Source organism: Bacillus sp. X1(2014), from assembly GCF_007678255.1.
This window is the reverse complement of sequence record NZ_VEED01000025.1, coordinates 1-51568: the sequence shown is the minus strand read 5'-3', so window position 1 is coordinate 51568 and position 51568 is coordinate 1. Positions and strand designations below refer to the sequence as shown.

The 51568-nt window shown below is 39.7% G+C and carries 57 protein-coding genes; 2 read left to right on the top strand and 55 right to left on the bottom strand.

Annotation, left to right across the window (positions count from 1 at the left end; all coding sequences use genetic code 11):
- Positions 1-385: 385 nt before the first annotated feature.
- The 23 genes from lysS to FS608_RS26925 all read right to left on the bottom strand — a co-directional run bounded on the left by lysS (position 386) and on the right by FS608_RS26925 (position 22986).
- Entirely contained in the window at positions 386-1870 is a 1485-nt protein-coding gene (gene lysS, locus FS608_RS27035; protein ID WP_144555638.1) for a lysine--tRNA ligase, read from the bottom strand.
- A gap of 192 nt (positions 1871-2062) precedes the next feature.
- Positions 2063-3064, bottom strand: a complete 1002-nt coding sequence (gene dusB, locus FS608_RS27030) for a tRNA dihydrouridine synthase DusB (protein ID WP_144555637.1) — start codon at positions 3062-3064, stop codon at positions 2063-2065.
- A gap of 72 nt (positions 3065-3136) precedes the next feature.
- Positions 3137-3346, bottom strand: a complete 210-nt coding sequence (locus FS608_RS27025; RefSeq protein ID WP_144555636.1) for a helix-turn-helix domain-containing protein — start codon at positions 3344-3346, stop codon at positions 3137-3139.
- Positions 3298-3825 carry a 2-amino-4-hydroxy-6-hydroxymethyldihydropteridine diphosphokinase gene (gene folK, locus FS608_RS27020; protein ID WP_144555635.1) on the bottom strand — a complete coding sequence of 176 codons (528 nt, stop codon included), beginning with the start codon at positions 3823-3825 and terminating at the stop codon, positions 3298-3300. The genes FS608_RS27025 and folK overlap by 49 nt, the downstream gene beginning before the upstream one ends.
- A 2-nt stretch (positions 3826-3827) precedes the next feature.
- The gene (gene folB, locus FS608_RS27015) at positions 3828-4187 is read right to left on the bottom strand and encodes a dihydroneopterin aldolase (RefSeq protein ID WP_144555634.1); all 360 of its coding nucleotides are present in this window, start codon (positions 4185-4187) and stop codon (positions 3828-3830) included.
- Positions 4180-5022 carry a dihydropteroate synthase gene (folP, locus tag FS608_RS27010; RefSeq protein ID WP_144555633.1) on the bottom strand — a complete coding sequence of 281 codons (843 nt, stop codon included), beginning with the start codon at positions 5020-5022 and terminating at the stop codon, positions 4180-4182. Before folP ends, folB begins: the two co-directional genes overlap by 8 nt.
- A gap of 107 nt (positions 5023-5129) precedes the next feature.
- Positions 5130-6059, bottom strand: a complete 930-nt coding sequence (gene cysK, locus FS608_RS27005) for a cysteine synthase A (protein WP_144555632.1) — start codon at positions 6057-6059, stop codon at positions 5130-5132.
- A 158-nt stretch (positions 6060-6217) separates the two neighbouring features.
- A complete protein-coding gene (locus tag FS608_RS27000; RefSeq protein ID WP_144555631.1) occupies positions 6218-7111 on the bottom strand; it encodes a peptidyl-prolyl cis-trans isomerase in 894 nt (297 codons plus the stop codon).
- A 33-nt stretch (positions 7112-7144) separates the two neighbouring features.
- Positions 7145-8023, bottom strand: a complete 879-nt coding sequence (hslO, locus tag FS608_RS26995) for an Hsp33 family molecular chaperone HslO (RefSeq protein ID WP_144555630.1) — start codon at positions 8021-8023, stop codon at positions 7145-7147.
- Positions 8024-8044: 21 nt separating this feature from the next.
- Positions 8045-8824: a type III pantothenate kinase gene (locus FS608_RS26990; protein WP_144555629.1), complete on the bottom strand. Its 780-nt coding sequence runs from the start codon at positions 8822-8824 to the stop codon at positions 8045-8047.
- A 109-nt stretch (positions 8825-8933) separates the two neighbouring features.
- Entirely contained in the window at positions 8934-10871 is a 1938-nt protein-coding gene (ftsH, locus tag FS608_RS26985; protein WP_144555628.1) for an ATP-dependent zinc metalloprotease FtsH, read from the bottom strand.
- 117 nt (positions 10872-10988) lie between these two features.
- Complete coding sequence (gene hpt, locus FS608_RS26980; protein WP_144555627.1) at positions 10989-11534, bottom strand: hypoxanthine phosphoribosyltransferase; 546 nt, start codon at positions 11532-11534, stop codon at positions 10989-10991.
- Between the two features lie 24 nt (positions 11535-11558).
- Positions 11559-12944, bottom strand: a complete 1386-nt coding sequence (tilS, locus tag FS608_RS26975; protein WP_144555626.1) for a tRNA lysidine(34) synthetase TilS — start codon at positions 12942-12944, stop codon at positions 11559-11561.
- 190 nt (positions 12945-13134) lie between these two features.
- Positions 13135-14151, bottom strand: coding sequence for a serine/threonine protein kinase (locus FS608_RS26970; protein WP_144555625.1), 1017 nt, complete (start codon positions 14149-14151; stop codon positions 13135-13137).
- Entirely contained in the window at positions 14120-14857 is a 738-nt protein-coding gene (locus FS608_RS26965; RefSeq protein WP_144555624.1) for a vWA domain-containing protein, read from the bottom strand. Before FS608_RS26965 ends, FS608_RS26970 begins: the two co-directional genes overlap by 32 nt.
- A gap of 95 nt (positions 14858-14952) precedes the next feature.
- Positions 14953-17430, bottom strand: coding sequence for a stage II sporulation protein E (gene spoIIE, locus FS608_RS26960; protein WP_144555623.1), 2478 nt, complete (start codon positions 17428-17430; stop codon positions 14953-14955).
- A gap of 243 nt (positions 17431-17673) precedes the next feature.
- A complete protein-coding gene (locus FS608_RS26955; RefSeq protein WP_144555622.1) occupies positions 17674-18111 on the bottom strand; it encodes a S1 domain-containing RNA-binding protein in 438 nt (145 codons plus the stop codon).
- Positions 18112-18206: 95 nt separating this feature from the next.
- The gene (locus FS608_RS26950) at positions 18207-18590 is read right to left on the bottom strand and encodes an FtsB family cell division protein (RefSeq protein WP_144555621.1); all 384 of its coding nucleotides are present in this window, start codon (positions 18588-18590) and stop codon (positions 18207-18209) included.
- A 13-nt stretch (positions 18591-18603) separates the two neighbouring features.
- Positions 18604-19236 (bottom strand): spore cortex biosynthesis protein YabQ, encoded by a 633-nt coding sequence (yabQ, locus tag FS608_RS26945; protein ID WP_144555620.1) that lies wholly within the window; start codon positions 19234-19236, stop codon positions 18604-18606.
- Positions 19233-19535, bottom strand: coding sequence for a sporulation protein YabP (gene yabP, locus FS608_RS26940; protein ID WP_144555619.1), 303 nt, complete (start codon positions 19533-19535; stop codon positions 19233-19235). Before yabP ends, yabQ begins: the two co-directional genes overlap by 4 nt.
- A gap of 78 nt (positions 19536-19613) precedes the next feature.
- Positions 19614-19889 (bottom strand): RNA-binding S4 domain-containing protein, encoded by a 276-nt coding sequence (locus FS608_RS26935; protein ID WP_026565458.1) that lies wholly within the window; start codon positions 19887-19889, stop codon positions 19614-19616.
- A 17-nt stretch (positions 19890-19906) separates the two neighbouring features.
- Positions 19907-21376 (bottom strand): bifunctional methyltransferase/pyrophosphohydrolase YabN, encoded by a 1470-nt coding sequence (gene yabN, locus FS608_RS26930; RefSeq protein ID WP_144555618.1) that lies wholly within the window; start codon positions 21374-21376, stop codon positions 19907-19909.
- Complete coding sequence (locus FS608_RS26925) at positions 21370-22986, bottom strand: putative polysaccharide biosynthesis protein (protein WP_144555617.1); 1617 nt, start codon at positions 22984-22986, stop codon at positions 21370-21372. The genes yabN and FS608_RS26925 overlap by 7 nt, the downstream gene beginning before the upstream one ends.
- 110 nt (positions 22987-23096) lie before the next feature.
- Between FS608_RS26925 and FS608_RS30985 the strand changes: the two genes are divergently transcribed.
- A complete protein-coding gene (locus tag FS608_RS30985) occupies positions 23097-23282 on the top strand; it encodes a hypothetical protein (RefSeq protein ID WP_222127414.1) in 186 nt (61 codons plus the stop codon).
- On the opposite strand, the gene spoVT is transcribed toward FS608_RS30985, so the two are convergent.
- The 20 genes from spoVT to metG all read right to left on the bottom strand — a co-directional run bounded on the left by spoVT (position 23277) and on the right by metG (position 43012).
- Complete coding sequence (gene spoVT / locus FS608_RS26920; protein ID WP_144555616.1) at positions 23277-23813, bottom strand: stage V sporulation protein T; 537 nt, start codon at positions 23811-23813, stop codon at positions 23277-23279. The genes FS608_RS30985 and spoVT overlap by 6 nt on opposite strands.
- A 239-nt stretch (positions 23814-24052) precedes the next feature.
- Positions 24053-27598, bottom strand: a complete 3546-nt coding sequence (mfd, locus tag FS608_RS26915; RefSeq protein WP_144555615.1) for a transcription-repair coupling factor — start codon at positions 27596-27598, stop codon at positions 24053-24055.
- A 100-nt stretch (positions 27599-27698) separates the two neighbouring features.
- Positions 27699-27929, bottom strand: a complete 231-nt coding sequence (gene fin / locus FS608_RS26910) for an anti-sigma-F factor Fin (protein WP_144555614.1) — start codon at positions 27927-27929, stop codon at positions 27699-27701.
- Positions 27930-28070: 141 nt separating this feature from the next.
- On the bottom strand, positions 28071-28634 hold the full coding sequence (gene pth, locus FS608_RS26905) for an aminoacyl-tRNA hydrolase (RefSeq protein ID WP_144555613.1): 564 nt from the start codon (positions 28632-28634) through the stop codon (positions 28071-28073).
- A 176-nt stretch (positions 28635-28810) separates the two neighbouring features.
- Positions 28811-29443: a 50S ribosomal protein L25/general stress protein Ctc gene (locus tag FS608_RS26900; protein ID WP_144555612.1), complete on the bottom strand. Its 633-nt coding sequence runs from the start codon at positions 29441-29443 to the stop codon at positions 28811-28813.
- Positions 29444-29593: 150 nt separating this feature from the next.
- Positions 29594-30550 (bottom strand): ribose-phosphate diphosphokinase, encoded by a 957-nt coding sequence (locus FS608_RS26895; protein ID WP_144555611.1) that lies wholly within the window; start codon positions 30548-30550, stop codon positions 29594-29596.
- 23 nt (positions 30551-30573) lie between these two features.
- Positions 30574-31947: a bifunctional UDP-N-acetylglucosamine diphosphorylase/glucosamine-1-phosphate N-acetyltransferase GlmU gene (glmU, locus tag FS608_RS26890; RefSeq protein ID WP_144555610.1), complete on the bottom strand. Its 1374-nt coding sequence runs from the start codon at positions 31945-31947 to the stop codon at positions 30574-30576.
- A 207-nt stretch (positions 31948-32154) separates the two neighbouring features.
- Positions 32155-32445, bottom strand: a complete 291-nt coding sequence (gene spoVG, locus FS608_RS26885; RefSeq protein ID WP_026565468.1) for a septation regulator SpoVG — start codon at positions 32443-32445, stop codon at positions 32155-32157.
- A gap of 139 nt (positions 32446-32584) precedes the next feature.
- Positions 32585-32959: a RidA family protein gene (locus FS608_RS26880; protein ID WP_144555609.1), complete on the bottom strand. Its 375-nt coding sequence runs from the start codon at positions 32957-32959 to the stop codon at positions 32585-32587.
- Positions 32960-32974: 15 nt separating this feature from the next.
- On the bottom strand, positions 32975-33793 hold the full coding sequence (purR, locus tag FS608_RS26875; protein ID WP_144555608.1) for a pur operon repressor: 819 nt from the start codon (positions 33791-33793) through the stop codon (positions 32975-32977).
- Positions 33794-33849: 56 nt separating this feature from the next.
- Positions 33850-34719: a 4-(cytidine 5'-diphospho)-2-C-methyl-D-erythritol kinase gene (gene ispE, locus FS608_RS26870; protein WP_144555607.1), complete on the bottom strand. Its 870-nt coding sequence runs from the start codon at positions 34717-34719 to the stop codon at positions 33850-33852.
- 245 nt (positions 34720-34964) lie between these two features.
- Positions 34965-35150 (bottom strand): small, acid-soluble spore protein, alpha/beta type, encoded by a 186-nt coding sequence (locus tag FS608_RS26865; RefSeq protein WP_144555606.1) that lies wholly within the window; start codon positions 35148-35150, stop codon positions 34965-34967.
- Positions 35151-35313: 163 nt separating this feature from the next.
- A complete protein-coding gene (veg, locus tag FS608_RS26860; protein WP_066249244.1) occupies positions 35314-35577 on the bottom strand; it encodes a biofilm formation stimulator Veg in 264 nt (87 codons plus the stop codon).
- Positions 35578-35784: 207 nt separating this feature from the next.
- Entirely contained in the window at positions 35785-36672 is an 888-nt protein-coding gene (gene yabG / locus FS608_RS26855; protein WP_144555605.1) for a sporulation peptidase YabG, read from the bottom strand.
- A gap of 119 nt (positions 36673-36791) precedes the next feature.
- A complete protein-coding gene (locus tag FS608_RS31505) occupies positions 36792-36920 on the bottom strand; it encodes a hypothetical protein (protein ID WP_260871837.1) in 129 nt (42 codons plus the stop codon).
- Positions 36921-36951: 31 nt separating this feature from the next.
- Entirely contained in the window at positions 36952-37833 is an 882-nt protein-coding gene (rsmA, locus tag FS608_RS26850; RefSeq protein WP_144555604.1) for a 16S rRNA (adenine(1518)-N(6)/adenine(1519)-N(6))-dimethyltransferase RsmA, read from the bottom strand.
- Positions 37826-38386, bottom strand: coding sequence for a ribonuclease M5 (gene rnmV / locus FS608_RS26845; RefSeq protein ID WP_144555603.1), 561 nt, complete (start codon positions 38384-38386; stop codon positions 37826-37828). The genes rsmA and rnmV overlap by 8 nt, the downstream gene beginning before the upstream one ends.
- 227 nt (positions 38387-38613) lie before the next feature.
- Entirely contained in the window at positions 38614-39798 is a 1185-nt protein-coding gene (locus FS608_RS26840; RefSeq protein WP_144555602.1) for a G5 and 3D domain-containing protein, read from the bottom strand.
- A gap of 235 nt (positions 39799-40033) precedes the next feature.
- Positions 40034-40801 carry a TatD family hydrolase gene (locus tag FS608_RS26835; protein ID WP_144555601.1) on the bottom strand — a complete coding sequence of 256 codons (768 nt, stop codon included), beginning with the start codon at positions 40799-40801 and terminating at the stop codon, positions 40034-40036.
- Positions 40802-41026: 225 nt separating this feature from the next.
- Positions 41027-43012: a methionine--tRNA ligase gene (gene metG / locus FS608_RS26830; RefSeq protein WP_144555600.1), complete on the bottom strand. Its 1986-nt coding sequence runs from the start codon at positions 43010-43012 to the stop codon at positions 41027-41029.
- Positions 43013-43495: 483 nt separating this feature from the next.
- On the opposite strand from metG, the gene FS608_RS26825 reads away from it, so the two are divergent.
- Positions 43496-43780, top strand: coding sequence for a transition state genes transcriptional regulator AbrB (locus FS608_RS26825; RefSeq protein ID WP_026565480.1), 285 nt, complete (start codon positions 43496-43498; stop codon positions 43778-43780).
- A gap of 53 nt (positions 43781-43833) precedes the next feature.
- Here the strand turns inward: FS608_RS26825 and rsmI are convergent, their stop codons facing one another.
- From rsmI to FS608_RS30975, 12 genes are all read right to left on the bottom strand, one after another.
- Positions 43834-44706 (bottom strand): 16S rRNA (cytidine(1402)-2'-O)-methyltransferase, encoded by an 873-nt coding sequence (gene rsmI / locus FS608_RS26820; protein WP_144555599.1) that lies wholly within the window; start codon positions 44704-44706, stop codon positions 43834-43836.
- The gene (locus FS608_RS26815) at positions 44684-44971 is read right to left on the bottom strand and encodes a GIY-YIG nuclease family protein (protein ID WP_144555598.1); all 288 of its coding nucleotides are present in this window, start codon (positions 44969-44971) and stop codon (positions 44684-44686) included. Before FS608_RS26815 ends, rsmI begins: the two co-directional genes overlap by 23 nt.
- Entirely contained in the window at positions 44958-45710 is a 753-nt protein-coding gene (locus tag FS608_RS26810) for a tRNA1(Val) (adenine(37)-N6)-methyltransferase (RefSeq protein WP_186328912.1), read from the bottom strand. Before FS608_RS26810 ends, FS608_RS26815 begins: the two co-directional genes overlap by 14 nt.
- A gap of 52 nt (positions 45711-45762) precedes the next feature.
- Positions 45763-46134 (bottom strand): DNA replication initiation control protein YabA, encoded by a 372-nt coding sequence (yabA, locus tag FS608_RS26805; protein ID WP_026565484.1) that lies wholly within the window; start codon positions 46132-46134, stop codon positions 45763-45765.
- A 13-nt stretch (positions 46135-46147) separates the two neighbouring features.
- Complete coding sequence (locus FS608_RS26800) at positions 46148-46975, bottom strand: PSP1 domain-containing protein (protein ID WP_098576747.1); 828 nt, start codon at positions 46973-46975, stop codon at positions 46148-46150.
- The gene (gene holB, locus FS608_RS26795; RefSeq protein ID WP_144555596.1) at positions 46968-47975 is read right to left on the bottom strand and encodes a DNA polymerase III subunit delta'; all 1008 of its coding nucleotides are present in this window, start codon (positions 47973-47975) and stop codon (positions 46968-46970) included. Before holB ends, FS608_RS26800 begins: the two co-directional genes overlap by 8 nt.
- A 38-nt stretch (positions 47976-48013) precedes the next feature.
- Entirely contained in the window at positions 48014-48166 is a 153-nt protein-coding gene (locus tag FS608_RS30980; RefSeq protein WP_222127413.1) for a hypothetical protein, read from the bottom strand.
- Positions 48167-48168: 2 nt separating this feature from the next.
- Positions 48169-48498 carry a cyclic-di-AMP receptor gene (locus FS608_RS26790; protein WP_144555595.1) on the bottom strand — a complete coding sequence of 110 codons (330 nt, stop codon included), beginning with the start codon at positions 48496-48498 and terminating at the stop codon, positions 48169-48171.
- Positions 48499-48607: 109 nt separating this feature from the next.
- Positions 48608-49243, bottom strand: coding sequence for a dTMP kinase (tmk, locus tag FS608_RS26785; protein WP_144555594.1), 636 nt, complete (start codon positions 49241-49243; stop codon positions 48608-48610).
- 33 nt (positions 49244-49276) lie between these two features.
- The gene (locus tag FS608_RS26780) at positions 49277-50716 is read right to left on the bottom strand and encodes an aminotransferase class I/II-fold pyridoxal phosphate-dependent enzyme (RefSeq protein ID WP_144555593.1); all 1440 of its coding nucleotides are present in this window, start codon (positions 50714-50716) and stop codon (positions 49277-49279) included.
- Positions 50717-50809: 93 nt separating this feature from the next.
- Positions 50810-51028: a sigma factor G inhibitor Gin gene (locus FS608_RS26775; protein WP_098576744.1), complete on the bottom strand. Its 219-nt coding sequence runs from the start codon at positions 51026-51028 to the stop codon at positions 50810-50812.
- A 317-nt stretch (positions 51029-51345) separates the two neighbouring features.
- Positions 51346-51568, bottom strand: a 223-nt coding sequence (locus FS608_RS30975; RefSeq protein ID WP_222127412.1) for a hypothetical protein, incomplete at its 5' end; no start/stop codon positions are given.

Sequence of the window (51568 nt, the reverse complement as noted above, 5' to 3'; positions counted from 1 at the left end):
CGTTCGTCCTGAGCCAGGATCAAACTCTCCAAGAAAGTTGATTAGCTCATTTGTTACGTTGGCTTAGTTTCTTAAAAAGAAACTAAAATTTATTGTTTGTTTGCACGATTTTGTTTGTTTAGTTTTCAAAGATCAATTACTCAATCGCCTTAAAGCGACTTTATTATCTTACCAAGTTATCAATAGAATGTCAACAACTTTTTAAATTCTTTTTTTGATAACCACCATTGCCTCGCAGCAACAGATATTAATATACCACCATTCGAGATTAGGTGCAATAGTATTTTATTATTTTTTCTCCAAATTTCCAAAGTAATAATATTCAAACTCTTCATAGGCTTCGTCATAAAAAAAAGTGCCAATGAAATGGCACTTTTTTAAAAGACTATTTATGACGCATAAGCGGGAATAATAGTACGTCACGGATAGATGGGGAATTAGTAAGCAGCATAACTAAGCGGTCTATTCCAATTCCTAATCCTCCTGTAGGCGGCATACCATATTCTAAAGCTTCAACGAAGTCGTCATCCATCATATGGGCTTCGTCATTTCCTTGTTCACGTTCTTTTAATTGCGCTTCAAACCGTTCTCTTTGATCAATCGGATCATTCAGCTCTGTAAATGCGTTCGCATGTTCACGAGCGACAATGAATAATTCAAAACGGTCTGTGAATCTTGGGTCCTCATCATTTTTCTTCGCAAGCGGCGAGATCTCTACTGGATGCCCGTAAATAAAAGTAGGCTGAATTAACTTTTCCTCTACTTTTTGCTCGAAGAATTCATTAACAATATGACCATAAAGCATGTTGTTATTAATTTCAACACCGTGTTCTTTTGCAAGCTCACGAGCTTCTTCTACACTCATCTCGTTCCAGAAGTCTGCACCAGTGTATTCTTTGATAGCATCTACCATGTGAAGTCTTTTCCACTCAGGTTTAAGGTCTACCTCATAATCGCCATATTGGACAGTCGTTGAACCAACTACTTCTTGAGCAATATGAGCAATTAGATTTTCCGTCAAACTCATGATATCACGGTAATCTGCATAAGCCTCATAAAGTTCAATCATTGTGAATTCAGGATTGTGACGGGTAGAGACACCTTCATTCCGGAAAACACGGCCAATTTCATAAACCTTTTCTAGACCGCCGACAATCAAGCGTTTTAAGTGGAGCTCAATCGCAATCCTCATAAATAATGGCATATCAAGAGCGTTGTGGTGTGTTATGAATGGACGTGCAGATGCTCCACCAGCGATAGAATGCATCATTGGTGTTTCAACTTCTAAATAGCCGTGGTCATCTAAATAACGGCGCATTGATTGAATAATACGGCTTCTTGAAATAAAAGTTGCCTTACTTTCTTGACTCATAATTAAGTCTAAATAACGTTGACGGTAGCGCTGTTCAACATCTTTTAGTCCATGGAATTTATCAGGGAGCGGGCGTAACGCTTTTGTTAAAAACACAAAGTCTTCTACTTTAACAGATAGTTCGCCTACTTTTGTTTTAAATAATGTACCAGTTACTCCAATGATGTCTCCAAGATCTGAAGAATCGAATAGTTTATAGTTTTCCTCGCCGACTGCATCTTGGCGAACATAGACTTGAATTTGACCTGTTAAATCTTGAAGATGTGCAAAGCCCGCTTTTCCTTTTCCGCGCTTTGTCATAATACGGCCTGCTAAAGAAACAGCAACATTTTTTGCTTCTAGCTCTTCTTTTTCTAATTCAGCATATTGCTCAACTAATTCCTTTGTGTTGTGTGAGCGGTCAAAACGTTTTCCGAATGGATCTAAACCATTTTCACGCATGGTATTCATTTTTTCACGTCTGACCATTAATTGGTCATTTAAATCTTCCTGACTCATAATATTCACTCCAATAATCTTTTATTATGTAAAATGCTATAAATAAGGCGATCCCATTTTTCTACATACTTTATTATTTTACACAAACTTATACTTTCAGACATCAAAAAAGATGTTAATAAAATAAAAACTGCCAGTTTTTTCACTGGCAGCATCCAAATTAGTATAGAAAAGACACTTTAAGTGACAAGTTTATCCTACAATTAACTGACTTTGTTCTAATGCTTCCACTTCTGTGACCAATTCATTTAATACTGTTACTAATTGATTTCTAGTCTCACATTCATTAATAGCATTACGAACTTTAGCGTTGCCGCGCACCCCTTTTAAATACCAGGCTGCATGCTTGCGCATTTCACGAACCGCAATATATTCATCTTTTAGCGCGATTAAGCGGTCAAGATGAAGGATGCATACATCAATCTTTTCACTAACCGTTGGTTGAGGCATTAAAATACCCGTTTCTAAATATTGAACGGTGCGGTAGATCATCCACGGGTCACCTAAAGCCGCTCTTCCGATCATTACCCCATCTACACCAGTTTCTTCAAGCATACGCTTGGCATCTTGCGGTGTCAAAATATCACCATTTCCTATTAGCGGAATATTAAGGTTTTGCTTTACTTCACGAATAATATCCCAGTTAGCTTTTCCCTCATACATCTGAACACGCGTTCGACCATGCAAGGAAACAGCCTTTCCTCCTGCACGTTCTACGGCCTGAGCATTTTTTACGGCAAAAATATGCTCATCATCCCAGCCCATCCGCATTTTTACAGTTACAGGTTTTTCGACCTCCGCTACCACCGCAGAAACCATCTCGTAAATTTTATTTGGGTCAAGCAGCCACTTCGCCCCAGCATCACATTTTGTAATTTTTGGAACAGGACAACCCATATTAATATCAATAATATCAGCGTTGGTATTCTGATCAACAAATTTAGCCGCTTGGACTAGTGTTTCTTTCTCACCACCAAAGATTTGCAAGCTTAACGGTTTTTCACGCTCATCGATATAAAGCATATTCATTGTTTTCTCATTTTTAAGAACGATCCCTTTATCACTTACCATCTCTGCACAAACCAAACCAGCACCGAACTCTTTTACCGTTAAACGGAATGCCGAGTTACATACTCCGGCCATCGGGGCCAGGACTACTGGATTCTTCATTTCAATATCGCCAATCTTTAACATGAATCCACCTCCAATTCTTCTTGTAATGATTCATGAGTTTTACTTAGACTACAATCTAGAGCAGCGCCAGCTTTATAAGTCTTTCGGCTTTAAGTCATCTATTGTGATTTTTAAAGAATTCGCAATCCTTTCCAGTAAATCAGTGGCAGGAAGGCGGTTTCCTCTTTCAATTTCGCCTAAAATCGATACGGATACACCTAGTTCCTTCGAAAAACCTTCTTGTGTAAAGCCCTTTAACTTCCGATAGGCTCGAATACGTCTTCCCCATTTTTCCGCTTCCATATTCGGACTCCTTCTTTATTTGGTAATTCTTCTAATGATGCCTTGAGTAATTTATTTATCTCCGAACATTTCTTGTCCTGATAGATTTCTAAAAGTGGAATAATTACAAACGCTCGCTCTAACATCCTTGGATGTGGAACAATAAGCTTCTCGCTTTGAATATTTTCTTGGTTAAAGGTAAGAATGTCAAGGTCTATTGTCCGCGGACCCCATATTATCTCCCTTTTTCTTCCAAGTTCTAATTCGATTTCTAAACATAAATCTAATAAATCCATTGAACTAAAGGCCGTCTGAATCTCAATTACCATATTCAAAAATAAATCTTGGTCTTCATAGCCAATCGGATCCGTCTCATAAATAGAGGAGTAATTTACCAAATGAATTCCAGAATAACTTGTTAATCTTTTGATCGCCTTCGTTATATTATCATAACGGTTTCCCATGTTCGAGCCAAGGGCAATAAATGCTGTGTTTTCCACTTTTATCTTCTCCTTGTAATTTCTACTGCAACGGAGCGGTAATGACCTGGAATGGGCGGATCTGGTTTAATCACTTTAACAGTTACTTCAGATATAAGCGGGAAGCCTGTCAGCACACCTGCTGCAATTCTCTCTGCCACTGCCTCGACTAATTTAAAAGGTGGACCCTCCATTATCTCTTTGCAAACTTGGTATAGTTCCGCATAATTCACTGAGAATTCCAGATTATCCGTTTCGCCTGCCTTTTTTAAATCAATAGCAACTGATAAGTCGACGGCAAAACGCTGTCCCAACCGAGTCTCTTCTGAAAACACACCATGGTACCCGTAAAACTCCATTCTATTGACGTAGATTTTATCCAATCGTTTCACCCTTTCCCATCAGGGCATCCATCATTTTAGCCATTCTGCTCATTTCTTTCACATCGTGAACACGGACTATATGGCAGCCCTTTTGGATTCCGAAACAGACGGTTGCTCCTGTACCTTCCATTCTTTCATGAACAGGGAGATCTAATGCTTGTCCAATCATCGATTTTTTGGAAGTTCCTAATAACACGGGATAACCTAACTTAACAAACGTATCTAAATTCTGCATGGTTAGCAGATTTTCTTTATAATCCCTAGCAAAACCGATACCAGGGTCGAGGATAATCTGTTCATCCTTCACTCCCGCCTTTTTAACGATGGCTATACTTTCATAGAGGTCATTGATAACATCTCTCATAAATACCTGGTAGTTTCTCTCCTGACGATTATGCATAAGTACAATCGGAACACCGTAGTCAGCTGCCACTTGTCCCATCTTTTCATCTGCTTTTGCCCCCCATACATCATTGATGATATGAGCTCCAGCTTCTATTGACTGCTTCGCCACTTCAGCTTTATACGTATCAATCGAGATCGGAACTTGCACTTGTTCAGAAATTGCCCTTATGATCGGAATCACCCTCTCGAGCTCTTCCTCAGCAGGTACGGCTGCAAAGCCTGGCCGTGTCGATTCCCCGCCGATATCAATTATATCCGCACCATTTGCCACCATTTCTTTTGCTCGTTTAACAGCCAATTCAACCTGGTTGAATTTCCCGCCATCCGAAAAGGAATCTGGAGTTGCATTTAAAATGCCCATAATCATGGTCTTTTTACTACAATCCAAGGTATATGGTCCACATTGGATGAGTTCTTGAGATGTATTCATACCTTTTCCTCCTATCCAGCCTTTTTTACTCCCCTTATCATACATGAAATTCTAAATGGTTTACAAAAAAAAGAAGCATCGGCAAAGCCGACGCCACTCATTAATTATTATTCAGCATCGTATTGGTAAAGTACGGTACTTAAATAACGTTCGCCATTATCAGGAATAATTGCTAGTACCTTTTTACCTTTACCTAATTTCTTAGCAACTTCTAATGCTGCGTGAATTGCTGCTCCTGAAGAAATTCCTCCAAGAATTCCTTCTTCTCTTGCTGCACGTCTTGACGCGGCAAAAGCTTCTTCGGTACCAACTTGGATCACTTCATCATAAATGTCAGTATTTAAAGTTTCAGGAACAAATCCTGCACCAAGACCTTGAAGTTTATGTGGACCAGGAGCACCACCTGAAAGAACTGGTGAATCTGTTGGTTCAATTGCATAGATTTTAATTTCAGGGAATGTTTCGCGAAGAACACTTCCTGCACCTGAGATTGTTCCTCCGGTACCAATTCCAGAAACAAATGCATCTAATTGTTCCATTTGTTCAGCAATTTCTTTACCTGTTGTTCTTCTATGAACTTCAGGGTTTGCTTGGTTTTTAAATTGTTGCGGCAAGAAATAGCCATGTTCCTTAACAAGCTCTTCAGCCTTAGCAATCGCACCCTTCATACCCGCTGGACCAGGTGTTAATACTAGTTCAGCACCATAAGCACGAAGGAGGTTCCGTCTTTCCAAACTCATCGTTTCAGGCATAACAAACACGGCTTTGTAACCTTTTGCTGCAGCAATCATCGCAAGCCCAATTCCAGTATTTCCGCTTGTAGGCTCAATAATGGTATCGACACCTGGTTTGATTAACCCTTGCTCTTCTGCCGCTTCAATCATAGCTAAAGCGATACGATCCTTTACACTGCTGCCTGGGTTAAAATATTCTAGTTTTAAATAAACCTCAGCACTATTTTCATCTACTAATCTGTTTAATTTAACAATTGGCGTTTGGCCGACTAATTCGGCAACTGAATTTGCAACACGAACCATTAAGAGCACCCCTATTCCGAGTAAATTGATTGGATTTATATCATTAAATTTACCAGTTCTATACTAGGTTTGTCAATCGTTTTGTTTGCGTATTTTTACAATATTTAAACATTTATACACTTGCTATTTAAAAAAAGCACAGATTTGTATCCTGTGCTTTAGTTCCCTTTATGACCATAGAACCATTCGACCTTCGCATCATCCCAAAAGGTAGTTGCAGAAGCCGGTGATTTCATTTGTTCAAGAGCGATTTGCCGGCGAATTTGCTCTTTTACATCTTCAAAAGAATATTTCTTCCCACGGATCTTTCCGCCTAGCTTAAGGATAGCATAGCCTTCTTTTACTTTAACAGGCATACTGTAGGCACCTATCTTTAGTTCTTTAGCTACTTCAATATATTGACCGGGATACCGCTCATCCCCCACACTCATATAACCAATATCTCCGCCCTCATTAGCAGAAAACTCATCAATGGATCGTTCCATGGCTAAGGTTGAAAAATTAGAGCCTTGGGCCAACTCTTGCATCGCTTTGTCTGCCTCTTCCTGTGTAGGGACAACAATATGTGATAAATGATAAGCAGATGGTAAATCAAAAAGGTCTCTATTTTTCTGATAATAGCTTTCCAGTTCACCGGTTGAAATTTCAACATCTTTTGTTAATAGTTCCTCTAACAAAAGGTTACTGCGGATTTGTTCCTTCCACTTTTTTTCATTCTTACTATTTTGTTTAGTAAATGAATTCGCGGTGGATTGCAGCATTCTAAATTCGCGGTCGACATCCTGGCTGGATACGTTAATATGATATTTTGCCGCCATTTCTTCAATGACCTTTTGGTCAACCATTTCCTTTAAGACATCTTTTCCATACCTAGATTCCAGCTCATAAAGCCAATCTTGCCGCAAAATCGTCTTTTTTCCAATGGTAGCTACTGTCTCTTCATTTCCTAAGGTACTACCTGCTGTATTTGCCTTTGAAAGAAAAAAAGCGATCGTAAGGCAATTCATCAATATCAGGGCCGCAATCACCAGCCAAAGCTGCTTCCTTCCCAACCTCTCTCCCCCAATCAGAAAGCGAAGCACCTGTTATTTTGCTTCCTTTTTTAGCTCTTCTAATTCCTCACTTGTAAAAAGGTATTTCTCATTGCAAAAATGACAATGTGCCTCGGCCTGACCATCTTCTTCAATCATTGCCGTAATCTCTGCCGCTCCTAAGCCGACAATGGCATTTGCAAACCGTTCTTTAGAGCAATTACAGACAAACCCCACCGGCATCGTTTCTAACACCTTTACCTGCTCTTTTCCAAAAAGCTCTTCGAGAATTTGCTCTGGTGTTAGTCCACGTTCAATTAATTTAGAGATTGGCTCAATCGTTTTTAACCGTTCCTCCATTTTTGAAATGATTGGCTCTGGTGTGCCCGGCATTAATTGAAAAATAAATCCGCCTGCTGCTAGGATCGTATCATCTGGGTTCACTAGAACACCTACACCGACGGAAGACGGAACCTGCTCAGAAGTAGCAAAATAATAAGTAAAATCCTCACCTAATTCACCAGATACTAGCGGTACTTGTCCAGAAAAAAAATCACGCAATCCTGTATCTTTGACGACAGCTAACACACCGTCTGTTCCAACGGCACGACGGACATCAAGCTTTCCGTGTTCATTCGATTCGAAATCCACCTCTGGGTTAGTTACATAGCCTCGAACTTCCCCTTTGGCATTACTATCGACAACAATCGGTCCTAGTGGGCCGCCGCCATTAATTTTTATCGTTAATTTATCTTCACCTTTGAGCATTGCCCCCATTATTACTCCTGCGGTCAACGTCCTGCCCAATGCAGCAGAAGCTGTCCGCCATGTCTGATGGCGTCTTTGTGCCTCAGTAACAGTTTCTGTTGTTCGAACGGCAAAGGCTCGAATATTTCCATCATATGCAAGTGCTTTAACAAGATAATCTTTCATTGGTAAACCCCTTTCTAGCTGTTATTCCTTAGGTTGTCCTATGTTCCTTTTATAGATAAGCTGTAAACCTTTTAAAGTTAAAAATGGATCAACAATATCAATTATGGTTGATTCTTGAGCAATTAAATTTGCTAAACCCCCTGTCGCAATAACGGTTGGCTTTTTATCCCCTTGCTCCATCATCCGCTTGACAATTCCTTCTACTTGACCGACATATCCATAAACAATTCCTGCCTGCATTGCTGCCACTGTATTTTTCCCGATTACCCCTTCAGGTCTGGCAATTTCTATCCTCGGCAGTTTTGAAGCCCGTGAATACAACGCCTCCGTTGAAATACCCACTCCTGGAGCAATAGCACCACCCATGTATTGACGTTCCTCATTCACGTAACAATAGGTTGTCGCTGTTCCAAAATCGACGATAATTAGCGGACTGCCATACTCATGAATGGCAGCAACAGCATTGACGATTCGGTCAGCGCCAACTTCTCTAGGGTTTTCATATTTAATATTCAGACCTGTTTTAATCCCTGGTCCAACCACAAACGGCTTAATGTGAAAATACTTTAGGCACATTCTTTCAAGCGCAAACATGATTGGTGGAACAACTGAAGAAATAATGATCCCGTCAATGTCTGAAAAAGAGAGTCCTGCATGATCAAACAAAGCTTTAATGTTCATTCCAAACTCATCTTCCGTGCGGTTTCTATTTGTTTCAACACGCCAATGATATTTAAGCTCCTCACCATCATATACACCTAAAACAATATTGGTATTTCCTACATCAAATACGAAAATCAAATCTATCACTCACTTTTCAGATTATTCTCTTCTTTACTGAAAACATAATACCATATATTTGTTTAATCATGAAAAAAAGAGTGCTTCAGCGAAGCACTCTTTACAACATTTATTGATTATCTAATTCATCAGAAGGATTCTGAGGGTCAACCTCATCCTTTTTCTTATTGATATTGACCTTCACATCTTCTGTCTTTTTCGGGCCAATTTTAACAGCTTCTAAAGTTTGATTAGGCGCTGGCATATGGCCATGATCCACCAAGAATTTAATCTGTTCAGCCACAAGAGTTTCCACTTCAAGCAATGTTTTCGCAATGAGATCAAGCTTATCACGATTTTCAGTAAGTATAACTCTAGCTCTTTCATAACATTCTTTAATAATGCGTTGAACTTCCAAGTCGATTTCGTAAGCAATCGCATCAGAATAATTTTGTTCATTATGAATGTCACGGCCTAAGAATACCTGACCGCCCGAACCTTGACCAAACTGAAGTGGTCCAAGTTTATCACTCATACCATATTCAGTTACCATCTTTCGAGCAATTCCCGTAGCACGTTGGAAGTCATTATGTGCCCCTGTACTTACTTCACCAAAGACAATCTCTTCGGCAACACGACCGCCTAATAACCCAACAATCTTATCAAGCAACTCTGGCTTCGTCATAAAGTAACGATCTTCTCTAGGAAGCATGACAGCATATCCGCCTGCTTGACCACGAGGTACAATGGTAACCTTGTGGACCATGTCCGCCTCATCGAGCACTAAACCGATCACTGTATGACCGCCCTCATGGAAGGCAACAATATTACGTTCTTTTTCAGAAATCACCCGGCTCTTTTTAGCTGGTCCGGCAATAACACGGTCTGTTGCTTCATCGATATCTTCCATATCAATTTTCTTCTTACTGCTTCGAGCTGCAACTAATGCTGCCTCATTCAATAAGTTCTCTAAATCTGCACCAGAGAATCCTGGTGTACGCATCGCAATATTTTTCAAATTAACAGATTCATCTAATGGTTTATTACGTGCATGTACTTTAAGGACTGCTTCACGTCCAACAACATCCGGACGGTCAACAGTAATTTGCCGGTCAAAACGACCTGGACGTAATAACGCAGGATCTAGAATATCTGCACGGTTGGTAGCAGCAATAATGATAATTCCTTCGTTTGCCCCAAATCCGTCCATTTCAACAAGCAATTGGTTCAAGGTTTGCTCACGTTCATCGTGTCCGCCGCCTAAACCTGCGCCACGCTGACGTCCAACGGCATCAATTTCATCAATAAAGATAATACATGGTGCATTTTTCTTTGCATTTTCGAATAAATCACGGACACGGGAAGCCCCGACCCCAACAAACATTTCAACGAAATCAGAACCGCTGATTGAGAAAAACGGAACGCCTGCTTCACCTGCAGTAGCACGAGCAAGCAATGTCTTACCAGTACCAGGAGGTCCTACAAGAAGAACTCCTTTTGGAATCCGGGCACCCAATTCAGCAAATTTCCGTGGATCTTTTAAAAATTCTACAACTTCCACTAATTCTGCCTTTTCTTCATCCGCACCAGCTACATCTCTAAAACGCACCTTTTTCTTATCATCGTTATAAAGCTTCGCTTTGGATTTACCAAAGTTCATGACACGGCTGCCGCCGCCCTGTGCTTGGTTTAATAAGAAGAAGAATAAGATAAAGATAATTACAAACGGAATAATTGATGTAAAGAAAGTCACCCATCCGCTTGTTTCCTTTGCAGGCATTACTTCTACTTTTGAATCAGCTTTATTAATTTTGTTAATAATTTCTTCACTGTTCGGAACATACGTTATGAATTTTTTCTTCGATTCCAACTCACCACGGACTTCATAAACCCCGCGTTCAGGCTGCATCGAGAACGATTTTACATCGCCGCTTTCTAATTGAGTAACAAACTTATCATATGAAATATGATTTGTTTGCTCATTGCTTCCATTAAAGAAACTTACCACACCAATAATGACTAAAAATATCAATAAATAAAAGATGGTATTACGGAAAATCCGATTCATCTCTTACCTCCTCCCGCGATAGACAAACTATAGTAAATGGTATCATAGAAAATCTTACAAATTCAAGAAATTACACTTTGATAGGACTTACTATCTCCAAGTAAACGGTAAGGTCCCTTAGAGATTATTTGTGTATACTTCAGGTTTTAAGACGCCGATGTATGGAAGGTTTCGATATTTTTCTATATAATCCAAGCCATAACCGACAACAAATTCATCTGGTACAATAAAACCAACATAATCCGCTTGAATTGCACTTTTTCTGCCTGTTGGTTTATCAAGCAGTGTCACAATCTTGATGGATTTTGCTTTCCGATATTTAAACAAGTCAACCAAATAGCTAAGCGTTAAACCGCTGTCGATAATATCTTCGATAATAAGGATGTCTCTTCCTTCTACAGATGTATCTAAATCCTTAATTATTTTTACTTCTCCAGAAGAAACAAGTCCGGTTCCATAACTTGATACATCCATAAAATCCATTTCTAAATAGCAATCCATCCGTTTTAATAAATCACCCATAAACGGCATTGCACCCTTTAATACTCCAATAGCAAGCGGGAATTTATCATGGTACTCTTCCGTTAATTCTGCAGCCAGATTCCTGATTTTATCTTGAATCTCTTCTTCAGTTACTAGTACTTTTTCAATATCCTGTTTCATCTAAATGTGCCTCCTAGAAGATCCCTACTTTTGATATGTGAATAGTATATATTGTTTAGTATGGCAATCTATACCTTCAAATGAAGACTTTTTTAATCCTGGCAGCCAAATAATATTACCTTCTTTGTCAGTTAATACTGGCCACATATTTCGTTCGTGCATTGGTACTTTTTGATCAATAAATATAGACTTTAATTTTTTTGAACCATTCATTCCCTTGATCGTCATTCGATCGCCAATTTTTCTAGAACGAATAATAATTGGCCACTTTATCCTGCCTACACTAAACAAAGCAGTGTTTACATCTGCATCCGGAATTTCCTCCGTTACATATCTGCAATTAATTTCCCCGCCATTCGGCAAGTTAATCACAGCCGGCTCTTTCAATTCAAAATGATATGACGGTGCCTCATTCGATTGAAATTGGAATGTAAGGGAGTAGTAAGAACGGATAACTTTTAAACCATTAGGAAAATCAAGCTGACCTGATGGCCGTGGATGCTGGATTAACATAAATACTTGATCGATATGTACAGCAGATAAAGAAGTTGGTTTTTCTTTGTAAAGATAGTTTAATATTAGTTGAATCCCTCTCCTTTGTAAAGGTAAAGGCATTTGAAGAAACCGATGAATGTCAATGGTAATTTTGCACTCTTCCTTTTTTGTCATTACTGTATTCAGCTGCTGGACAGTTAATTCCTGAAGAAAGATTTCATCGTTGGTTAATTCCTCATTAAACCGTTGAAAATGTTCATGAACATGCGGGTTTTCTTTTTTTAAAAAGGGAATCACTTCTTTACGAAATCGATTTCTGCTATAAATTCCTTTTTCATTACTTGGATCTATTCTTGGGCTAAGGTGATGCCTTTGACAATAATCTACTATGTCAGCCCTTTCCAACCCTAAGAACGGACGAAAAATTGTTCCGCTGTAAAATGGGCGGATAAATGGAATGCCTGCGCGAGCAAGCCCCGTACTTCCCCTTGTTACTCTCATTAACATTGTTTCCATTTGATCATCGCCGTGATGTGCCAGCGCTAAAAATGGGTATTGATACTTTTCCATAATCTTTAAAAAAAACTCATACCTCACATCGCGTGCTGCAATTTGTGAACTTTTACCTGTTAATTCTATAATTTCCGGAACATTGACCTGAGTCATTTCAAACGGCACGTTATTCTGTTCACAAAATTTCTGAACAAAAATCGCATCCTCATAAGACTCCTGACCACGAAACATATGGTCTACATGGGCAACAACAAGAAGCATATCCTGCTTCTCCTTTTCCGCAAGCAGATAGTGCAGCAGCGCTAACGAATCCGGACCTCCCGAAACACCAATGACAATTTTTTTCGAGTTTAACCTAAATGCCTGGTGGTTTAGAAAAGTCTTGACCTTTGTTTCCAACATAATATTGCACTCTTCCTTAAAACAAAGTTTAGAACTTTTAACTAGTAAGAATAACCTTAGTCTACCACTTTTAAGAATAAAGTATCAAAGCATTGGTATTACAAATAGACTAGAAATTTTTCCTATCCATTTATTGAAATCTTCACGTATTAAATGTTATACGAATGACTTAACAAATAGTTTCAAACATTTATAGTAATTTATTAAATGTATACCATGCGTATAAAAGGCCTAACACAATAGCGATTAACCAGAATTCCATCCAACTGCTTTTTTTCTTCTTTTTACGGTAGTGCTGCCTTGTCATTGACTTGCTTCCCACAGACCCTGGATTAGGCTGTTGTTTTTGTGCTGGTTTACTCGTTCCAGCAGTCTTTACGGGTGCAGGATCCGGATTTTTCTTATCAATCATCAGGTCTAATAAGTCTGATCTCATTTGTTTCGCGCTGCTATATTGGCCTTGAAGTGCTTTTAGGATTACCGTTTCCCAAATTACTAACTCTGGTTTCTGACGGATAGCATCCCTTAATTGCGCGATTCCCCCCGTCGTTTTCGTTAATCGTTTCGGATAAGCAGTGTTGATCATAATCATGGCCACTGCAAACAGGTCATAAGAAGGTTCGGCCTTCCTTGAACCAAGCCCCCAATAGCCACGGTCATAAAACTCCGTAAACTCCTTAATAGCTCTTCCCTGAATGGTGGTTCCGCCTACATCAATGCACCTTATTTTAGGAGGCGGTCCGTTGACAATTAGATTTTCCGGCTTTAGGTCGCCAAATACCCAGCCGTTTTCATGAAGCTTGTCTAAATCATTTAACAGCTGCAAAAATAAAACACTCGTCCATGATCTTCCCTTTTGTTGTAAAAACGATAAGAAGTCAGGACCATCGATGTATTCCATGACATAAAAAGAAATACGCCCTTGATTACTTTGCCAATCATCAACATCAAGCAAAGAAGGCCCAAGGGTTGGGGTTCCCTGGACCTTTGCTAAGGATTTTAAAACATTTACTTCTGAAGTAATCGACATACCATTATCACTCATTTTCAATGCTACTTGAGTGTTATGATGCTTGGCAAGGTAGACAACCCCATTTGCTCCAAATCCAAGTTCCCTTACAATTGTGTACTTTTTCAAATGCCATTTCCCTGAAATGATCGTTCCTGGACTGACCTTACATTGACTCTTCAAAGTATGATTCATCATCACGTGAAAGAAGGCTCCTTAAGGATTGTTTTTGATCAAACGAGGATAGCGCTGTCCGTAACGCTGGCCCTGTCGGTGTTATTCCCCCTGTAGACAATTGGGAAAATACACTTGTCAATGTTTGCAGCTTTGGTGTCCAATCCAGCAATTTTTCGACATCTTTCTTTTTCCCGGGAAATACGTAAACTGAAAATTGATTATCACCTGTACGAGCATTCAAGCTTAGAGAGAGGTCAAGGAGTGCTTCTTTTACTGTCGGCAGCTTGTGTTTCATACTGGCACTTGTATCGACAAGGATCAACACCTCTAATTCGACAGTTTCTCCTAATTCATCCACAACCTCCATTACTTCGCCGCGCTTTTCAGGCGGGAGGTCTTCCATGGTTTGTGACCGTCCCAAAATTTGCTGCAATTCTCTGTTTACAACTCCTTGAATCGTCTGATTCATGGCTTTGCGGGTAACCATCTGGACGGTTTGCGATAATTGCTGGGCATAGACAATCTGACTGACTCCCCCGCCTGACATGGCGATCCCTTCAATTTCGGTCATCCCTTTTTCATCAATGGTATCTTGTTCCATCACCCCAATAACATTAACAGTGATTCCCTGTTCTCTAGCGAGTGCAGCCATGGCAATTGGATCGTCTCCTTGATTGGAACATCCATCAGTAATAAGTAAAATTTGGCGAATCTTCCCTGTATACATAACCTTCTCCCTCCACTACATGTATTGGTACCATTTTCGACGGGAAGAAGGTGATTTATACATATTTTAATAGAAGACTGCGTAAAATAACTTGTTTAGGCTTGGCGCTTTAATTTTTGCACAGGAATTGACGCCCATTTTGGTGTATTATGTTTTATTTTTGCAACGGTCACCGTCATATCATCATGGATAATTTCTGATCGCGATCGAATGACTTCCTCAAGAAGTAAATCTGCTACTTCTTGTGGATCGTCTGTCTCTAATCCTTGTAGTTTCCGCTTCATCCATAAATCATAGTTTTCTACATGTAAAGGTCCTTCAAACACCCCATCACTCATCATGATGAGTAAATCTCCAGCCTTCAATTGTTCACTTACCACATCCACTTCAAATTCTTGAATCATCCCGATTGGCAAATTGCTGGCTTGAATTTTAATAATCTTATTTCCTCTCTTTATAAAGCTTGGTGTGGAACCAATCTTAAGGAACTTCGCTGATGCATTTTGCAGATCAATCATGGCTAAATCTAATGTAGAAAAAATTTCATCCGTTGTCCGGAGCGAAAGAATTGAATTAACAGATTTAATTGCCACCTTTTCCTCAATGCCTGATTGGAGGATCTTTTGTAAAAGAAGCAATGTTTCTTTACTCTCGTAATGTGCCCTTTCTCCATTTCCCATCCCATCGCTGATAGCAATTGCATATTTACCAAATCCGAGTTCAATCGTCGAATAGCTATCACCGGAAACTAGACCGCCATCCTTTGCGGCATGGGCTACACCTGTTTCCACCGTATACGCTTTTGATGACCTGAATGTCACATGACAAAAGTCAGTTGGAACGGTTGCACATTCTTCCAGTCTGACAACGATCGTCTCACCAAGAATATCTGATAGCATAGGTGCAATTAACTTTTCACATTCACCATGGCCATTGCAAAATGGCAAGGACATTTCAATATCAACATTTCCTTGTTCAAGACTATAAATTTCCACCTGCTCAATATGAATACCGAACGACTGCATCGCCTCCATAATTTGTTCTTCCTGTTTGTGGTGATTTTCTCTTTCCCGCTGTATCTCCTTTGCGAAATTCTCCATTACTTCTGACACACCTAACAATTGATCAGCAACAAGCTTACGACTCTCCTGAACCTGTCGTTTCAGCTTTTGGTTAGCTTGGAAAAAGGTTAATTCCTGGCCAATTGATTCATAGACTCTTTTGGAACGTGTACAAATTTTTTCCCACTCCCTTGCTAGTTTAGAAGAAATATTCCCATCGTTCTGGTCCATTTCATGAATAATCTCTTCCATATAAGCATAGGTTGTATTAAAATTGCTCGCCCAACATTGATCCTTCTTAAAGCATGTTTGGCAGGTTTTTTCAGTCACGTTGCTCATAAAGTAGTCCATTTCCCGCGCATGTTCATCTTCCCTTGGCTGAACTTCCATTTGTGAAAAGCTTTTGGACAGGGCATGGAAGACATTCGAGAATTGTGATACCCGCTGCGCAGTGACGTCGCGCATCTTCCGCATATATTTTTGTTGTTCAGCTGTGTATTCTGGCGTACCAGGAATATATTTTGCTAATCTTGAAGTTAAAACCTGAGGTGTTAGCAGGAATAAGAAAACAGCCGCTGTGGTTTCTAAAACGGTCATCAGAATCGAGCCATCGCCGCCTTCCCCATACATGGCAATGAGGAGCGTGGCAATAAATAAACCAATCGATACACCTATTTTCTTACCTTCCTTCATTAGGCCGCCCAGAACACCTGAAAAAGCTAGTAGACTCATATGATAAAAACTTGAAACACTAGCAAGGCTAAAAATTAACCCCGTGACCACCCCAACAGTGGAACCTACCGTTGCTCCTGCAATAAATGAAAACACCAGCACTAAGTATCTCGACAGGATATGTTCCACCGATAAGTCATATACCTTCCAGCCAATTGTCCCTGTCATGATGGAAGCTAGCATGATAATCAAACAGACGATTTCTTCCGTCTTTAACAATTGTCTCCGTTTGTTAAAGGTTAACAATGGAATACTTTGTAAAAAGATAAGTGTCAATATAAAAGCAAGACTTGTCTGTACCCCGACCATCATGAAATCATATAGTGTCAATTGTGTCGAAAGGATAAACGCTTCAGCTAGTTTCCCCAATCCAAGTACAATCGCGACAAAAAATGGCGCTGCCTTCAGCTCATTTCTTAGCCATTTCTTGCTAATACGAAAAACAACGATAAAACCAAGGGTAATAATAAAGGTACTGGCAGCATTTGATAATGAAATGGTCACTGCTCCGATAACTAGTCCGATCAAGGCAAGCGGTGCCCGATCTCGTTTAATTAAATAAACAGAAGCGAAGAAGGGAAGGCAAAAAGGGGTCAGCTTCGCCAAAATCAAGGCCCGTCCGAGCAAAAAACCAACAAATAATAGTAAGAACCCCTTTTTTATGAAAAAGGACTCAAGCATTAGTTGAATTTTTTTCAATCCACTTTGCAAAGCCCATTTGGATGGCTGAAGATTAACTTCACTGACGGGTTCTATGAAACTTGCATTTGTCTTTTCCATAAATCACACTCCCTATTTTTTCATTGTTCAGATAATTATAAAATTAATAGACTTAGAAGTTTGTCAAATTAGTGAACAAGCCAAAAAAATCGTTCGACGGTTTTCACTATTATCATTCAAATAATATTAATTAGTGTCGAAACAAAATTAAAAAATACAAAAAAGACAGGTCATTTCGACCTGTCTTTAAATATAGATATGAAGTGACTCCACTTTTTATCTGATTAAAAGTTTAGCAGCAAGTTACCCCCGCTTAGCTCCTCTTCCTCCACGTTTGGACTCTGTGTTCCTTTTTAAGGAAGATAAACGATCCTCACTATCTTTTAAGAATTTTGCCATTTTGGTTTCAAAATTTTCCGGCTTAAAATTATTACGATCGTTGTTTCTACCCTGACGAGGGCGTTGTGAGTTTGAGTTAGAGTAGGATCTTTGCTGCGACTCAGGGCGATCCTTGGCCTTTTTAATCGACAGTCCAATCTTCCCATCCTTCTCAACATTAATGACTTTTACCTCTACTTGGTCGCCAACCTTCAGATGGTCATTAATATCCTTCACATAATTGTCTGCGACCTCACTGATGTGTACGAGTCCTGTTGAGCCCTCAGGCAGCTCCACAAACGCTCCAAAATTAGTAATCCCGGTTACCTTTCCTTGTAACTTGCTGCCTACTTCAATTGACATAAAAAGAATGTTCCTCCTTAAAAGTATAAAAAATCAATCTTACTCTATATTATACAAAAAGAAAAAAATCAGTGTCAATATGACTATAAATTGGTTCATTTACCCTTCTTTTCATCTGGAATATTAAAAATGATTTCACCTTTACTGGAGAAAAAGTACTCTTTTCTTGCCAACTTTGCAATATAATCATCATCATTTAATTTAATAATATTTTCATTTAGAATTTCTTGCTGCCCTTTTAATTGCTTCAACTCATGATCCAGCTGCTTCTTCTGTGCAATCTTAGCATTGAGCTTTGCCGTTTGGGAAATGTTACTGGAAATCATCAAGTAAGAGAGAATGCTCGCAAAAACCAGAAATATTGTCAGCCTTCTTGCTAATAACTTCTTTTTCCTAGCTGAAGCAATTTCTGCATATTCTTGCTGCTTTACAAAGGTTGTCTGAATCTTTGATACACTACTCTTTTGTTCTGCTCCCATTTCCCTCACCGCCTTACTCTTTTCGTTTTTTCCATTTATCTATTAACTTAGTAATATAATTCCTGATTCTCTGAAAATTTCCTGCCGTTTTATTATATAACTTCTCGACGGATTTTTTAATACTTTTCGGCAAAAGTTTCCAAAAAAGCAACAGGATTTTTTGCAACGGAACGAAAATAATTTTGACTATTAATAATAAAACCTTACCAATAAATTTAACAAGGGTGAAAAGGCCCCTGCCAATCGCAATGATAATGATGATAACTAACTGAACAAGACCAACAATTGGCTTATAGATCAAGAGCTGGAAGGTCTTTTTTAGGAAGCGGCTGATCGCAATAACAGATCTTATCACAAATTCGAGCAAGCGAAGGTAGATGCCCTTAAATAGGCTCTGATAAGCAGCAAATCCACAAATAAGAGCGAGGAAGATATAAAACCTAAGCTCGCCATTATTGACTAAAAATAGGGTATAAAAAATAATCACTGCTTGAATAATCCAAAAGAGTAAATCATTAAAAAAGACAATCCATTGCTTCCTTTTCGGCCGCTTTAAAAACCGCTGATAGGTATCGAGCATGGCACCAAACAACGTGCCCATTCCAATCATCGAAAGCAGGGTGAAAAATTGAGTCGAGAGGGTCATCGGAATAACTTACTAAAGAATCCTTTAGCTTTCTCCCCGTGCTGTTCATCAAGGTAAACCAAATCAAAGATCTTTCCCTTGATCGAAACCAGCCCCTTTTCTACATCTAAATTTTTCATTTGCAGGTTTTGACCTTTGATGGCTAAAAACCCCATAGATGTCTCGAGTAAAAACTCTTCATTATCAAAACTTTCAACTTGTTTAACCCCTGTAATATCAAGCAGTTTTCGGCCCCTCATGATGACATCATGTTCTGGAACGCTGCTCTTTGATGGATTATTCTCATAAAATTGGCTCATTAACATCCCTCACAATCATTTGTACAACCTTTTTGATACATATTTATGTGAGGGATGAAAGAATTAGAACCCGGTTACTTAAAAGGGCGATTCAGTGGAGCCAATTCTTTCTTCATTTATGATGGTATACATTTCTGCGGCTTCTTCCTTGCGTGTAGTATCTTGAATCCGGTCAATCCTTGCCGTTACCTTTCTTTGCCCCAAACGAATGGTTAATTCATCGCCGACTTTTACTGTTGAACTGGCCTTTGCCTCTTTCCCATTAATTTCAATTCTCCCTTGATCCGATACTTCCTTTGCCAGAGTCCTCCTTTTAATTAAACGAGATACTTTTAAAAATTTATCAAGACGCATGTAGTTTTCCCCCTCTTTTATAATCCCTTAACTTTTGCTTCATCCCAATATTGATCAAGTTGTTCAAGTGTATGTTCCTCAAATGTCCTTCCGCTTTCCTTTACCCTTTCCTCGACAAACTGAAACCGGCGGGTAAACTTTTCATTGGTTTTAAACAAAGCTTCTTCTGGATGAATCTTTAAGAATCTGGCCACATTCACAAATGCAAATAATAAATCACCAAATTCCCCTTTCGCTCGTTCCATCCCTTCTTCTGTTCCATCTAGTTCCTGCACAAATTCTTCGAGCTCTTCCTTCACTTTCTCCAAAGCAGGGGTAATTTCCTGCCAATCAAAGCCAACCTTGGCTGCTTTCTTTTGTATTTCATAGGCTCTTATCAGATTAGGTAATGCCATCGACACACCCTCAAGTAAAGAGGCAGGTTCTTCTCCACCCTTTTCCTGTTTCTTAATCTCCTGCCAATTTCGAAGGACCTCTTCTGCATTGTCTGCCTCAACATTACCGAACACATGGGGATGGCGTCGAATCATTTTCGCTGATAATCCCTCAATAATGTCATCTATCGAAAAATAACCATCATCCTCGCCAATTTGCGCATGGAGCATGACCTGCAACAGCACATCACCAAGTTCTTCGATTAAATGATCAATATCTCCACTATTTATCGCATCAATAACCTCGTAGGTTTCTTCAATTAAGTATTTCTTTAAGGATTCATGTGTTTGCTCCCTGTCCCATGGACAGCCTGTTGGACTTCTAAGTTCAGCAATAATTTCACGTAGTTTTGAAAAATTCTTCAACAGGATTTGTTCCACTTTGACTGGCGGGATATATACGGACGTTAAATTGTTGATCGAAACATTTCGGTCCAACTCATATAAAGGTACTTGCTCAATGATTTCCTGACTGCTTCCTGCTGCCGTTACAATATACACTAAATAATCATCAGGTAATTTTTCCATTAACGTTAATTTTACGTTAGAAGCAACAAATTGATCGTATACTTGACCAATGATCATATGTTGTTCAATCTGCAGCTGCTCTTTGGAAAGTAATGTCCCGTCAAGCAATTGAAATCCTTCAATGGGGTCAATTTTTAACGAAGTGAATAAGGCGTCAATAAAACTTTGACCGCCGCCAATCGTAATTTCAATCCCTCGCATTGGTCCATACTCTATAAGGAGCTGTACGGTCCGCTCCGCCACAAGCGGATGACCTGGAACCGCATAAACCACCGTCTCGCGGCCAGCCTTATCCAATAGTGTCTGAACAATTTCTTCATATACTTCCTCAAATTGATCATGTTTTTCATAAATCGAATCAAACGAAAGATAAGTAAATCCTTCTTTTTCTAACTCAGAGACAACAGGATGCTCCTTCGTCCGTAAAAATACCTCCCCTGCGTTCAGTAATTTCTTATATACACCAACGGGAAGCTGTGCTAAATCTCCTGCACCTAAACCAAGAATTTCAATCTTTTTCACCATTTATTCCTATCCTTTCGGGCCATTAATTTTATTAATTTACTTCCAAATGGAAATAATGATAGTTCTTCCTCATGAAATACCCTGCCTCGAATCATCACGAATAAAAAGAGGAATCCACCTAATATAGCAGAACTTAGCGATTGAAAGACGGCCTCGATTCGTCCAACATCACCTGTACCCAATAAATATAAATAAATTTTTAAAAAGACTACCATAGCTGCTGTCGCCATAATCACCGTCCATGCAAAGCGTAGAGAAAATAGCGAGATCCTGGTGATCTTTTTAAATTGAACGAATAACAGAACTGTAACGAGACATAGTGAAACCAGTGATGAAATGGCCGCACCCATAGTTCCATATAAGGGAACGAACACACCATTTAGCATATATTTTAACGGAAAGGCAAGGGCAGAAACGAGTGCAGGAAAAAGCATGACACCCAGCCCTTGCATAATGGCAATGATCGTTGATGTAATTGATGTAAATAGAATCATAAAACCAAGCACACCGATGACCTCAGATCCTGCGTTATTTTCAAAAAGCATCGTATTTGTTGGTTCAATAATAGCCCATAGTCCGGCCGAAGCCCCAACACCAATGATCACACTTAACTTAAGGGCAACTTGAATTTTGTGTTGCAAAAATTCCGGTTTGGCAGTTAAACGCTCTCTTGTAATTAAGGGAACGAGTGTTAAAGACATCGAGGTCGCAGCAATGGTTCCTAACTGAATAAGCGGCTGCCCCCGATCAAATATCCCCTTAAGGCCTTTAGCCACGTCCTCTTCAATTCCGCTTGAGACAAGCAGGGAGAAGAGATTTAATGAATCCCCTAGCTGGATAAAAATCATCAGCATTCCGCTGATACAAATCGTTAATCCCTGAAAGATCAGTGCCTTTAGGATCTTTTTGGCCTCACCAGCATAGTTTTGAAACATACCTGGGCTGGGTGCTATTACCTTCCATTCTTTACGAATCCACAAAAACATAAACAAGATGATTCCTGAGACCATACTACCTGTAATCGATCCAAACATTGCCCCTCCGCCGACAAGATACAGAGAATAGCCTCTTTCCATAAAAAGATATGCCAGAAAGAGTATGGTTACCACCCTTGTTGATTGTTCCCCCACCTGGGATAAGGCAGTAGGAACCATGTCGCCAACTCCTTGGTAATACCCACGTAAGATTGACATTAGCGGAAACATTAAAAACACAACCGAGACAACTCGTAAAAGAATAGCTAGATGCGGGTCATTCATCCAAACAGCGATGCTGCCCGCCCCAAAATAAAGAATCAAGAAACAAAGAAAACCAAATAATTGCAAATAAATAAAGGAGAAAAACAGCAGGAGACGTGATTTTATATCGTCACCTTTTAGTTTCTGCTCCGCATAAAGCTTAGAAATAACAACCGGAAACCCCGTCGTCGACAGGACAATGGCCATTCCATAAAACGGGTACACTTGTTGGTATATGTAAAAACCGATATCGCCAACAATGTTTTGAAAAGGAATCCGGTAAAAGGCACTTAATATTTTAGTGATTAGTGCCGCAAGCATTAAAATAAAAGCCCCCCTAAACAGAGCCTTAGACTGATTCACAGACCTCATTCATTCACCTACTACCAAAAAATACAAACTCGAAGGTTATTATATCATGGAGAGGACCTATTTTAACTAATAAAAGGCAGTGGAAGTTCATTGATGGTTTTGGCACCCTGTTGATTGGAGCGGAAGGCACGAAGACTCCTGCGGGAGTACGGGGCAGGGGAGACCCCACAGGCGCTGAAAGCGCCGAGGAGGCTCCCCGCAACGCCCGCGGAAAGCGAAGTGCCTGGAGCGGAAATCAACAGGCCAGTTTAACAGAGCCAAATAAAAAAGACAGCTCTCGCTGCCTTTTTTTATGATTCCATTTGCCTGGCGAGGAAACCTGCTGCGGTTTCAACCGCCTTTTGTTCCACTTCCCCAAGAGTTCCTTCTTTAGAAAAAATAATAACTGCTCCGATTGGGTCACCATTTGCAATAATTGGTCCAACGGTATAGGAAGTTACCGCTTCTTCATTTCCATCCACTAAGGAAATGTCGCCCTTTTGCGTGTTTAGGATTGAATTTCGTTCTTCCATCGTTTTTTCAATAACATCACTAATATTTTTATTTAAGTATTCCTTCTTAGAACCACCAGCCATTGCGATGACAGAATCTCTATCACAAATTAACACAGGGTTTCCAAGGCTATCAAAAAGTGCTTCAGCATATTCTTTCGCAAAATCACCCAACTCACTAATAGGTGAATATTTTTTCAAGATGACTTCTCCGTCTCGATCAACAAATATCTCTAACGGATCCCCTTCACGGATACGCAAAGTTCTGCGTATTTCTTTGGGAATGACAACACGACCCAAATCATCGATTCGACGAACTATTCCAGTTGCTTTCATCCAATGTTGCCTCACTTTCATCTGATGATTATTCAACTTGGTAATGATTCACTTTCCTGAAATTATATTCATCACCAACTTTGAACTTAGTATCTTTCATCTGGAAAGTTATATACATAAACGTAATATTTTTTCAAATATCTTAGAATTATCCCAAATTGGATAAAGCTTCATATCTCTGGAATGATTCGGTTAAACGGTTAACTTGAGTAATTTACCATTGTGTTGGTCAATTTCCCTTAATTTACGGGGTTTTCATGGCCCCTTTTGGCTTTGGACACACCTTTAACCATCTCAAAAGCAATGTTCAACCATTGTGACACAGGATAATCCTTGATCTTAATGACAATTTTTAGTCGAGGACCTTCCATCCCAGGAGTAACATTTCGGCCAAACTGACTGCCAATTTGGAAAATCTTACTTCCATCAATGGTGTTGGTCACCTCTTCATTTATTAAAATGGTTACTTCTTGTTTCGTCTGTTTTATCTGTTCCACACCATTAAGCAGAGCATAAACTTTCATTTCAGCTATCTGAAATAAGGAGGCAACCTCTTCTGGATACTCACCAAAACGGTCGAGCATTTCCGATTCAAGTTCCTCAATATCATCGAGGGACTCAGCACCCCTGAACCGTTTATACATCTCTATCTTTTGATGCCCATCCTTAATATATGTATCAGGAATATAGGCATCAATTTCAAGATCAATTTCGACTGATTTTTTTGCGGCTGTTCCAGCCACGCCAATGGTTGCTTTTCGCTCTTCAATCGCCTCTTTTAACATCTGTGAATAAAGGTCAAAACCAACAGAGTCAATGAAGCCATGCTGTTGGGCACCTAGTAAATTACCCGCTCCCCTGATCGATAAATCACGCATAGCAATTTTAAAACCAGAACCTAATTCGGTAAATTCTTTAATAGCTTGAAGACGCTTTTCTGCGACTTCCGTTAAGACTTTATCTTTTCGATAAGTGAAATAGGCATAGGCGACACGATTTGAACGGCCGACGCGTCCGCGGAGTTGATAAAGCTGAGAAAGCCCCATTCGATCCGCATCATAAACGATCAAAGTATTTACATTCGGTATGTCCACACCGGTTTCAATAATGGTGGTACTAACAAGAACGTCAAATTCACCGGCTAAAAAGCCGATCATCACGGTTTCCAATTCATTTTCTGTCATCTGACCATGAGCACAAACTACCCGTGCATCAGGCACAAGCATCGATATTTCTTCCGCTTTTCGTTCAATATCTTCCACCCTGTTATATAAATAATATACTTGTCCGTCTCGGGCTAGTTCCCTTTCAATCGCTTCCCGCACCAAGGATCCATTATATTCCATTACATACGTTTGGACAGGGAATCGGTTTTCAGGCGGCGTTTCAATGACTGATAGATCTCTGACACCAAGCATAGACATATGCAGGGTTCGAGGGATTGGCGTTGCCGTCAAAGTTAAGACATCGACATTTGTTTTTAGTTTCTTAATCTTTTCCTTATGGGTAACTCCAAAACGCTGTTCTTCATCAATAATCAACAGGCCTAAATCACGGTAAACAATATCTTTTGACAGCAAGCGGTGTGTTCCTACAACAATATCGATGGTCCCTGCCTTTAATCCTTTAATTGTTTCTGTTTGTTGTTTTTTCGAACGGAAACGGTTTAACAGGCCAATATTAATCGGATAATCCTGAAACCTTTCTCTTAATGTTTCATGATGCTGCTGGGCCAGAATGGTAGTAGGAACCAGAAAAGCTACTTGCTTGCCGTCAGCGATAGCCTTGAAGGCAGCCCGAATTGCTACCTCTGTTTTTCCATAGCCAACATCCCCGCAAAGGAGACGATCCATCGGACGCGGCCTTTCCATGTCTTTTTTAATCTCATGAATGGAGCGCAATTGATCATCTGTTTCTTGGTAAGCAAACGATGTTTCAAAGTCTTTTTGCAAATCCCCATCAGGTGAATAAGCATAGCCAACCGCTGCTTCCCGTTCTGCATATAATTTAATTAAATCGTCGGCAATATCTTGAACAGAAGATTGAACCTTTTTCTTGACCTTTTTCCAATCTGTTCCGCCCAGCTTATAGATCTTTGGCTCTTTACCTTCCGAACCAACGTACTTCATGACCAGGTCAATCTGTTCGACAGGGACGTACAGTTTGTCTGTCCCTTGATAACGGATATGGAGATAATCTTTATGAATGCCGTTAATGACAAGCGTTTCAATCCCTAAATACTTACCGATACCATGATTAACGTGGACTACATGATCACCAATTTTTAACTCAGAGTAACTCTTAATTCTTTCAGCATTTGATAGTTTTTGGCGATTAGTAGATTTTTTGACTCGTTTATTAAATAGTTCTTCCTCAGTAATCACCGCTATTTTCTGGATTGATAGTTCAAAACCTGTTTGCAGATTTCCTTGCATAATCTGAACTTTACCAGGCAGCAGCTGTTGTCCGCTCTTGATAACGCTCGCATTAATTTCATAGTCCTCGAGGACACGCTCTAGCTTTTTAACCCGTTCTTCATCAGGTCCTAAAAATAAAATAGAATAATTGCTTTTTTTCCATCGGTCAACTTCTGCCTTTAACAAATGCATTTGGCCGTGGAAGTTTTGCATTTGCTTGCAGGAAATATTAATAATATTTTGTGGACTAGTATTTGCCACATGCCGCAAAAATAAGGACATATAAACGATCGGCCATTCCTTTTTTTGCAAAAGGACAGTAAGGTCATGTGAAATATGTAAATCATGGACAATTTGACCGGTCCCAAGTAGACTTGTATACCACTCTGCTTCTTCTTTTACTAATGAATCATTCATTTCTTGAACCCGGCTTATTTCGTCAATAAATACAAGTCCATTTCTTGGCAGGTAGTCTAGTAGACTACTAGCGCTATCGTAGGCTAGTGACAGGTATTTAAAGACTTGGTCAGGCTTCTGTCCGTTTTTTAATTGCTCTAATTCAAAACTAATATTCTGTGACAGCTGCATTTTTGCCTTATCATCCTTCAGCTTTCGAAGGCTTTTCGATAACCCTGCTTCAAGCTTCTCAACAATTTGGCTATAATTATCTGCTTCCAATAGTACCTCTGTTGCCGGTCCAATCTGAATCTCTGAAACCTTTTCCTTCGAACGTTGATCTTCTAAAGAGAAGGAACGAATCGAGTCGATTTCTGTATCAAATAACTCAATTCGAAGCGGATTGGCTTCCGTTAGCGGATAAATATCAATGATTCCGCCTCTTACACTAAATTCTCCCGGCGTTGTCACCATTTCGGCACGAACATACCCCATTTTGACAAATGTATTTAAGGTTTGGTCGATATTAATATCTTCTCCTAATTTTAACGAAAGTTGGTATTTCCCCCATATTGACTTTGGCGGGACAATTTTCTTTAATCCTGCAATCGGGACAATTAATATTCCTTTTTTATGCTTGCTCCAGTAGTTTAAGGCCTCTATTCTTTGTGCCTTTAATTCAGGGCTGGCAATGCTCATTTCGGCAGCAATTAACTCATTGGCCGGAAAAAGGAAAACTTCCTTCTCGCCTAATAGATTGACAATATCATCATAAAGCTTTTGGGCTTGTAATAGATTATGGGTGACGAGCATGATCGGCCTTTCCATTTGTTCGTAAATAGATGCGGCTAAAACGGTTCTAGACGAACCCGATAACCCGGCAATCAGCTGTTCCTTTAGGCCCTCCTCCACCCCTGCAATCACGGAATGGACATCTTCCTGCTTGAGGAATAACGATGTTAAAGCATTCAAGGTTTCTCCTCCCTCCTTCTTCCATCAAAAATCATATTATTATTCTTATATTAGTAAATTATAAATAGAAAAACGCTTTGGATAATCAGTCCAAAGCTGGTTAGTGAATAAGGAAATCGTATTGGTGGTAATCTGGTGTCCGTTCTAAAGCTTCTTGACAGTCTTCACAAATGGCTGTGATGTGAATATCGCCAGATGAGTCATACGCAACCATTTCCAGTCTTTCTTGATCATTTAATTTATGAAGACCGAGGGCTTCGCTGTGTATGGATGCTTTGTCAATCGAACCAAGGTTGGTACCACAATGACGACAATGGTAATGGATGGCCACGCCTGTCCCTCCCTAATCTAGGATTCCTTAATAGTATGAACCTTCTGGGAGGAACTTATTCAATTAGAAACCGCTATCATCATGATCCAACATATTTTTTTATTGTTTATTGTATGAAACAAATGGGTAATTCATGAATCATCATGACTGATTATACTCATTCATTACCTGCAAGAAAGGCTTCTCTAGCCACGCTGCGCAGGCTTCTGCACTTTTTTTAACGGCCTCTTCCATTGGTGCCTTTTCATCCGGACAAAAACGGCCAAGAACATAATCAGGCACGCTCATTCCTGCTTGAGGGCGATCGATTCCAATTCTAACTCGATTAAACTCCTGGGTCCCAAGATGAGCAACTGTTGACTTAATTCCATTATGTCCACCTGGACTCCCTTTTTGCCTAAGTCTGATCTTTCCAACGGGCAAGTCAAGATCATCATAAATAACGAGCAAATCTTCTTGGGCTATTTCATAATAATCCATGACAGCCCTAATTGATTCTCCGGATAGATTCATATAGGTCAGCGGTTTTAACAAAATTGCCTTTTCGCCGTTATAAAAACCCATTCCATACAGCCCTTTAAATTTAGACTGGTTAAGAGGAATAGAAAAAGTACTTGATAGTGCATCAATGACCTCAAATCCAATATTGTGCCTCGTATGTTCATATTGTTTCCCAGGGTTACCTAAACCAACTATTAATTTCATTCTGGGTCCCACCTCTTCCGGTTTAGCCAACCTTTTAAATATTTTTCGAAACATGCTTTTTCTCCCATGAGAGTGTAATGAGGTAAAAGACGTAACCTTGTAAAGATTACGCCTTGTTGCTACTCTTTAATTTACAGTGAACAGAGAACAATGTCTAGCCTGAGGTGCAGGTCTTTTTATTCTGGAGTGGTCTCTCTGCCTTCTTCATTATCAGGATGGCCGCCATCTTGCTGCTCTCCTGCATTGATCTCATCTTCTTGTTTTGGAGGAAGGATTGAAGCAATCACTTCATCATTTTCATGGTTGATTTGGAAAGTAGATCCTTGGTTGAGAATGTCTGCAATGGTGAGCGTTTCGCCGACCTGCAGATTCGTTACATCGACCTCAATTTGTTGCGGGATATTATCTGGTGTTGATGTAATCGATAATTGATGAAGCGGCTGCTGTAAGACACCGCCATCCTTTACACCTGCTGCATCCCCAGCTAAAACAAGTCTTACCTCTACATTAATCTTGGAGGATTTATCGACCGCTAAGAAATCAACATGGATGATTTCTCTTTTAATTGAATCCTCTTGGTAATCGGTTAAGACTACGTCCTGTTTGCTGCCATCCACATCTAAAGAGATAACTCCATTCCGGCCCACTTGGCGGATTGTTTTCGTTAAGTCAGCCGAACTAACATACACTGGCTTACTATCAACCTTGGTACCATAAATGATGGCAGGGATATTTCCATTCGTTCTAATTTGCTTTAATTCTGAGTGACGGAGTTCCTTCCGTTCCTTTGCCTGTAAAACAGTACTCATATTTAACACCCTCCTATTTTATCGAAAACTGTCTATATAAAAATGCCCTAAAAAAGGTGGGTCTAAACATTTTTTTAGCGGTTTTCTAAAACATGAGGATGTCTTTAACACAAAATAGGATCCAGCTGCATGGCCAGATCCTTAAACTTTTCAATCAAACAATGTACTTACGGATTGCTCTTCGTGAACCCGAATAATTGCTTCACCAAGAAGCGGAGCAACGGATAGGTTAACGATTTTATCAATCTTTTTCTCCTCTGGAAGTGCAATCGAATTGGTAATAACTAATTCTTTGATGTTTGAATTTTGAATTCGTTCAATCGCAGGTCCTGATAAGACTGGATGAGTACAGCAAGCATACACTTCTGATGCACCGTTTTCAATTAGGGCGTTAGCAGCTAGTGTGATTGTACCGGCTGTATCAATGATATCATCAATCAAAATTGCTGTTTTTCCTTCAATATTACCGACGATATTCATGACTTCCGCCACGTTTGGTCTTGGACGGCGTTTATCAATAATCGCAATTGGTGCTTTTAACCGCTCAGCCATTTTGCGGGCTCTTGTCACGCCGCCATGGTCTGGAGAGACAATGACAATATCGCTTTGGAATTCTCTCGATTTAAAATAATCCGCTAAGATCGGTACACCCATTAAATGATCTGTAGGAATATCAAAGAATCCTTGAATTTGTGGTGCGTGCAAATCAAGACAGATAACACGGGTCGCTCCTGCCGTTTCAAGCAGAGTTGCCACTAATTTAGCTGTAATTGGCTCACGGGCACGTGCCTTACGATCCTGACGTGCATAGCCATAATAAGGCATAACAATATTAATGGTCTTGGCTGATGCTCTTTTTAACGCATCAATCATGATTAATAATTCCATGATATTTTCATTAACTGGCTGGCTAGTCGATTGGATAACATACACATCGCCGCCACGAATACTTTCTTCGATATTAATTTGAATTTCACCGTCACTAAATCTTGTGACCGAACATTTTCCTAATTCAACACCGATGAATTTCGCAATTTCTCTTGCAAGAGGGAGATTTGAATTTAAACTAAACACCTTAAGATTTGGGTCTAAATATTGATTCGACATGATAGCCTCCTAAAATCATTCACTTATTTCTTTAGATTCAGCTTTTGGACGTAATTTTCCTTATTCACTTGCTGTGCCCGGGCAATCGATAAGGCATCGCCTGGTACATCTTTCGTAATCGTCGAACCTGCCGCCACATATGCACCCTTTCCAATAGTAACAGGGGCAACTAGATTTGAATTGCAGCCAATAAAGACTCCATCTTCAATCTTAGTTAAAAATTTATTTTTTCCGTCGTAATTAACTGTTATGGAACCGCAGCCGATGTTCACATCAGAACCTACCTCTGCATCACCAATATAACTTAAATGGGAGGCTTTGCTTCCTTTTCCAAAGACAGCTTTTTTAATTTCCACGAAGTTGCCTATTTTCACTTCATCTTTTATTGTCGAATCTGGGCGAATATGAGCAAATGGCCCAATATTGACATTAGCACCAATAGAACTATTATGTGCAACTGATTGCCGGACTACCGTTTCCGCACCAATTTCACACGAATCTATTTCTGAGTTTGGTCCAATGTGGCATTCAGATCCAATCACGGTTTTGCCTTTAATCAACGTTCCTGGATAGATCACAGTGTCCTGCCCGATTTCAACATCTGTTTCAATGTAGGTATTGGCAGGGTCAATAATAGTTACTCCGTTCCTCATATGAGCTGCATTTGTTCGAGCGCGCATAATTCGCTCTGCTTCTGCAAGAGCCACACGGTCATTCACACCTAGTGTTTCTTCAAATTCATTTGTTTGGAAAGCTGTAACCACTTCCCCCTGCTTCTTTAAAATTTCAATGACATCAGGCAAATAATATTCGCCTTGTACATTGTCATTCGAAACATTCTTTAACGCTTCAAATAAGGCTGTATTATCAAAGCAATAGGTTCCTGTATTAATTTCATTGATTTTTCTTTCATCTTCAGAGGCATCTTTGTGTTCAACAATTTTTTCTACCAAACCGTCAGCGTTACGAATAATTCGGCCGTATCCAGTCGGTTCTTCAATTCTTGCTGTAAGAATCGTCGCTTTTGCTCCTAATTCTTCATGGTGTTTAAATAAATCTTCCATTGTTTCTGCTCTAATTAAAGGAGTATCACCACATACAACAATCGTTACTCCTGCTTTGCCTTCAAGGATATTCTGCGCTTGGCCTACAGCATGGGCAGTTCCTAACTGCTGATCCTGAAGAGCATATTGACTGCTGTCACCTAATTGTGCCTGAACCATTTCTGCCCCATGACCAGTAACTGTGACAATTTCTTTTATATTAAGTTTCGCTATTTGGTCAACCACATGTTGGACCATTGGTTTTCCGCATACTGGGTGTAATACTTTATATAGCTTAGATTTCATCCGCGTCCCTTGTCCCGCGGCTAAAATCACAGCATAACGATTAGACATGAACAGTCCTCCAATTAACCTTTTTATCCACTAAAAATATTAACGTAATTGAACGCTCTTTTCAAGGTATGTGAAGGAAGTGTCTATTTTTGTAATAATTAAATAATTTAAGATTGAGAGAAAGATAAGAGGCTGATGAGGGGAGGAAGTGCCTTTTGCACAATAAAAAGAGCCTTCATAGAAGAAAGGCCCTAGTTGTAAAAATCCTTAGGAAGCTCCGGCTTCTTCAAATTCTACTTCCAATTCGCCTAGACGGTGGTACTCAGCCAAAACTGCTTCTTGGATTTTACCGCGTGTTCCTGAATTGATTGGATGCGCAATGTCACGAAATTCTCCATCAGGAGTACGTTTGCTTGGCATAGCTACAAATAAACCGTTATTTCCGTCAATCACACGAATGTCATGAACGACAAACTCATTGTCCAAAGTGATTGATGCAATCGCTCTCATTCTTCCATCTGTGCTAACGCGGCGTAATCTTACGTCAGTTACTTCCATGTGCTCACACCCTTTTCTTTAGATAAAAAGCTAAGTAAATAAATTCAACAATCTTTTCAAAAATCCTTCTTTATATTCAAAATATTTTTGAAAAATTAGGGCGAAATAGTGAACACTATGGAATGAAAAATCTAATCTATTATTTAACGAGTGCGACCACTTCGATTTCCACTAATACATCCTTCGGCAATCGAGCAACCTCGACACATGAACGCGCAGGTTTGTGAATGGAGAAGTATTCACCATAGACCTCATTTAATGCAGCAAAATCATCCATATTTTTAATAAATACTGTGGTCTTTACCACTGTTTCAAATGATGCACCTGCAGCTGTTAATACCGCCTGTAAATTTTGAAATACTTGGTGAGCTTGTTCTTTAATATCGCCTGTTACTAAAGACCCTTCAGCTGTCAATGGGATTTGTCCAGAGCTATAGAACAGATTATTAACAATAATTCCTTGAGAATATGGGCCAATTGCAGCCGGTGCTTGATTAGTTTGAATTATTTTCATAAAAATTCCCTCCATCTACTTTTTTAAATAATTACCTGCTTGGACATTAATCTGCTTTTCTTTGACATCTACATCAGCTAATTGTACGAGCGAAGTATATTCATCGACAAGCCTCTCTTGTATTTTTTCTGCTTCTACTAACACAGCAATTCCTGCTAGATGGCCATTAAATTCCTCAAGCAGGCTGATCATACCCATAACTGTTCCGCCAGCCTTCATAAAATCATCCACAATCAGGACACGGGAACCTTCTTTCATACTTCGTTTTGAAAGGACCATTGTTTGTATTCTTTTCGTTGAACCAGACACATAATTAATACTAACAGTCGGACCCTCGGTAACCTTACTATCTCTTCGGACGATCACAACAGGAACATTCAACTGACTTGCCACGGCATAGGCAAGTGGAATTCCTTTTGTGGCTACAGTCATAACCACATCTATTTTTGCGTCGGTATAAGCAGAGGCGATAATGCGCCCTGCTTTTTGGACCACCTGCGGATTGCCTAAAATATCTGTTAAGTATAAATATCCTCCAGGTAACAACCTGTCAGGGTTGGCAATCAGATCACACAATTCATTGATAAAAGGCACCGCTTTTTCATGGCTTACTTTTACAAAGAATTTTACCCCGCCAGATGCCCCAGGCACGGTTTGGATCGTTCCAATTCCTCTGTTTTCAAACGTCTCTTTGATGATCGCCAAATCTTCACTAATTGACGATTTCGCAGAGTCATAACGTTCGGCAAAAAAGGTAAGCGGAACTAATTGTCGAGGATGGTCCAGTAAGTAATTTGTCATATCAATCAATCGTTCGCTGCGGCGAAATTTCATAACAAGCCCCCAAAAACACGAATATTCTAACTTAAGGATACCATTTTCGTACGTCTTCAATCAAGTGAGTGTCGTTCTCCTAACATTCGGACAGCAAATACTTGATCACAGAATCCTCTTAATCCGTTATAAATTCGGTGCATTCTTGAATCATGCTGAACAATTCCAAACACGGTCGGCCCGCTCCCGCTCATTAGGACTGCATCCGCACCAAAACGTTTCATTTGTTCCTTAATGAGTGCAACTTCAGGATGAAGGTTTAACGTTACCTCTTCTAAGACATTCCCAACGTTGCCGCATACCTTTTGGTAATCACGCTCATGGATTGCTTCAATCATACCAGCGATATTAGGATGGACCGTTTCATTAATATCGAGCCTTCGGTATACTTCAGCTGTTGACACCCCTATAAAGGGCTTTGCCAGGATGACCCAGCATGTCGGCGGGGCGGGTATTTGTGTAATAATTTCCCCTCTCCCCTTTGCCAAGGCTGTCCCACCATAAACACAAAAAGAAACATCCGACCCAATTTCGCTGCCAAGTTCGGCCAATTCATCCATGTTTAATCCAAGATTCCAAAGCTTATTCAAACCTCTTAAGGTGGCTGCAGCATCACTGCTTCCCCCCGCAAGTCCAGCTGCGACCGGAATGGTTTTTTCAATCGAAATCATCACACCTTGTTTGACATGGAATCGATCTTTTAAGAGCTGTGCAGCCTGAAAAGCTAAATTACGCTGGTCATCAGGAACATAGCGATTGTGAGAAAGGATATGTATTTTATCTTCATTTAATAACTCTAACTCTACCCGGTCCGCCAAATCAATCGTGGTCATAATCATTTCCACCTCATGGAAACCATCGGGGCGTTTGTGTAGAACATCTAATGCTAAATTAATTTTGGCCGGTGCTTTTACTAAAAGCTTCACTACGTCCACCTACTTCTGTATAATCCACTGTTTCCGAAAATCCACATTTTGTCCTATTTTACCACAAAATGATAAAAGTAAGACGTGAGATATACGAAATCCTATCAAATTTCATAATTTATTATATATTTTATAAAAATAAAGTCAGATTTTGGAGAAAAAAAAGACCAGAGGAACATGTTCCTCTGGTCTCGCTGCAGTATGTGATTGATTAAAATTATAAGCGGAAGTGCCTTTTTTAGAAGTTAACCTCTAGGACTCCGATTGGCTAACTGTTCTTGTGCAAGTTCAACGGCACGCTTAACCATATTCCCTGCATCTTTTGCCTTTATGCCGCCCCATCCTTCTTTTTGAACAACATCATAAAATCCAAGTTCCTTTGCCAACTCTTCTTTAAAGTGACTGGACATTATTCCTCTTCTTCTGCCCATCTAAACAACCCCTTTCATACTGCAGCATTATTAGTATGGGAAAGAAATTGGTATTTATGATGGATTACATTGCACGATCTCTCTATAATCAGCTAGTAACTTTCGCTTTTATAAATAGCAAAAAGCAGTAAACATTCGTTTACTGCTGCAGATTGCTTATATACTAATTTAAGGCTAAATGTCCTGATGCATCTTCGTAGAAAGTGATTTGAACTGTTTCTGTTAATACATCCGCATAGCTGTAAGAAACACGTTCGAATGAGTTTTCATCCTGATCTAATTCAATAACAAAAACAGATGGATAAGTTTCTGCTAAAACACCGGAACGTTCAATGGTTTTTCTACGTCCACCATTGGCTTTAAGCAGTAATCTTTTCCCTAAATTTGTGTCAAGAGCCTTCTTAATATCGGCTAAGGTTTTTGGCATTCGGTCCACCTCACTGTGTAAAGTATAACACACTGACATAGTTATGTCAAACAAAAACATAAATTATATCAGTCAAACAAAAAGATTGTCAATATGTTTTGTTCTACTTTTTCTACTAAAATTCAACATTTTTAGCTTGCCTTAAATTGCGAGGGAATATGTATCGGCCATAAAATAAAAAAATAAGCCTTTTCATATTGGAAAGGCTTATTCATCTTCCTCTTCTTGGATTGGCCGATAAGGCATCCCTGTTCTTAACACTCCCTTTGTGTCAATCCCGCCAAGTCCCTTTTCACCTGTTAAGGTATTCCGTAATACATCCCATACGTTGATTCGTTCCATGAAAGGTGTAAAGCTTATTTTAGCAACAATATACACCGGGTCCAGTGCATGAATGTTAATCCTTTCTGGTGAACTAGCGAAATTTGCCCCGGCGTGAATCAATGATTCAAAATGTGATTGACACGCACCAGCAAAGATGACGAGCTGATCCAAGTGGGGGATTCTTTTCCGTGCTTCCTTAACCGTTTGAACAAAATGTTTTGAATGACGGTACGCATTAATATCTGTCATCTTCCCTTTTGCTTTTGAATATGCATCATGACCAGTGATCACGAGAATATCGGGACGATAAGTATCAATCAGGGCACCAATTCGCTCAGGCATTTCCTTTTCGTTACAGTGTATACCCATAACAGGTATCCCCACTTTTTCATATACCGTCATACATTTCTTTAAATAGGATGGATCACCATCTAGATGGAGAACCCTCCCCGGCATTTGAAAATAATTACTTGGTTTTGCATAGCCGCCAGTCGCCGCGTATTCCTGCCGGTGCTTGATTAATTCTACATCTTGAGTAAACAGCCGAAATGACTGCTCTTCCAATGTCCGGTATTCATTCTTCAGCTTGGCTCTTTGATTATGGTCAATAACAACCAAATCCTCGTATGGGGCATCTGCTACGAGGCGGAAATCCTCTCCATATAGGACTGCAAACTTCTGGTCATTTATTTTTCGGACATCAATTATACGAAAGAGAATATCACAGTTATACGAGCTTCTGCCGACAATATCATTTATCTTTATATCCACTGTCGTCACTCCAATAAGACCAGCAAATAGGCCTAAATAAGGTTTCTCTCATAGGCTATGCATCTACCTAACTTTTTGTGAAAAGGTCCATTAATTTAGTCTGTTGATTGGCGCTCCAGTCACTTCGCTTTCCGCGGGCGTGCCGGCGAGCCTCCTCGTCGCTTTGCTCCTGCGGGGTCTCCCCTGCCCCGTACTCCCGCAGGAGTCTTCGTGCCTTCCGCGCCAATCAACAGTGTGTCGAAATTCACATAGTAAAAAAAATAGACCCTTTGCGAGGGTCTATTGGAAAAACGGATATAATTCTTCGCTTAAACGGCCAAATTCTTCTAGGGATAGGGTCTCGCCTCTTCGGGTAGGATCTATCCCACTGGCACTTAGGGCTTGAAGGATTTCCTCCTTTTTTTGTTTTCCATCTGGCAGCTGGCTTGTTAGATTATTAAGCAGGGTTTTCCGGCGTTGTGCAAAACTTGCCCTTGTCACTTGGAAAAAGAACGCTTCATCGGTCACTTTAACCGCTGGTTGTTCCCTCTTTGTCAATCGAATAACTGCTGAATCAACATTTGGCTGTGGGACAAATACTGTTTTTGGGACAATCATGACTGTCTCAGCCTCTGTGTAATACTGAACAGCGATGGAAAGAGAACCATAATCTTTTGTCCCAGGCTTTGCTGAAATACGGTCTGCCACCTCTTTTTGAAGCATACAAACAATCCCGCGGATTGGCAAATGCTCTTCAAGAAGTTTCATAATGATTGGCGTAGTCACATAATAAGGTAAATTAGCTACAACCATAACATCGGTAATTTCAGCGAATTCTTCTGTGATGACTTCGGCAACGTCTGCTTCTAGCACATCGTTATGAATGATATTTACATTTTGATATGGTGATAACGTATCCTTTAAGATAGGTAATAACCGTTGATCGATCTCAAATGCAACCACCTTTTTACTCGTCCGGGCCAGCTGCTCAGTAAGCGCACCAATACCTGGTCCGATTTCAATCGCACCAGAATCTTCTGTGAGATCCGCAAAACTGACAATCTTTTTTAAAATATTTGTATCGATTAAAAAGTTTTGACCAAGGCTCTTCTTAAATGAAAAACCGTATTTATTTAAAATTTCTTTTGTCCTTACCGGGGTAGCAATATCTTTGTTATTCATGTAGTTCCTCCTGACGTACAACCCTTAGTGCTTCTGAAAATTCTTGTTTACTGATTTGGAACATCATTAAGCGCTTATGGAGCTGTTTCCCATTTGTATATCCTATTTTTAAAAATTCACCCAGGATGATTCTTCTCTCTTTCGCTCCTTCGCCGCCAACAAGTCCAGCGGTAAGTAAGTCCTCTTGTGTTATTTCTTCTGTATACGTCTCACTCATAACCTGGGCATCCTTTAGTGCCTCTTGAATTGCTTCTGGACTGGCATGCTCCACACCAAGGCTTTCGCTGACTTTTCCCATCGCCGCTTCCTTTGTTAAAAAAGCATGTTTACAACCAGGGACAGCTTCAGCAATTGTCTTCCTAATTTTCTCACCAGGAAAATCGGGATCGGTAAAGATGATTACGCCTCTTGTCTCTTGCGCACGCCGTACCTTTTCTATGGTAGTCCCATTTACAGCCGACCCATTTGTTTCAATTGTATCAGCATTAACTGCTCGTTTAATCGCTGTTGTATCATCCTTGCCCTCAACAACAATAATTTCTTTAATCTTCATTTTGTTAATGTAGGCCTCCGTAATAAAAAAATAAAAAATTGAAAAAAACTTGAAACATTTTTGTAATGTCCCTCGTCTATATTATCAAACAGATTCATACAATTAAGTAAGAAAAGTTTATGCCCACTCTTAACGGGGTATACTAATTTTATAAGTATCGTTGTTAGTATAAAGAAATTTACGAAAAAAGCAAAATGCAGAGGATAGGACCCTCTGCATTAAGGAAATTAATCTAGTACTTTAATTTTCACTTTTTTCCGGCCCCAGCGGTATGCATCACTTTTTGATGGCATGAATAAATCAATGATATATCCCTTAATGGCACCGCCTGTGTCACCCGCCACAGCGTAACCATAACCGTCAACATATACCTTTGATCCAAGCGGAATGATTCTCGGGTCAACCGCGATTACCTTCATGTTCGGATTCGCACGGAGATTAAGTCCGGTTGCTGTTCTTCCTGAACACCCATTGCAATACGCTGTATAGGCAGTTGCAGTCACATAAAACTCTTTTCCCGGCTCATTAGCGGCACCACGGGAAACTTGTATTGATAATTCCTTCGTTCCGACAGCCACAACTTTATCTTGTTTTTCTGCAATCTTCTGCTCACTTATTAATTTTCTAGATACTTCTTTGCCATTTTCAAGCCAGACTTCAAACTGTTTAGAAATGCGGCCCTTTTTACCCTTGGTAATGGTTTTTTCCTTGCCCTTTTCTAAACTTTCATCCTTCTTGGTTACCACAGCAAATTGAACAGGTTCTTCCACTACATCGGTGACTTTTTCAACTCGAATGACGTTAACAACACCATTCTTAGCGATGGTTTCTGTTAATGACGGTTCAACTCGGTCTAGTTGGTTTAGCTTAATGCCCTGTTGTGATAAAAAGTCAGCGACCGTAGCCGAAGTGGCCCAAACTTGTTGCTTTTTACCGCCGTCAACATATGTAAGATGAAACGCCTTCTTTATTCCAACCTTCATCTTATCTTTAATTGCTGCTTGCGGACTAGGTGAGATTTCATCATGCTTGCTCAAAACAATTTTCTGCTCTTTTAGGAGTCCAGCGATAGAATCAGCTGTCGTCCAGATCGTTTTCTTCTCGTTGTCCTTGACAATGTGAACCTGTTTAGCTTGCTTCCATACGACCATAAGGTGGTCCTTCACCTTTGAGTTCGCCTTTGGCTGCAAATAGTCCTGTGAGCGGATGGATACATCCATTTCATCTAATAATTCATTGACTGTATCCGCATGTGTCTTTACGACCTTTTGCTGATTGTTAAGAGTGATGGCAACAGTTTTCTTTGACCCTTCATAAAAAAGAATTCCAAGAGATGTCAACAAAACTACGAAACTAGCAAAAGCAATGGTCAATGTCTTCCGGCTCAAAGACTGGGGAAACAGGTTTTTCATGGTATTGAATACGATGAAAAACGCCTCCTTTTCTTAGAGAGATTAATGAACCATGCTGTCGGCTGTCTATCCTTGCATACTCTGCGAGGGTATTTCTAATTATGCACAAAGTTAGAATATTTGCAAAGAGAAACTTCTCGACACGGTTATCCTATGTAGAAAAGGAGACGTGTAGAACTTTTTGTTATCATTAAATTTTAAGACAAGCTTCCACTCACTTCGACAAATTTCCCTATCATTTTATGGCGAATAATTTTTTAGCATTTCGTGTCGTTGCTTCCGCCACTTCTTCGAATGTCAACCCTTTTATTTCGGCAATTTGTTCAGCTACTAGTTTTACATAACTAGGCTCATTCCTTTTTCCACGGTACGGATGGGGAGCTAAATAAGGGCAATCCGTTTCGATTAACAGCCTATCTAAAGGTACTTCAGCTGCTACTTCTTTCGGCTTTTTAGCATTTTTAAAGGTCACTGGACCACCTAAAGATATGTAGAAGTTCATTTTGACACATTCCATCGCCACTTCAGGACTGCCGCTAAAGCAGTGCATAATACCGCCTACCTCTTCTGCACCTTCTTCCTTTAAAATTCCCACGATATCTGCGGTAGCTTCGCGATTATGAATAACGATCGGCAGTTTCACCTTTTTAGCCAGCCTAATTTGTTTCCGGAAAACCTCCTTTTGAATATCCTTCGGAGATTTGTCCCAGTGATAATCCAAGCCCATTTCACCAATCGCAACAACCTTTGGATGGGCAGTTAATTCTTCTATCCACACTAAATCTTCTTCCGTCATGTCAATCGCATCAACTGGATGCCAGCCAACACAAGCATAAATAAAGTCATAGGTTTCAGCTAATTGCATAGCTCGCTCTATGGTTGGACGATCAAATCCGACAACCACCATATGGGTGACTCCTTCACGTTCCGCTCTTCCAATCACTTCTTCTAAGTCTTCGTTAAACTGGGTATCATTTAAATGTGCATGTGTGTCGAATAGCATAATAACCTAGAACCTCGTTTCCTTATTTTTCTCTAAATTGTGCACTTAAGGCTGTTTAATGTCAAAAGATAAAATAAAAAAGGAAATGTCCCGAAATTTGTTTCACGTGGAACATCTAAAGGCGGAAGCGCCTTGATCAGTGGCTTATGCCCCCGAGCCCTAGGCACTGTAGCTGGATATAACCAAAAGTAAAAGCGCCCTTATCAGGCGCCTTAACCTATATTATTATTTTACTTTAGCACCGTTTGCTAATGTCTGGTCGACTGTTGCCAGGGAAAGTTGGCCATCTTTTGAGCCAGCTAAGATCATGCCCTGTGACAATTCACCGCGCAGTTTGACAGGTTTTAGATTCGTAATACAAATCACCTTACGGCCGACTAATTCTTCGGGCTTATAATATTGAGCAATTCCTGAAACAACTTGACGTTTTTCATACCCTAAATCAAGTTGAAGTTTAAGGAGTTTATCTGCTTTTTTAATCGGCTCCGCTTGAATGACCTCAGCGACGCGCAAATCAATTTTCATGAAATCATCAATCGCAATTTCAGCTATTTCTTCAGGTTGTTCTTCTGGCTTTTCTTCTGGCTTTTCTTCTTTCTTTTCTTCCGCTGCTGGGGCTGGGGCTGAGCCTTGCATTTTCGTCTTAATAAAGTCTACTTCTTCAGCAATTTCAAGCCTTGGGAAGATTGGCGCAGCCTTCTCAACCTTTGTTCCATTTGGAATCAAGCCAAAATCAGCAAGGCTTTCCCATGCTTTTAACGATTCCTCTTGAATACCCAACTGTGCAAAAATCGCATTTGGCGTACGTGTTAGGAACGGTTGTAGTAAAATAGCAATTCTACGTAATGATTCAGCCAAATGGACCATTACACTAGCTAGTTCCACGCGATTAGCCTCGTCCTTCGCTAATGTCCACGGTTTAGTTTCATCAATATATTTATTGGTTCGGCTGACTAATTGCCAAATCGCTGTTAGCGCTACAGAGAATTCCATTTTCTCCATTGCTTCCTCATATTTATGAACAGTTTCTTGATTCACTTGCAGGAGTGACGCATCAAATTCACTTACAGAACCAGCATAATCAGGAATAACCCCGTTAAAATACTTTTCAATCATCGCAACGGTACGATTTAAAAGATTTCCAAGATCGTTTGCTAAGTCAAAATTAATTCGTTCAACAAATCCTTCTGGTGTAAAGACGCCATCTGCTCCAAATGGAACTTCTCTTAATAGATAATAACGAAGAGCATCGAGACCATAACGGTCAATCAGGGTGACAGGGTCAACCACATTCCCCTTCGATTTGGACATTTTTCCATCTTTCATTAACAACCAGCCGTGGGCAAAAACCTTCTTTGGAAGTGGAAGATCTAAAGCCATGAGCATAATTGGCCAGTAGATAGTATGGAAACGAACAATTTCCTTCCCAACAAGATGTACATCAGCTGGCCAATAGTTTTTGTATTTAGCATCATTTTCAGTCCCAAACCCGAGTGCTGTGATATAGTTAGACAGTGCATCAATCCAAACATAGATAACGTGTTTTGGATCGCCAGGCACCTTTACTCCCCAATCAAACGTTGTCCTCGATACAGCTAAGTCTTCTAAACCTGGCTTGATAAAGTTATTAATCATCTCATTCTTACGGGATTCAGGCTGGATAAAATCAGGATTCTCCTCATAATACTGCAATAGACGATCAACATATTTACTCATTCTGAAAAAGTAAGATTCTTCTTTAACCTTTTCAACTGGTCTGCCACAATCCGGACAATTCCCATCCACTAGCTGCCGGTCAGTAAAAAAGGATTCACACGGTGTACAATACCAGCCTTCATACTGATCGAGATAAATATCTCCTTGTTCAAGGAGTCTTGCAAAGATTTTTTCGACAACCTGTTTATGCCTATCCTGAGTTGTCCGAATAAAATCATCATAGGAAATATCAAGTTTATTCCATAACTCTTGAATACCATCAACAATTTCATCCACATACTGTTGCGGAGTAATCCCCGCCTCTTCTGCCTTCCGTTGGATCTTTTGTCCATGCTCATCCGTCCCAGTTAAGTACATAACATCAAAGCCGCGCAACCGCTTATATCGTGCCATCGCATCGCCTGCAACAGTTGTATAAGCATGCCCAATATGTAAATTTCCACTAGGATAGTAAATCGGTGTCGTCAGGTAAAAAGTCTTTAATTTATTCTCCATATTGTATCCCTCCAATGGTTGGCGAGTGCACAACCCTATTAAACCATTATTGCCTGTTTTTCCCGTCTCTATCATCAAAATATACCTAAAATTCAACTTTTGTGCAAGGAGACACGCGATCGTTAACTTCCAGATTTTTAAAATTATTAACTATTACACCCATAAACGCTTTACGTACTTCGAAGTATTTGTAGTTCAATAGTAACAAAATATGCAGGAATTTGTCGAATGTTATCAAGTCGAACGAATGTTCCTACTAAAAAACAATAATATTATTATGGTAGTTTTTAGTAAATCTTCAGATAAAATGTTGCCAAATCAACACTTATTTAACGTAAACTTTTGTACTATTATTTTTCATAATTTAATAATTGACGGATATGGGAATTTCTTGTATTATAGGGTTATGAAAAATTTGTCGAATAATGACGAAGAAATAGATAGAGAAAAAAATATGTTTATAATATGAGAGGAGCAGTAAAAATGAAATCTACAGGTATCGTTCGTAAAGTTGATGAGTTAGGCCGTGTGGTTATTCCAATCGAATTAAGACGTACTCTTGGTATCGCTGAAAAAGATGCTCTTGAAATTTATGTGGATGATGAGCGTATCATCTTAAAGAAATACAAGCCAAATATGACTTGCCAAGTAACAGGAGAAGTATCTGATGATAATTTATCTCTTGCTGGCGGTAAATTGATTCTAAGCCGTGAAGGTGCAGAACAATTAATTCAAGAAATCCAAAACAATTTTGAATTAGTAAAATAAGAACAAGCTCCAGCACTTTGCTGGAGCTTTTATATTGTTCAAATGATCACTTATCATTCGACATGGTAGGCTTGATACACATCTCTTTTATTCATATCTCGGTCTTTCGCCGTTAGCTTAATCGCTTCCTTTGAAGGAATATTTTTTTCAGAAATATAATGATTAACATGTTCTTCAAGTGTTAAGTTTTGCCACCAGCTCGGTGCTTCCTCCTGCTGCTGATCTGTGCCTTCAACTATTAAACAAAACTCCCCGCGAATTTCATCCTGATTAGTCCAGGCGATTACTTCATCGATTGTTCCTCGAATAAATTCCTCATACTTTTTCGTTAATTCCCTGCATATGGCCACATTCCGATTTCCCAGCACATCAACCATAATTGATAAGGTTTCTTTTAACCGGTGCGGAGATTCATAGAAGATTAACGTTGCTGACTGCCACTTTAAAGCTTCTAATTCCAAACGCTTCTCCTTTTTATTTCGATTTAAAAATCCAAAAAAGTAAAATGGCTGACACGGCAACCCTGAAGCAATTAATGAGGTCAATGCGGCGTTTGCACCTGGCAAAGGAACCACTGTTACCTTTTCCCGCGTAGCGGCTAACACTAACTCATAACCAGGGTCAGAAATTGCAGGCATACCCGCATCACTTACAAGGGCAATTTTTAACCCTTCCTTTACCTTTTGAATCAATTTATCACCGCTTGTTTCTTTATTGTGTTCATGATAACTGACCACAGGTGTTCCAATTTCAAAGTAATTGCACAGTTTCTTTGTATTTCGGGTATCTTCAGCAGCAATTAGGTCTGCCTCTTTTAATAATCGAATGGCCCGGAAACTCATATCTTCTAAATTCCCTATAGGGGTAGGGATTAGATATAAAATCCCTTTTGTTGCCTCATTTTCAAAGCTCTTTTGCTGCCACATGGCTATCACCTGTTTCTCTTATTAAGAATTCATCTTTTTTCTTTCTAGTTAATTGTTTGAAATTGTATTCTGCCCTTAGTGCATCGCCTTTATTTTCATAACATTGATAGTATGTAAGTTCGACTGGTCCCCGACCCCGTGTATACTTTGCCCCTTTTCCTTCATTATGCATCTTGATCCGCTTTTCCAGATTATTCGTGTATCCACCATACAAACTCCCGTCCTTACAGGTAAGCACATAAAAGAAATGTTCATTTTTCTCCATATAGAATCTCTTTAATTTCTGAAGTATATTCATTAGTTTCATTATAGACAAATAATGGTGGGAGAATTTTTAAATCTGGACTGCCATCCTTAATCGCTTCTATCAAAAGAGTATTTGCTTCTTTTCCCTTCTTCGGATAAACAAATTGAATCCGTTTTGGTTCAAGCCGGTATTCTCTCATCAATGTAATGATATCCAACAGTCGACCAGGCCGGTGGACAAAGGCCACCTTTCCGCCTTGTTTCACTAATTGACTCGAGGCCTTAACCGCGTCCTCTAATGTGCAAAGAATTTCATGGCGAGCGATGGCTAGATGTTCATTCGGGTTCATTTCTTCCTTAGAAGGTGTAGTAAAATAGGGTGGATTACATGTAACAACATCAAATTTGCCATGCCCCAGTTGCTTATGAATCTCCTTGATGTCACCATGAATCATTTTCAGCCGGCTCTCTAGCTGATTATATTCAATACTTCGGACGGCCATATCGTACAATCGTTCCTGTATTTCAACGCCAGTTATTTGTCCTTTCGTACGTGCACTTAAAAATAAAGGAATCACACCATTCCCGCTGCATAGGTCAATTAAGTTTCCTTTTTGAATCGGAACATAAACAAATCTTGCAAGTAAAACTGCATCAAGGGAAAAGGCAAAAACGGACGGACTTTGGATAATCCGTAAGTTTTCTGCTAACAAATAATCTAACCGCTCATCTTCCTTTAAGTTAACCAAGGTTTCCATCCTCCAACAAAATGTATGAAAATAGAGGCTGATTATTTTCAGCCTCTTAAAGTTATTTCTTATTTAGAAAGGAAAGGCAGAATAAACAATCGCCTTCTTTGCGCAAACTTCCAAAATGAAGGTTACAAATATGAAAACCTTCTTGATATAGACGGGCAAGGTTATCATATCCTTCCCCTACATCAAATGGCTTTACACCAGACGTCTCGGGTACTGATGACCCTTTTTTATTCTCTGTTTCTTTCTTTTCCTCTTCGGTTGTTACATCTAGACGGCGTCTCAAATGTTCATTTTCGAGCTTTAAATAATGATTCTCTTCTAGTATCTCGGCTAAATGCTGCTTTAATTCTCCTAGCTTTTGGTAAAGATGGCCAATTTGTGTTTCCATATTACTTACTGATTCAAATATTTCTTTTTTATCCACGGCTTCCACCTCGTTAATCTGTGGATTGTATAGAAAAGGCACCTTCTTTATTGATTTCCTCCAAGGTATACTCCAGAACGCGTTCCTGTTCCTTCAGTTCAACCTGTAGTACCCGCTCTAATATATTTAATCCTACTACTTTTCCTTTACCTTGCGGTGTTTCAATGATTTCCCCTAAATCCGGCAGCAATGCTTTAGCAGATTCATATTCATCATTTTCATATTTTAAACAGCACATCAATCTGCCGCACAATCCGGATATTTTTGTAGGATTTAATGATAGGTTTTGGTCCTTTGCCATTTTGATCGAAACGGGATCGAAATCCCCTAAGAAGGTGGAACAGCATAACATTCTTCCACATGGACCAATACCGCCTAGCATTTTCGCTTCATCACGGACACCAATCTGGCGTAATTCAATTCTCGTCCGGAAAATAGCTGCTAAATCCTTTACAAGTTCACGGAAATCAACTCTTCCATCAGCAGTAAAATAGAAGATCACTTTGTTTCGATCAAATGTATATTCAACATCGACTAGTTTCATATCCAGCTGATGCTCATTCACTTTTTCATTACAAACCTCATAAGCTTCTTTTGCTGCTTGCTTATTCTCTTCAACGATCATCTTATCCTTCGGGTCGGCAATTCTAACCACTTTTTTGAGTGGAAGGACAACATCATGCTCCTCAACCTGTTTACGAGCAATTACTGCTTTGCCATATTCCACTCCACGAACTGTTTCGACAATGACAAAGTCGTCTTTTTCGATGGAGAGTTCCCCTGGATCAAAATAATAGATTTTCCCCGCCTTTTTAAAGCGTACTCCTACAACATCATACAAATGAAGATCCCTCCTGCAATTTTAACACAAGCTGTTCCATCATCAGCTGAGGATTCATATTCCTCTCCAGCTTCCTCTTTGCATCAAGGATAGCTGACATTTGATCCGATATGCGCCGTCCAGATGTATGCAGGGCAAATTGTCGCAGCCGTTCGCTTTCCTCTCGAAAAACAATCTGCTCCTGCCTATCTAATTGTATATATAGTAAATCCTTAAAAATAAGAAGTAAAAGGTCTAAACCACGATGTATCTGTTCTTTCTCTTTAAAGTGTGAAAACCAGTCAGCCTGAAGCGTTACCATTGCTTCTAGCGGATTTTTTTTCAACACCTCATATAATTTTACCACTATTTTTTGGGCTTGTGCAAACCATTCATCGACATTTAAATTTTGGGCTTCTTCTAAACTGTTGGTTAATTGTGCTAGCAATGGAGCCTTCTGCGGTTCTACACCGTTTTCCACCAATTGTTTAATCATCACTTGTGGTGATAATGGATGGAATGTTAGTATTTGGCACCTAGAAAGGATAGTTGGTAATATCTTTTGCGGTTGCTCTGTTAAGAGAAAGGCAACCGTCCCGGGATTTGGTTCCTCTAAGAATTTCAGTAAACTATTGGAAGCACTGACACTCATCTTATCGGCATGAACAAGTAAATAAACCTTTTTCAAAGATTCTAGTCCCTTTTTAGAAAACTCCACCTGCAAGTTTCTAATTTGGTCAACCTTAATCGATAATCCCTCCGGCTCGACAATATGTACGTCGGGATGGTTCCCATGATTGATTCGCCGGCAATTGTTGCATTCCTCGCATGGTCGGTACTGATCAATGATAGCTTCACAAAATAACGATTTTATTAGTAACAAGGCTATTTCCCGCTTACCTGTCCCTCTGATGCCCTCAAGAAGGTATGCATGGGCCACTCGATTTTTCACTAAACTGTTTTTTAACATTTTTAAGACAGTTGGCTGAAGCTCTTCTAGTTGCTCCCATGATTTTCCCAAGTTCATCACTCACTAACTTTATTATAATAACGGATCTATTATTTTAATATTAAAGCGCATTTATATTTGTCTGTTGATTTCCGCTCCAGACACTTTGCTTTCCGCGGGCGGTCCGGGGAGCCTCCCGCAGGAGTCTTCATGCCTTCCGCTCCAATCAACAGAGTGTCAAAATCAGCAAAGCGCTTTAACATAATTAAAAATGCATATATTGTTCGATTGGAAGGACGAATACGGTGGCTCCGCCAACCTCGACTTCAACTGGATATGGAACATACGAATCAGCATTACCGCCCATCGGTGAAACGGGGGCGACTAACTGCTCTCTAGACCTGCAGTTATCCTTAATAATCTGGAGGGCCCGGTCCACGCGGATATCCTCTGTACCAATCATAAAGGTCGTGTTGCCTGACTTAAGGAATCCACCTGTACTAGCTAATTTGGTTGCTCTAAAATTATTATCTACTAGTGCCTTTGATAATCGATTACTATCTTGATCCTGTACGACAGCTATGATCATTTTCATCCGAACCACCCTCTCCTTTTTTATTACTAGTTTCGTTTCCTATATTATAACAGGTAACAGAGCTCCTTACATTCGTAATGACAGATTCTTTAGGATAAAAAAAAGCCCTTTAATAAGGCTTTCTTTTTGCTAGTGATTCTTCGATGATCTTTAACGTTTGCTGAAAAACCTCTTCGACAGTACCTGAGGCATCAATGCACCGTATTCTCTCTGGAAAACGGTCAATTAATAGATGGTATCCCTCACTTACCTTTTTGTGGAATTCCAGGTTTTCTAAATCTAAACGATTGATTTCCCGGCCTGTATTTTTATTGATTCGCTGCAGCCCTAACTCTGGTTCGATATCAAAGTAGATTGTTAACTCAGGCATCAAATTTTCAATTGCAAATTGGTTAATCGCAAACACTTCATCAATTCCCAATCCGCGTGCATAACCTTGGTATGCTAAAGAACTGTCAACAAACCGGTCACACAACACTATTTTCCCTTCATCTAGTGCTGGTTTTACCTTTTCTATTAAATGCTGTCTTCTAGCAGCAGCATAGAGTAATGCTTCTGTCCGTGGGTCCATGGCCGTATTCTCTTTAGCTAATATAACAGCTCGAATCTGTTCTGCGATATCAATACCACCTGGTTCTCGGGTTAGAAGTACATTTTTTCCAAGCTGATTTGCCACCATTTCAATAATGGTTGACTTACCTGCACCATCCGGTCCCTCAAATGTAATAAACGTACCATTATTCATCTATATAAACCTCCAAAACTGTATCACGCTCTCTTAGGCTGTGCAAAAAATCTTTATGCAACCCTCTTTTAATAAAGCTCCTCCTTGAAACCTTGCTCCGGTTTGTAATAGGCGGCTAAGCTGACTAAGCTTGTCATTTGTGATTCTTTCTCCCTTTAACAGCAAAGGAATACCTGGCGGGTATGGAATAATCGTTTCGGCACATACCTCTCCTAGAACTTTAGATATTGGTAGTTCTTCTATCTCTAAATTCTCCATTTCTTTGAAGGTAATCGCTAAATTGGAGATTTTCTGGCTAGCTGTTTCAAATATCTCATAAGAAGCATATACCGACAATCCAGCTAGTGCCTGTTTTATTTTCAAAAGAGTTTCTTTAAACGGAAAGCTTTGCCTGTCTTTAAGTAAGGGCAGAATAAATAGTACATTATTCGGGTCGGCTAATTCTGTAAAAATTGCTGATTCTTCCAGCCGCCTTTGAAGTTCAAATCCACTTAAATGGCATCTAGACTGAATGGTTATTTTTAGAGGATCGCCACTCTCTTTAGGATAGTCAAGCACCCTAATCGCAGGAATATTCGCTAACTCGTTCCTAAAACGTCTGATTTCAGTTAAAAGAAATGTTACATCTTCTTGCGTATATGTACCTAAATAGTTCCTCGCCAAATCCAAGGATGCCATAATCGGATAAGACGGACTGCTTGATTGGAACATAGCAAGGTACTCCTCTAGCTTATTCCTATTGACCATATCACTATTAATATGTAGGTAGGAGCCCATTGTCATTGCTGGGAGAATCTTATGTGCGGATTGAACCACAATGTCTGCACCCAATTGAAGCGCAGAAGGCGGAAATGGAGCTCCAAGAATCAAGTGCGGTCCGTGAGCCTCGTCCACTAGTACAGGAATATTGTGCCGATGTGCTTCATTTATTATTTCTTGTAATGCATATCCCAATCCATAGTAGTTGGGGTAGGTCAGAATGAGTGCCTTTGCATCAGGATATAATTTGATAGATTCTTTGACTGTTTCTAAATCGATTCCAGAGGGAATTTTCCACTCTTGATTAAATTCAGGCTCTAGAAAAATGGGAACCGCTTTTGCTAAACTTAAACCATTTAAAATAGATTTATGACAATTCCTTTGGACGAGGACTTTTTCGCCCTCTTCACATGCTGCCATGATCATTGCTAGATTGCCAACGGTTGAACCATTAACAAGAAAATAACTTTTTCTCGTCTGGTAAAGGTCAGTTAATAGTGCTTCTGCCTCTAGAATCACTCCTTCAGGTGAGTGCAGGTCATCTAAACCCGATAATTCGGTCGCATCTATTTTTAAGATATTCTGGAAATAACGGTAGGCTTCAGGTTGAAGCAATTCACCATATTTATGTCCAGGGACATGAAAGGAAACTGGCCTTTTGTTTATGTGTTGGATTAGAGCATCATATAACGGTGTTTTTGATTGTTTATTCATTCGTTTACTTCCTTCTAAGAGTCTTATCTATTTTAACAAAAAAACAATCCCCTTTCTCATTTGACTGCAAAAAAATAAGCCCATAATGGACTTTTATGAAAAAATTTCTGGAGTTGTAATTTTTTTCAGCTGTTTGAGAAAATATTTATATTTTGGATCCTTTGTATCTGTTTGTATTAAATCATTTTCACATTCTGTACAAATAAACGAAGTATATAGATGTATGCCTTTTGGTTTTAAATTCTCACAAATAACACACATTTCCTGATGATATTTCTGTGCTAAAAATGAACTCAATCCCTCCACCTCCATACATCCATTCTGCCCGGAAGTTTTTAATTGTATACAATTTTTCGAATACTCTTTTTCGCGCCATCTTAATTAATATAGTATGTAGCAGTTCACGTTTGGGTGTATGTCTATTCGCAATTTCTTTGAAAACATTTCGTACTTTTTTACTATTGTTACTGTCCTTATTAAGTAAACACAAAAAAACAACCTTTTGGCTTATACATCGTGACACTTTTTAGTTACGTGCTACTCCTTTTTCCAAGTCTGGGCTCTGTACACCTGTTTAATTATCCGCCAATATTCTTTGGAATCCTTCCGATAGACATTTTTCTATATACTTAGAGAGTTTTGTCCGTCGGGCCCATTCCGATGGACAGTTTTCCTGTTGACGTGTGGAGTTTTGTCCGTCGGTATCCCTTCGATAGACATTTCTCCACCTCACGCATGGAATTTTGTCCGTCGGTATATTTTCCTTTCTCTCCATAACAAAAAAGGACAACCTTTTCAGGTTGTCCTTGATGTGCCTGGCAACGTCCTACTCTCACAGGGACGCGTGTCCCA

Excerpts from the sequence above, each read along its gene's own strand:
- lysS (WP_144555638.1), bottom strand. The coding sequence starts at position 1,870 with ATGAGTCAGGAAGATTTAAATGACCAATTAATGGTCAGACGTGAAAAA.
- FS608_RS26900 (WP_144555612.1), bottom strand. The coding sequence starts at position 29,443 with ATGAGTACTGTTTTACAGGCAAAGGAACGGAAGGAACTCCGTCACTCA.
- FS608_RS26950 (WP_144555621.1), bottom strand. The coding sequence starts at position 18,590 with ATGGGAGCAGAACAAAAGAGTAGTGTATCAAAGATTCAGACAACCTTT.
- spoIIE (WP_144555623.1), bottom strand. The coding sequence starts at position 17,430 with ATGGAAAAGACAAATGCAAGTTTCATAGAACCCGTCAGTGAAGTTAAT.
- cysK (WP_144555632.1), bottom strand. The coding sequence starts at position 6,059 with ATGGTTCGTGTTGCAAATTCAGTTGCCGAATTAGTCGGCCAAACGCCA.
- FS608_RS26780 (WP_144555593.1), bottom strand. The coding sequence starts at position 50,716 with ATGAATAAACAATCAAAAACACCGTTATATGATGCTCTAATCCAACAC.
- FS608_RS26880 (WP_144555609.1), bottom strand. The coding sequence starts at position 32,959 with ATGAAAATAATTCAAACTAATCAAGCACCGGCTGCAATTGGCCCATAT.
- veg (WP_066249244.1), bottom strand. The coding sequence starts at position 35,577 with ATGCCAAAAACCTTAGCCGATATTAAGAAGGCTCTTGACACAAATTTA.
- FS608_RS27025 (WP_144555636.1), bottom strand. The coding sequence starts at position 3,346 with ATGGAAGCGGAAAAATGGGGAAGACGTATTCGAGCCTATCGGAAGTTA.
- dusB (WP_144555637.1), bottom strand. The coding sequence starts at position 3,064 with ATGTTAAAGATTGGCGATATTGAAATGAAGAATCCAGTAGTCCTGGCC.
- rsmI (WP_144555599.1), bottom strand. The coding sequence starts at position 44,706 with ATGTGGCAGCAAAAGAGCTTTGAAAATGAGGCAACAAAAGGGATTTTA.
- FS608_RS26825 (WP_026565480.1), top strand. The coding sequence starts at position 43,496 with ATGAAATCTACAGGTATCGTTCGTAAAGTTGATGAGTTAGGCCGTGTG.
- rsmA (WP_144555604.1), bottom strand. The coding sequence starts at position 37,833 with ATGAATAACAAAGATATTGCTACCCCGGTAAGGACAAAAGAAATTTTA.
- yabP (WP_144555619.1), bottom strand. The coding sequence starts at position 19,535 with ATGAGCCAATTTTATGAGAATAATCCATCAAAGAGCAGCGTTCCAGAA.
- FS608_RS26810 (WP_186328912.1), bottom strand. The coding sequence starts at position 45,710 with ATGGAAACCTTGGTTAACTTAAAGGAAGATGAGCGGTTAGATTATTTG.
- FS608_RS26840 (WP_144555602.1), bottom strand. The coding sequence starts at position 39,798 with ATGAAAAACCTGTTTCCCCAGTCTTTGAGCCGGAAGACATTGACCATT.
- spoVT (WP_144555616.1), bottom strand. The coding sequence starts at position 23,813 with ATGAAAGCAACTGGAATAGTTCGTCGAATCGATGATTTGGGTCGTGTT.
- FS608_RS26965 (WP_144555624.1), bottom strand. The coding sequence starts at position 14,857 with ATGTATACAGGGAAGATTCGCCAAATTTTACTTATTACTGATGGATGT.
- FS608_RS26955 (WP_144555622.1), bottom strand. The coding sequence starts at position 18,111 with ATGTCAATTGAAGTAGGCAGCAAGTTACAAGGAAAGGTAACCGGGATT.
- ftsH (WP_144555628.1), bottom strand. The coding sequence starts at position 10,871 with ATGAATCGGATTTTCCGTAATACCATCTTTTATTTATTGATATTTTTA.
- FS608_RS26970 (WP_144555625.1), bottom strand. The coding sequence starts at position 14,151 with ATGATGAATCATACTTTGAAGAGTCAATGTAAGGTCAGTCCAGGAACG.
- rnmV (WP_144555603.1), bottom strand. The coding sequence starts at position 38,386 with ATGAAGATTAAAGAAATTATTGTTGTTGAGGGCAAGGATGATACAACA.
- spoVG (WP_026565468.1), bottom strand. The coding sequence starts at position 32,445 with ATGGAAGTAACTGACGTAAGATTACGCCGCGTTAGCACAGATGGAAGA.
- metG (WP_144555600.1), bottom strand. The coding sequence starts at position 43,012 with ATGGAGAATAAATTAAAGACTTTTTACCTGACGACACCGATTTACTAT.
- yabN (WP_144555618.1), bottom strand. The coding sequence starts at position 21,376 with ATGGTGAAAAAGATTGAAATTCTTGGTTTAGGTGCAGGAGATTTAGCA.
- FS608_RS26835 (WP_144555601.1), bottom strand. The coding sequence starts at position 40,801 with ATGCTATTCGACACACATGCACATTTAAATGATACCCAGTTTAACGAA.
- FS608_RS26815 (WP_144555598.1), bottom strand. The coding sequence starts at position 44,971 with ATGGAGAAAAATGAACATTTCTTTTATGTGCTTACCTGTAAGGACGGG.
- FS608_RS26925 (WP_144555617.1), bottom strand. The coding sequence starts at position 22,986 with ATGAGGTCTGTGAATCAGTCTAAGGCTCTGTTTAGGGGGGCTTTTATT.
- FS608_RS26935 (WP_026565458.1), bottom strand. The coding sequence starts at position 19,889 with ATGCGTCTTGATAAATTTTTAAAAGTATCTCGTTTAATTAAAAGGAGG.
- hpt (WP_144555627.1), bottom strand. The coding sequence starts at position 11,534 with ATGAAACAGGATATTGAAAAAGTACTAGTAACTGAAGAAGAGATTCAA.
- FS608_RS26865 (WP_144555606.1), bottom strand. The coding sequence starts at position 35,150 with ATGGGCAGAAGAAGAGGAATAATGTCCAGTCACTTTAAAGAAGAGTTG.
- hslO (WP_144555630.1), bottom strand. The coding sequence starts at position 8,023 with ATGAAAGATTATCTTGTTAAAGCACTTGCATATGATGGAAATATTCGA.
- purR (WP_144555608.1), bottom strand. The coding sequence starts at position 33,793 with ATGAAATTTCGCCGCAGCGAACGATTGATTGATATGACAAATTACTTA.
- tmk (WP_144555594.1), bottom strand. The coding sequence starts at position 49,243 with ATGAATAATGGTACGTTTATTACATTTGAGGGACCGGATGGTGCAGGT.
- FS608_RS30980 (WP_222127413.1), bottom strand. The coding sequence starts at position 48,166 with ATGTTAAAGCGCTTTGCTGATTTTGACACTCTGTTGATTGGAGCGGAA.
- FS608_RS26790 (WP_144555595.1), bottom strand. The coding sequence starts at position 48,498 with ATGAAAATGATCATAGCTGTCGTACAGGATCAAGATAGTAATCGATTA.
- pth (WP_144555613.1), bottom strand. The coding sequence starts at position 28,634 with ATGAAATTAATAGTTGGTTTAGGTAACCCTGGGAAACAATATGAACAT.
- FS608_RS26775 (WP_098576744.1), bottom strand. The coding sequence starts at position 51,028 with ATGGAGGTGGAGGGATTGAGTTCATTTTTAGCACAGAAATATCATCAG.
- FS608_RS26895 (WP_144555611.1), bottom strand. The coding sequence starts at position 30,550 with ATGTCGAATCAATATTTAGACCCAAATCTTAAGGTGTTTAGTTTAAAT.
- yabQ (WP_144555620.1), bottom strand. The coding sequence starts at position 19,236 with ATGACCCTCTCGACTCAATTTTTCACCCTGCTTTCGATGATTGGAATG.
- folP (WP_144555633.1), bottom strand. The coding sequence starts at position 5,022 with ATGAATACATCTCAAGAACTCATCCAATGTGGACCATATACCTTGGAT.
- tilS (WP_144555626.1), bottom strand. The coding sequence starts at position 12,944 with ATGTTGGAAACAAAGGTCAAGACTTTTCTAAACCACCAGGCATTTAGG.
- glmU (WP_144555610.1), bottom strand. The coding sequence starts at position 31,947 with ATGTCTAATCGTTATGCTGTGATTTTAGCCGCGGGACAAGGGACGCGG.